The 57671-nt window shown below is 44.6% G+C and carries 35 protein-coding genes (1 of these 35 only partly in view); 23 read left to right on the plus strand and 12 right to left on the minus strand.

Translation table 11 applies throughout. The features are described from left to right. Positions 1-164 precede the first annotated feature (164 nt). The 4 genes from J7I42_RS27265 to J7I42_RS27280 all read left to right on the plus strand — a co-directional run bounded on the left by J7I42_RS27265 (position 165) and on the right by J7I42_RS27280 (position 7104). Positions 165-2054 carry a rhamnogalacturonan lyase gene (locus J7I42_RS27265; RefSeq protein ID WP_236065594.1) on the plus strand — a complete coding sequence of 630 codons (1890 nt, stop codon included), beginning with the start codon at positions 165-167 and terminating at the stop codon, positions 2052-2054. A 1-nt stretch (position 2055) separates the two neighbouring features. Then, positions 2056-2859, plus strand: a complete 804-nt coding sequence (locus J7I42_RS27270) for a rhamnogalacturonan acetylesterase (RefSeq protein WP_209142167.1) — start codon at positions 2056-2058, stop codon at positions 2857-2859. Continuing rightward, positions 2856-5768, plus strand: coding sequence for an exo-beta-1,4-galactosidase (locus J7I42_RS27275; RefSeq protein WP_209142169.1), 2913 nt, complete (start codon positions 2856-2858; stop codon positions 5766-5768). The genes J7I42_RS27270 and J7I42_RS27275 overlap by 4 nt, the downstream gene beginning before the upstream one ends. A gap of 208 nt (positions 5769-5976) precedes the next feature. Then, the gene (locus tag J7I42_RS27280) at positions 5977-7104 is read left to right on the plus strand and encodes a glycoside hydrolase family 88/105 protein (RefSeq protein ID WP_209142171.1); all 1128 of its coding nucleotides are present in this window, start codon (positions 5977-5979) and stop codon (positions 7102-7104) included. Positions 7105-7415: 311 nt separating this feature from the next. Here the strand turns inward: J7I42_RS27280 and J7I42_RS27285 are convergent, their stop codons facing one another. The 8 genes from J7I42_RS27285 to J7I42_RS27320 form a co-directional block, all read right to left on the minus strand. Continuing rightward, a complete protein-coding gene (locus J7I42_RS27285) occupies positions 7416-9167 on the minus strand; it encodes a sodium:solute symporter family transporter (RefSeq protein WP_209142173.1) in 1752 nt (583 codons plus the stop codon). Positions 9168-9397: 230 nt separating this feature from the next. Beyond that, on the minus strand, positions 9398-10897 hold the full coding sequence (araA, locus tag J7I42_RS27290) for an L-arabinose isomerase (protein ID WP_209142175.1): 1500 nt from the start codon (positions 10895-10897) through the stop codon (positions 9398-9400). A gap of 64 nt (positions 10898-10961) precedes the next feature. Then, positions 10962-11660, minus strand: a complete 699-nt coding sequence (locus J7I42_RS27295; RefSeq protein ID WP_209142177.1) for an L-ribulose-5-phosphate 4-epimerase — start codon at positions 11658-11660, stop codon at positions 10962-10964. A gap of 83 nt (positions 11661-11743) precedes the next feature. Then, positions 11744-13447: a ribulokinase gene (locus tag J7I42_RS27300; protein WP_209142179.1), complete on the minus strand. Its 1704-nt coding sequence runs from the start codon at positions 13445-13447 to the stop codon at positions 11744-11746. 574 nt (positions 13448-14021) lie between these two features. Beyond that, a complete protein-coding gene (locus J7I42_RS27305; protein ID WP_209142181.1) occupies positions 14022-15887 on the minus strand; it encodes an O-antigen ligase family protein in 1866 nt (621 codons plus the stop codon). A gap of 31 nt (positions 15888-15918) precedes the next feature. Further along, a complete protein-coding gene (locus J7I42_RS27310) occupies positions 15919-17034 on the minus strand; it encodes a TlpA family protein disulfide reductase (protein ID WP_209142183.1) in 1116 nt (371 codons plus the stop codon). Between the two features lie 62 nt (positions 17035-17096). Continuing rightward, positions 17097-17744: a hypothetical protein gene (locus J7I42_RS27315; RefSeq protein WP_209142185.1), complete on the minus strand. Its 648-nt coding sequence runs from the start codon at positions 17742-17744 to the stop codon at positions 17097-17099. A gap of 416 nt (positions 17745-18160) precedes the next feature. Continuing rightward, positions 18161-18778 carry a hypothetical protein gene (locus tag J7I42_RS27320; RefSeq protein ID WP_209142187.1) on the minus strand — a complete coding sequence of 206 codons (618 nt, stop codon included), beginning with the start codon at positions 18776-18778 and terminating at the stop codon, positions 18161-18163. A gap of 465 nt (positions 18779-19243) precedes the next feature. Between J7I42_RS27320 and J7I42_RS27325 the strand changes: the two genes are divergently transcribed. Beyond that, positions 19244-21430, plus strand: a complete 2187-nt coding sequence (locus J7I42_RS27325; protein WP_209142189.1) for a hypothetical protein — start codon at positions 19244-19246, stop codon at positions 21428-21430. 101 nt (positions 21431-21531) lie between these two features. Here the strand turns inward: J7I42_RS27325 and J7I42_RS27330 are convergent, their stop codons facing one another. Both J7I42_RS27330 and J7I42_RS27335 read right to left on the minus strand, forming a co-directional pair. Then, positions 21532-22824 carry a sugar MFS transporter gene (locus tag J7I42_RS27330; RefSeq protein ID WP_209142191.1) on the minus strand — a complete coding sequence of 431 codons (1293 nt, stop codon included), beginning with the start codon at positions 22822-22824 and terminating at the stop codon, positions 21532-21534. 2 nt (positions 22825-22826) lie between these two features. Continuing rightward, positions 22827-23885, minus strand: coding sequence for a phosphotransferase enzyme family protein (locus tag J7I42_RS27335; protein WP_209142192.1), 1059 nt, complete (start codon positions 23883-23885; stop codon positions 22827-22829). Between the two features lie 951 nt (positions 23886-24836). Between J7I42_RS27335 and J7I42_RS27340 the strand changes: the two genes are divergently transcribed. From J7I42_RS27340 to J7I42_RS27400, 13 genes are all read left to right on the plus strand, one after another. Further along, the gene (locus J7I42_RS27340; protein ID WP_209142194.1) at positions 24837-25280 is read left to right on the plus strand and encodes a MaoC family dehydratase; all 444 of its coding nucleotides are present in this window, start codon (positions 24837-24839) and stop codon (positions 25278-25280) included. Positions 25281-25286: 6 nt separating this feature from the next. After that, positions 25287-26453, plus strand: coding sequence for an ABC transporter substrate-binding protein (locus J7I42_RS27345; protein ID WP_209142196.1), 1167 nt, complete (start codon positions 25287-25289; stop codon positions 26451-26453). Beyond that, positions 26450-27595, plus strand: coding sequence for a CaiB/BaiF CoA transferase family protein (locus tag J7I42_RS27350; protein WP_209142198.1), 1146 nt, complete (start codon positions 26450-26452; stop codon positions 27593-27595). The genes J7I42_RS27345 and J7I42_RS27350 overlap by 4 nt, the downstream gene beginning before the upstream one ends. A gap of 77 nt (positions 27596-27672) precedes the next feature. Then, positions 27673-28845: a CaiB/BaiF CoA transferase family protein gene (locus tag J7I42_RS27355; protein ID WP_209142200.1), complete on the plus strand. Its 1173-nt coding sequence runs from the start codon at positions 27673-27675 to the stop codon at positions 28843-28845. A gap of 120 nt (positions 28846-28965) precedes the next feature. After that, the gene (locus J7I42_RS27360) at positions 28966-29811 is read left to right on the plus strand and encodes an amidohydrolase family protein (protein WP_209142202.1); all 846 of its coding nucleotides are present in this window, start codon (positions 28966-28968) and stop codon (positions 29809-29811) included. 124 nt (positions 29812-29935) lie between these two features. After that, positions 29936-30970 carry an L-rhamnose/proton symporter RhaT gene (locus J7I42_RS27365; RefSeq protein ID WP_209142204.1) on the plus strand — a complete coding sequence of 345 codons (1035 nt, stop codon included), beginning with the start codon at positions 29936-29938 and terminating at the stop codon, positions 30968-30970. Between the two features lie 128 nt (positions 30971-31098). Next, positions 31099-32160 (plus strand): Gfo/Idh/MocA family protein, encoded by a 1062-nt coding sequence (locus J7I42_RS27370; protein ID WP_209142206.1) that lies wholly within the window; start codon positions 31099-31101, stop codon positions 32158-32160. A 39-nt stretch (positions 32161-32199) separates the two neighbouring features. Continuing rightward, a complete protein-coding gene (locus J7I42_RS27375) occupies positions 32200-34950 on the plus strand; it encodes an alpha-d-galacturonidase (RefSeq protein ID WP_209142208.1) in 2751 nt (916 codons plus the stop codon). Between the two features lie 367 nt (positions 34951-35317). Further along, on the plus strand, positions 35318-38347 hold the full coding sequence (locus J7I42_RS27380) for a SusC/RagA family TonB-linked outer membrane protein (protein ID WP_209142210.1): 3030 nt from the start codon (positions 35318-35320) through the stop codon (positions 38345-38347). Between the two features lie 32 nt (positions 38348-38379). Continuing rightward, complete coding sequence (locus J7I42_RS27385; RefSeq protein ID WP_209142212.1) at positions 38380-40125, plus strand: RagB/SusD family nutrient uptake outer membrane protein; 1746 nt, start codon at positions 38380-38382, stop codon at positions 40123-40125. Positions 40126-40290: 165 nt separating this feature from the next. Further along, positions 40291-41445 (plus strand): RHS repeat domain-containing protein, encoded by a 1155-nt coding sequence (locus tag J7I42_RS27390; RefSeq protein WP_209142214.1) that lies wholly within the window; start codon positions 40291-40293, stop codon positions 41443-41445. A 6-nt stretch (positions 41446-41451) separates the two neighbouring features. Further along, complete coding sequence (locus J7I42_RS27395) at positions 41452-42027, plus strand: hypothetical protein (protein WP_209142216.1); 576 nt, start codon at positions 41452-41454, stop codon at positions 42025-42027. Positions 42028-42242: 215 nt separating this feature from the next. Next, on the plus strand, positions 42243-42659 hold the full coding sequence (locus J7I42_RS27400; protein ID WP_209142217.1) for a hypothetical protein: 417 nt from the start codon (positions 42243-42245) through the stop codon (positions 42657-42659). A 1214-nt stretch (positions 42660-43873) separates the two neighbouring features. Here J7I42_RS27400 and J7I42_RS27405 read toward each other — a convergent pair. Then, on the minus strand, positions 43874-44818 hold the full coding sequence (locus tag J7I42_RS27405; RefSeq protein WP_209142219.1) for a tetratricopeptide repeat protein: 945 nt from the start codon (positions 44816-44818) through the stop codon (positions 43874-43876). 49 nt (positions 44819-44867) lie between these two features. Between J7I42_RS27405 and J7I42_RS27410 the strand changes: the two genes are divergently transcribed. The 3 genes from J7I42_RS27410 (at position 44868) to J7I42_RS27420 (ending at position 52683) form a co-directional block, all read left to right on the plus strand. Next, on the plus strand, positions 44868-45014 hold the full coding sequence (locus J7I42_RS27410) for a hypothetical protein (RefSeq protein ID WP_209142221.1): 147 nt from the start codon (positions 44868-44870) through the stop codon (positions 45012-45014). A 1007-nt stretch (positions 45015-46021) separates the two neighbouring features. Next, positions 46022-48853, plus strand: coding sequence for a glycoside hydrolase family 95 protein (locus J7I42_RS27415; protein WP_209142223.1), 2832 nt, complete (start codon positions 46022-46024; stop codon positions 48851-48853). Positions 48854-49134: 281 nt separating this feature from the next. Next, positions 49135-52683, plus strand: coding sequence for a malectin domain-containing carbohydrate-binding protein (locus tag J7I42_RS27420; protein WP_209142225.1), 3549 nt, complete (start codon positions 49135-49137; stop codon positions 52681-52683). 334 nt (positions 52684-53017) lie between these two features. Here J7I42_RS27420 and J7I42_RS27425 read toward each other — a convergent pair whose 3' ends face one another. Then, complete coding sequence (locus J7I42_RS27425) at positions 53018-54439, minus strand: hypothetical protein (RefSeq protein WP_209142227.1); 1422 nt, start codon at positions 54437-54439, stop codon at positions 53018-53020. Positions 54440-54613: 174 nt separating this feature from the next. Between J7I42_RS27425 and J7I42_RS27430 the strand changes: the two genes are divergently transcribed. After that, on the plus strand, positions 54614-55714 hold the full coding sequence (locus J7I42_RS27430) for a glycoside hydrolase family protein (RefSeq protein WP_209142229.1): 1101 nt from the start codon (positions 54614-54616) through the stop codon (positions 55712-55714). A gap of 211 nt (positions 55715-55925) precedes the next feature. Beyond that, positions 55926-57671: the 5' portion of a glycoside hydrolase family 2 TIM barrel-domain containing protein gene (locus tag J7I42_RS27435; RefSeq protein WP_209142231.1), read on the plus strand. Its footprint extends 672 nt past the window's final position; the window shows 1746 of its 2418 coding nt (coding positions 1-1746); the start codon lies at positions 55926-55928; its stop codon lies off the right edge, out of view.

Below are 57671 nucleotides of genomic sequence, written 5' to 3' on the forward strand. Positions count from 1 at the left end.
AAAGTATAAGACCTGTCTTGTTTGAAAACCCGACCTGTCAGGTCTGTCCATCATGGTAGCCCGGCAAGTTCAAAAGGCAGACCTTACAGGTCTTCCCTCTTAATACATGTAAGGGTCAACAGCATTTCAATCGTATATAAACAGCAATTACCATAAACTGCCATATGAATAGGATACTTATTTACCTGGTAACCCTGTTATTGCCAGCCTCTCTTTTTTCCCAGCGCCAGATGGAATTCCTCAACAGAGGGCTGGTTGCCATGCCTGATGGGAAAGGACATGTTTTTGTGAGCTGGCGGATGCTGGCAACCGATGCAGATAATATTGCTTTTAATCTGTACCGCAAGAGTGATCCCGTCAAAGTCACCAAACTGAACACTAAACCCATAACAGCCGTCACTTCCTGGCTCGATGAAAAAGCAGATACTACCCAAAACTATACTTATCAGGTAGCAGCCATCATAAATGGTAAAGAAATAAAAGACGCCCGTACCTATACCGTAAAGGGCGGCGCGCCTGCTTATATTTCTATTCCCTTAAAAACACCGGCAGGTTATGCCCCCAACGATGCCAGCGTAGGTGATCTCGATGGGGATGGCACCTATGAGATCATTTTGCACCAGACAGGCAGGGGCCATGATAATTCACACAATGGCATCACTGATCCGCCCATTTTTCAGGCGTATACACTGGAGGGTAAATTACTGTGGGAGATCAACCTGGGCCGGAACATTCGGGAGGGCGCGCATTATACGCAGTTCATGGTATATGACCTCGATGGTGACGGCCGTGCTGAAATTGCTATGAAAACAGCCGATGGCACCATCGACGGACAGGGCAAGGTAATTGGCGATTCCACAAAGAACTATGTAAATAATAATGGCCGCATTCTCGATGGCCCTGAATTCCTCACCATTTTTGATGGCCGCACTGGTGCCGCTTTATATACCACCGATTACGTGCCCGTACGTGGCCGGATAGACGGTTGGGGCGGTACCGGTGGCAATGGACGTACAGATAGCTATGGTAACAGGGTCGATCGTTTCCTGGCTTGTGTGGCCTATCTTGATGGCGTGCATCCCAGTCTGGTGATGTGCCGCGGCTATTATGGCCGCAGTGTATTGGCCGCCTGGGATTGGAAAGATAACAAGCTTACCCAGCGCTGGGTGTTTGATACAGAAAAAGGCTATCCTGATTTTGCCGGCCAGGGTAACCATAACTTAACAGTAACTGACGTAGACGGGGATGGCAAAGATGAGATCATCTACGGACAAATGACCGTTGATGATGATGGCAAAGGGATGTATACAACCGGTATCGGTCATGCTGATGCGTTACACGTAACAGACCTTGATCCCGACCGCCCTGGTAAGGAGGTGTTTGGCACCCAGGAACGATTTGGAGATGCCGGCGCTAATTTTCGCGATGCCAAAACCGGTGAAGTGATCTGGAAGAAAGCTTCTGTAAAAGCCGGTGAAGATGGGGAAGGGCCCGGGCGGGCTTGTGCGTTGGATATTGATCCCCGTTATAAGGGGTATGAATGCTGGGTGGCAGGCGCGGGTATCACTGGGCTATTTGATTGCAAAGGAAATAAGATCGCTGAAAAAACACCCCCTTGTAATATGGGCATTTACTGGGATGGCGATGTACTGAGCGAAATTCTAAACGCTACCCTGGTAGGCAAATGGGATTATACCAACAGCTCGGTTACCAAACTGCTCGATGCAAAGGATTATGAGTGCGTACATAACAATGGCACCAAATCCAATCCCTGTTTGTCGGCCGATATCCTGGGCGACTGGCGCGAAGAAGTGATCTATCGTACCCGCGACAACCAGGAGCTGCGCATATTCGCCACTACTATTCCTACAACTTATAAGTTCTACACCCTGATGCAGGACCCGCAATACCGGCTCAGCATCGTTTGGCAGAATGTAGCCTATAACCAACCCCCGCATCCGGGATTCTATCTGGGCGAAGGCATGAGCGCACCACCTCATCCTTCGATCAGTATTATTGAGCAACATAAAAACGACAATGCAAAAAATAAATAGCATGGCAATGAATAATAACAGCCGGAAGTTAGTCCGTTCCCTCGCAGTGATCGGTTTGCTGGTCCTTGTTTCTTCTTTCGCAGTATGGCAATCGCGTAAACACACGATCTATATCATTGGCGACTCCACGGTGAAGAATGGCGATGGTACGGGCAAGTCGGAGTTGTGGGGCTGGGGCAGCTTTATGGCCGACCGGTTCGATACCACCCGGATAAGCGTGGAAAACCATGCTATAGGTGGCAGAAGCAGTCGCACGTTTATTAACGAAGGCCGTTGGGACCGCGTGCTGGAAAAATTGAAAAAAGGCGATTATGTGATCATGCAGTTTGGACATAACGATGGCGGTCCGCTCGATGATACGGCCCGCGCCCGTGGTACCATAAAAGGAATTGGGGACGATAGTGTGGCTATTTATAACCCCATTCGTAAAGTGAACGAAGTAGTACATACCTATGGCTGGTATATGCGTAAATATATCAACGATGCCAGGGCCAAAGGCGCTATTTCTATTGTATGCTCACCTGTTCCCCGGAATATTTTTAAAGATGGTAAAGTAGAACGGGCCAATACCAGCTATGGCAAATGGGCTGAGGAAGTAGCCAGCTCAAATGGCGCTTTCTTTATTCCCCTGAACGACCTTATTGCCGATGAATATGAAAAGTTGGGCGCTGATTCGGTGAAACATTTCTTTCCCGGCGATCATACCCATCCTAATAAAAATGGTTCCATGCTGAATGCGGATATGGTAGTGAAAGGGATCTGGAACCTTAGAAATAACGACCTAAAAGAATACCTGAAGAAATGAAGCTGATTTTTAAGAATATATGGTTGTCAATAGCCGTTTTTGCCTGTAGCAATTGGGCATGGGCGCAGCATGTACCGTCTACATCTGCCATCTCGTTGGCCGGTGACTGGCAGTTCCAGATCGACCGCAACGATGTGGGCGTGCAGGAGCAATGGTTCAATAAAAAACTGGAGGAGACAATCAAATTGCCTGGTTCCATGCTCACCAATGGCAAAGGCGATGCCGTAACGTTGCAAACAAAATGGACCGGCAGTATTTACGACAGCAGCTGGTTTTTCAATCCGCGGATGGAAAAATACCGGCAGCCGGGTAACCTGAAATTCCCTTTTTGGTTAACACCTTCAAAATATTATGTAGGTGCTGCCTGGTACCAAAAAGAAGTAACCATTCCTGCTGACTGGAAATGGAAAAACATCGAGCTGTTTCTGGAAAGATGCCATACTGAAACGTTGGTATGGGTAGATGGAAAAGAAGCCGGGATGCAAAACAGCCTGGTAGCGCCGCATGTGTATGACCTGTCAAAAGTATTAACGCCCGGTAAACATACTATTGCCATTCGCGTTGATAACCGTATTAAAGAAGTTAATGTAGGGCCCGATTCTCATAGTTTAACCGATCATACCCAGGGTAACTGGAACGGTATTATCGGTAAAATATCGTTGGAGGCTACACCCATAGTACATGTTAAAAACATTCAGGTATACCCTGATGTGGCCAGGAAACAGGCGATTGTGGTAGTAACGATAAAAGGCCAACAGGAAGGTAATGTAAAGGTAACGTTGGGGGCTACCTCTTTTAATACCAGATTTGTGCACCGGGTGCCGGTGATCACTGAATCAGTGACATTGAGCAAGGATACCCTGGCCACACATCAGTTTACGTTACCAATGACTGATAAGGTGCAATTGTGGGATGAGTTCAATCCTTTATTATACAAACTGCAATTGACGCTGCAAGCATCCAATGGTGAGAAGCAGACAAAAGAAGTAATCTTTGGGATGAGGTCGTTCAAGATCGTTGGTACCGGGTTTACCATCAACGATCGCCCGGTGTTTTTGCGGGGTACGGTGAACAACTGTGAGTTCCCGTTAACTGGCTACCCGCCCATGGACGAAGCCAGCTGGATCAAATTGTTCACTACTGCCAAAGCGCATGGGTTGAACCATATGCGTTTTCACAGTTGGTGCCCACCTGAGGCTGCTTTCAAAGCTGCCGATCTTACCGGATTCTATTTACAACCCGAAGGACCGGGCTGGGTGAACCATGGCACGTCCTTAGGCGATGGCAAACCCATAGACAAATACATGTACGAGGAGACCGATCGCATGGCCGATTGGTATGGCAACTATGCTTCGTTTTGTATGGAAGCGCCCGGTGGCAATGAGCCGGCTGGTAGAAACCAGGTAAAGTTCCTTACGGAGATGATCCATTACTGGCAGGCAAAGGATAAACGCCGCGTATATACAGGTGCGTCCGTTGGTAATAGCTGGCCCCTGGTGCCGGAGAATGAGTACATGGTAAAAGCAGGCGCCCGTGGGTTGAACTGGGTGAATGCAAGACCTGAAAGCGATTCTGATTATCAGGCCGCCATTCAGAAATTCAACGTGCCCTATGTGGTGCATGAGATGGGGCAGTGGTGCGTATTCCCCGACTTCAATGAAATTAACCGCTTCACTGGTGTATATAAAGAAAAGAACTTTGAACTGTTCCGCGAACAACTGGCTGAACATGGGATGGCCGATCAGGCCCATGACTTTTTGATGGCCAGTGGTAAACTACAGGCCTTGTGTTACAAGAATGAAATAGAAAAGGCTTTCCGGACAAAAGGACTGGCCGGTATTCAATTGCTGGGTTTACAGGATTTTCCTGGTCAGGGTACTGCGCTGGTAGGGATGTTGAACGCCTTGTGGCAGGATAAACCTTACATCACGCCGCAACAGGTGAAGCGTTTTTGTAATGCTGTGGTGCCGCTTACCCGCCTGCCAAAATTTGTGTATACCAATGATGAAAAATTGACTGTACCCGTTGAGCTGTTCAACTATGGAGGCAGCGAATTAAAGAATGCTGTGATCAACTGGGTGATAAAAGACAGCACCGGTAAAGTGTTAGCCAAAGGAGCCTTCGATAAAAAGGACTATGCTATCGGCAACTGTTTGCCGGTTGGTAAAATTGAATATCCGTTATCGAAGTTCAAAACACCCATGCGGTTGAACCTCGATATTTCCATAGCTGGCACTTCGTATGGCAACGACTGGAACGTATGGGTTTTTCCGGCCAGAGTGGCTTGGGGTGCTTTTAACGATCCCGTATATGAATGCGATACGCTCGATGAAAAAGCCATTGCTCTTTTGCAGGATGGTGGTACCGTGTTCTTAAAGGCGGCAGGCAAGATCGAAAAAGGAAAAGAAGTTGTAAATTACTTTACCCCTGTATTCTGGAATACCAGTTGGTTTAAAATGCGTCCGCCCCATACTTTAGGTATTGTATGTGATCCCAAACATCCGGCTTTCAAAGATTTCCCGGCAACAGCCTATAGCGATCTGCAGTGGTGGGATGTAGTGAATAAAGCGCAGGTAATGCACCTGGAAGATTTCCCGAAAGGGTTCAAACCGATCCTGCAACCAATAGATACCTGGTTCATCAACCGGAAGCTGGCGTTGTTGCTGGAAGCGAAAGTAGGGAAGGGCAAACTGTTGATGTGTAGCGTAGATCTTAAGAACCTGGACGACCGGCCGGCTGCAACACAACTGTGGTTCAGTTTGGAAGTATATATCCGCTCAGCCTCATTTAACCCGAAATCAACGGTTGAGCTGTCGGCCATACAGGCGCTGTTCACCCAGCCATCGCGGGAAACCTGGAATGGGTATACGAAGGACAGTCCGGATGAGTTGAAACCTAAAGTAAACTAAATGAAAAAGACCTGTAAGGTTCGCCATCTGAGGTTGAATATGCAGCGGGATGAAGCGATCCTGACAGGTCTGGTTCTCCTCACTAAAATGGCGCAGGCTCCCCTTATGCCGGATGTGAATCCGACCTGTCAGGTCTGCTATACATCTTGGCCCGGCGAGTTAAAAAGGCAGACCTTACAGGTCTAGTTAAATAAAAAATCAGGTAATTATGATGTATAGAATGAAATTATTAGGAGCAGCTGCGGTATTGCTGACGACCTCGCTGCAGGCACAAAAAGCGCCTGCTAAAAAAGACGTGTTAAATGCCATGCGTTTGACCAATCAGTATTTCATGAACAAATGGCCCGATGCCGGTAAAACTATTATTACCAACAAAGAACGGCCGAGTAACATCTGGACCCGCGCCGTATATTATGAGGGTTTGATGGCCCTGTACAGCATTGATAAAAAGCAGCCCTACCTGGACTATGCCATTGACTGGGGTGTAAAACACCACTGGGGTCTGAATGGTGGTATTCAAACCCGCAATGCCGACAACCATTGCTGTGGTCAAACCTATATTGACCTGTACCTGATGGATAAAAAAGAAGAACGGATCAAAGACATCAAGGCCTCTATTGACTCCATGAAAGCCACTTCCAAAATAGATGACTGGAGCTGGGTAGATGCCCTCCAAATGGGGATGCCTGTGTTTGTACGCCTGGGTAAGTTATTTAACGATACCAGCTACTACAACCGCATGTATGAGATGTATGCCTACACCAAACATAAACATGGTGATAATGGCCTGTATGACCCTGCAGGGCATTTATGGTGGCGCGATAAGGATTTTGATCCTCCTTATAAAGAACCCAATGGTGCCAGCTGCTACTGGAGCCGTGGCAATGGCTGGGTAGTGGCGGCACTGGTGCGCACCCTGCAAATGCTGCCTAAAAGCGATCCTCATTACAATGAATACATGCAGGATTATAAAGACATGCTGAAAGCGCTGGTCCCCTTACAACGTACAGACGGTTTCTGGAATGTGAGCCTGGCCGATTCTACCAATTTTGGTGGTAAGGAATTAACCGGTACAGCCCTGTTTGTGTATGGTATGGCCTGGGGTATTAACAACAACCTGATAGATAAAGCTACTTACAGACCTATTATGCTGAAGGCCTGGAATGCGCTGGTAAAAGATTGTGTTCACCCCGATGGGATGCTGGGTTACGTACAGGGAACGGGTAAGGAGCCAAAGGATGGTCAGCCGGTTAGCTATGACCATATTCCTGACTTTGAAGATTATGGCCTGGGTTGCTTTTTACTGGCCGGGAGCGAGATATATAAGTTGAAGTAGTCAGTTGTGAGTAGTGAGTTGTGAGTGGGCTCGAAATTATTTATGACTGCTGAATATTTGCGAGATAACTAATTTTTATGAATGCTGAGTAGTCGCGAGGTCACTCACAACTGACAATTGACAACTCACAATTGACTTTAAAAGCAAAAAGCCTCTTGATATTATCAAGAGGCTTTTTGCTGCTGAATATTTAAATGCTGAGTAGTCGTGAACCCACTCACCACTGACCACTGACAACTCACAATAGACTCTATAAAAGCAAAATGCCTCTCGATATTATCGAGAGGCATTTTGCTTTACCGTAGTCTCAACTACCAGAACTTCACATACAGCGCAGTCAGCAACAACAATGTAATTACGATCATTGCAATGGTGCGGTTGTCAAGTTTTAATAAGGCTTTATCGGTCATAAATGCTCTTGGATTTATTTTTGGTCCGGCCAGAGAGATACCAACCATAGTAGCTACCGTGAACACAAACGACCAACCCATGTTAATGAGGAAGGGGATTTCGGTAACCGCATGGGCCACCCCATCTTTACCGAGTGTTTCGTAAGTGTAAGCGGTATATAACAAGGTTTCTTTACCAAAGATGCCAACGGCATAGTTGTTAAAGAAGATGGCAAGTACAAAACCCAGTACCACGCCAACAATAGCAGCGGTGCCGGTGGTACGTTTCCAGAACATACCCAGCAGGAACATGGCGAATACACCCGGGCTAATAAAACCGGTGTATTTCTGAATAAAGGTAAAACCACCTTCACCACCAATACCCAGCAGGTCATTCCAGGTAAACAGGATAGCCAGGATGGCAGCTGCCAATACTGTATAGCGGCCGGTGATCACCAGCTTTTTCTCATCAGATTCTTTTCCAAAATATTTATGGTAGATATCCAGCGTAAAGATGGTGGAGATACTGTTCAGTTTTCCGGCCAGAGAAGCAACAATGGCGGCCGTTAATGCCGCAATAGACAAGCCTTTCAACCCAGAAGGCAAAAAGCTCAGGATGGCTGAATAAGCGCCGTCTTTACCACCACTAAAACCAGGCAGGGCATTGTGTTTGTACAATACAAATGCGGCAATACCAGGCAGCATTACGATCACCGGCATCATCAATTTCAGCATACCGGCGAAAATGAGACCGGTACGGGCTGTTTTCAGATCGGCGCCCAGGGCACGTTGTGTAATGTACTGGTTGCAACCCCAATAGTTCAGGTTCACGATCCACTGACCGGCAAAATACATGGCGATACCAGGTAATACCACCCATTTCTGAATGTCGAGGTTGAGCGGTGTATTGATCGTACCCGTAGTAGCGGCAGGTTTGGGTAAGATCATTTTAAAGTGTTCGGGAGAATCGTTCATCAGGGCTTTAAAACCGGCGATGGCGCTATTGCCCACACCCAGTTTATCGCCTACAATCGTTAATGCGAGGTAAGTGGTAGCCAAACCACCGATGATCAAAACGGCTACCTGTATTACGTCGGTATAACCAATTACTTTCATTCCACCCAGCGTAATGATCAGGGCAAATACCGCCAGACCGATCATGATCAGGTGCAGAATATTTTGAAATTCCGGCGTGCCTGCAGTGGCATCACCTACCAAGCCGGTGATGGCTGTGGCGCCGAGGTATAAGATAGACGTGAGGTTTACCAGAATGTACAGGAATAACCAGAAGATGGCCATAATAAGGGCCACCGTGTCGTTATACCGCGTTTTAAGGAACTGCGGCATGGTGAAAATGCGGTTCTTCAGGTACACCGGCATGAACCAAACGGCAATAATTATCAGTGCTACTGCAGCGATCCACTCATAGGCCGCTACCGCCGTACCCACAAAAAAACCTTCACCACTCATCCCAATGAACTGCTCGGCAGAGATATTGGAAGCAATAAGCGAGGCGCCAATGGCCCACCAGGTAAGGGAACCTTCGGCCAGGAAAAATGCTTTGGAGTCGTGTTCCTGGGTCTTTCTTTTTCTATATACATAATAACCATAGCTGGCTACCAGTATAAAGTAGAGTACGAAAATGATGTAATCAATTGACGAAAGCGTGTTCATAGCGGGCTGCAATAGTTTTTTTAGTGAATGATGGTTGTTATTTTAGACTGACCTGCAAGGTGCATCATTTGAGTTTGCATTAACAGAGGGTTCAGTAGCACCTGACAGGTCTAAAATATTAAAAAACTGACCTGTCAGGTTCGATCGATCTGCTTAATTGCTTAAGACCCTATGACGAACCTTACAGGTCAGTCCCATGTTAAAAGCGGCTGCAATATGTGGATTTATTTTTAAATAGAATGACGATAATACAGATCATTCCATCTTAATTGATTCTTAAGATCGTACAAATTGCTGTTTTTGCCGATCAGTAAGTACTCAACACCCGCCATTTCTGCAAAATCTTCCATGTGTTCGGTAGTCAGGTTCTGGCTGTAACCTGTGTGGTGAGCGCCACCAGCCAGGATCCAGGCTGCACAACCTGTTTTCATGTCTGGGTAGGGTTTCCACAACACACGCGCTACCGGCAGTTTGGGCAGGCTTTGGATGGGGTCAACAGCTACCACTTCATTAACGATCAACCGGAAACGATTACCCATATCAACGATAGAAGCATTTAAAGCGGGGCCTGAACCGGCGTTGAATACCAGACGTACGGGATCAGCTTTGCCACCAATACCCAAAGGATGGATCTCAACAGTTGGTTTGTCGTTGGCAATGGAAGGACAAATTTCCAGCATGTGTGAACCCAGTACCAGTTGGTTGTTGGGGTCGAAATGGTAGGTATAGTCTTCCATGAAGGAGTTACCGCCTTTTAAACCGGTGGCCATTACTTTCATGGCGCGAACCAGGGCAGATGTTTTCCAGTCGCCTTCGCCGCCAAAACCGTATCCTTCCGCCATTAAGCGTTGAGACGCGATACCAGGCAGTTGTACCATGCCGTGCAGGTCTTCGAAAGTATCGGTAAAGCCTTTAAAATTCCCGGCTTTCAGGAAATTGCGCATGCCGATCTCGATCTTGGCTGCATCTTTCAATGCGCTGTGGCGTTCGCCGCCTTTGCGCAGGGGTGCCTGTACAGTATATATTTCTTCGTATTCAGCTACTTGTTGGGCAATGGCGCTGTCGCTAACGTCGTTGATCACTTTCACCAGGTCGCCAATACCATAGCCATTTACAGAATAACCAAATTTCAGTTCAGCTTCTACTTTGTCGCCTTCAGTTACCGCTACCTGGCGCATGTTATCGCCAAAGCGGCAGAAGCGGGCATTTTGCCAATCGTTCCAACCGGCTGCAGCACGCATCCACACGGCTACACTTTTCATTACTTCACTATCCTGCCAGTGGCCAACTACCACTTTACGGTTCATTCGCATCCGGCTTACCATGAATCCGAACTCGCGGTCGCCATGGGCGCTTTGGTTCAGGTTCATGAAGTCCATATCGATGCTGCTCCAGGGAATATCGCGATTAAACTGGGTATGCAGATGTAACAACGGTTTTTGTAACACTTTTAAGCCACCGATCCACATTTTAGCGGGAGAGAAGGTATGCATCCAGGCAATGATGCCGATACAGGTAGACGTGGTGTTGGCTTCCTGACAAACCTGGTAAATTTCTTCAGGTGATTTTACCACGGGTTTGAACACTACGCGTACAGGGATTGCAGGATCTTTATCAATTGATCTGGCAATTTGGGTGGAGTGTTCGGCAACCTGTTTAAGGGTTTCTTCACCATACAGGTGTTGACTTCCTGTTACAAACCATACTTCCAGTTTTTTCAAATCTTCCATAAATGGGTTATTTAGTTGGCAATCGTCTTTTGACGGGTGCTATTTTAGTGATTGAGATTACGATTTATTGTCCATAATAAGCATCTTTCCCATGCTTCCGCTGCCAGTGTTTATCTATCAGGGCATCTTTCAGGCGCGGGGCTTTCGGGTTGATCTGCTCGGTGAGGTAGGCCATACGGGCCACTTCTTCCAGCACTGCGGCATTATATACGGCTTTGTCGCCATTTTTACCCCAGGCAAAAGGAGCGTGGTTACCTACCAGGACCATTTCCACTTCTTCGTATGATAATTTGCGCTCATTGAAACAATTGATGATCTGGTAGCCGGTCTCAAACTCATAGTTCCCTTTGATCATGTCGTCGCTCATGGGCGGTGCACAGGGGATATCTACGGTGTTGTGGTCGGCATGGGTAGTGCCAAAGATGGGAATATCGCGCTGCGCCTGTGCCCAGGCAGTAGCATAGGTGCTGTGTGTATGCACAATAGCGCCTATCTTTTCCCATTCCTTATATAATACGGCGTGTGTTTTGGTGTCGCTCGAAGGGCGCATCTTGCCGCTTACGATCTTTCCATCAAAGTCAACGATAACCATTTCATCGGGTACCAGGTCTTTGTAGGGAACGCCACTGGGCTTAATGGCAAAAACACCCTGGCTTCTGTCGGCTACACTAACATTACCAAAAGTGAAAAGGACCAGATTCAGCTCTGGTAATTGCATGTTGGCTTTGTAACAGGCCTCTTTTATATCTTGATACTTGCTCATTTTTGTTTTCAGGTTACATGTTACAGGTTACAGGGCTTGTAACCCCGCCAGGCGGGGTTAGTCCTGTAACCTGTAACGGTATCTTAGTTAGATAATACTGCTTCTTTTTCGTTATGCTTTATAGAACCCTCAATAAATCCACCCAGTTTGTGGTACTTATTATAGCGCTTTTGGTAGAGGGCTACTTTGTTCTTATCGGGATAATAGGTAGCGTCAAAACCCTGACCCATCGCATTCATGGCGTCTTCTACTTTGTTGTAGATGCCGGCTGCAGTAGCTGCAAACATGGCAGCGCCAAGGGCACAGGTTTGTTCAGATTTATGAATGCGGATAGGCATATTCATAACGTCGGCCATCATTTGCATAATGAACGGCGATTTTTTAGCCACACCACCCAGTCCGATCAGTCCTTTTACCGGAACGCCTTCCTGGTTGAACCGGTCAACAATGGCTTTGGCGCCAAAACAGGTGGCTTCCACAATAGCCCGGAAAATACGGGGGGCGTCGCTTCCGAGGTTGAGCCCGGTTATAGCACCTTTCAGTTCCTGGTTGGCATCGGGTGTACGACGGCCATTGAACCAGTCAATTGCCAGTTCGCTGTTTTCATCGATGTGCAACAAGGCCGCTTGTTTGCTTAATTCAGGGATCAGCTTATCGCTTACCTCATCGATGATGGCTTTGGCAGTTTCAGTATTGATGATGGTTGATTGTCCTAATACGTGTTGCAGTGGCCAGGCCAGCACTTTTTTGAACCAGGCGTAGGCATCGCCAAAGGCGCTTTGACCCGCTTCCAGTCCCATCATGCCAGGCAGTACGGAACCAGGGACCTGTCCGCAGATCCCTTTTACCAGCTTGCCATCCACTTCACTCAGCGGGGCTACCAGCATATCACAGGTGGAAGTACCCATTACCTTGCTCAGGTGGTAGGGTTCAATTTGTCCGCCTACTGCACCCATATGGGCGTCAAAAGCGCCAACACCGATCACTACGTCGGTAGAAAGACCCAGTTTCGCGGCCCATTCAGGGCTGAGGGTACCGGCTGCTTTATCGGAAGTATAGGTGTCGGTGAAAAGTCTTTTGGTAAAACCGGCTAACAATGGGTCAAGATCGGCAAACCACTGATCGGGTGGTAAACCGCCAAATTCTGCTGCCCACAGGGCCTTGTGGCCTGCGGCGCAAACACTGCGTTTCATGGCAGCGGCTTGTTTGCCACCGGTAAGTACGAAAGGGATCCAGTCGCAATGTTCTACCCAGGAGTGGCAGGCTTCGCGCACTGCTGCGTCCTCACGCAAAATATGTAACAGTTTTGCCCAGAACCATTCCGAGGAGTAAATACCGCCTACGTATTGCAGATAGTTGATGTCGTACTTTTCTGCGTGTGCATTGATGGCGGCTGCTTCCGGAACAGAAGTATGGTCTTTCCACAACACGAACATGGCGTTGGGATTTTTCTCGAACCGGGGTAACAGGGCGAGTGGGGTGCCGGTTTCATCTACAGCTACAGGTGTAGAACCGGTTGTATCCACTGAAATAGCCCTGATGTTAGCCGTTACTGAAGGACCAGCCTGCAGTAAGCAGCGGGTTATGGTTTGTTCCAGGCCTTCCAGGTAGTCAAGCGGGTGTTGCCTGAACTGGTTTACGCCGGGATCACAATACAAACCATCTTTCCAGCGGGGATAATAAAAAACTGCTGATGCAACTTCCTGCCCATTGGCAGCGTTGGCTATAATTGACCGCACTGAGTCAGTGCCGTAGTCAACTCCTATTACATAATTTTCTTTTTTCATATCGGCAACTAAAACAAAAGGGTGTTTTTTATTGACTGATCTAAACCAGGAACGCGATTCCTGCCCATCAAAGATACGGCCTGAATCGCCCACTATGTCTATTTTGTGTCAAAATAACACTTAAAGAATGAAATCTCAAAAATTACTTGTCGGCGGAATAGTGGTAATATTAGGGTAAACCTGTATGGGAGCGCAGGAAAAGCTAATAGTTTTAGCGGAAAAGTTTGGGGGAGGAAATGCGGGTCTGGGATGGGGATATTTGCTTTGAAAGAGGCTAATGTGTTAAAAGTAAATAAGTTATTTAGTTTGAAGTTATTGGGTTCTTGAGTTGAGGAAGGGGCACCTGCTTTTTAGCCGCCTGCGCCTTGCCGGCAGCGGCCATCGTGCCCGTAGGCAAGTAGGCCCCCCTACGCTCTTCGACCGCCATAGCCGAGGGCGACGGCGGTAAAGCTTCGCGAAGGCGCAGCGGGCGAGGCAGTAAAGAGAAAGGCAATGGGTCACCTTCGCCAAGGCTTCGGCGACCGAAGGCAGCAGGGACCTGCGACTAATGCCGAAAAAGTGTATAAGGGGAGATTTATTGTTTATAAGGCGACTGGGAAATGAGATAATAGGTTTCTTCTATCATTTGTTGCCCTTGTTCAGATAATTTTTTAAGCTGGAATGATACAACGATATCTGCCATCTTCTTAAACTCGGGCCATTTTTTATTATCAAAATACAACTTCGTTAAAAAAAAGTTAGGGCTTATCAAATTAGGGATAGCAAATCTTACGAATAAGTATTGCTGTTCGGCCTTTTGAAACTGACCGGTTCGCTTATAGGCATGACCAAGCATATAATATACTTCTTTATTGGGTGTGATCTTTTTAGCTGTAGTTAATATTTCAATTGATTTGGTAAAGTTACTGTCGCTATACAATGCTTTACCCAGGCTGATCATATAAGATGAATTATCTGCCAGGGTAGGGCATAAAGGGAGCAGCCTGTTTGCATAACTACCAGCAATCTTTTCCTGTTCCTGCGTAGTTAGTAACTGGCCCCATTTATACAGCGCCTTAGCTCTTCTGACAGCAAATAAACTGATAAATGATACGAAGCAAACTGACGACAGGGCCATGACTATTTTTTGCCATAAAGGTGGTTGTAGAAAAGTTGCATTCGATTTTATTGCAACAGAGAAACCCTGAGCAATTAAAAGCCAGAACATCAGTTTTAATGGCAATATTGAAAAAGGGTAGGAGAAAAGCCCTGCTATTAATATAACTACTACGCCAGCCAGCGATAACAAAAGTAACTTCGATTGCTTTTTATCGATAACAATATGATAAGCACGGATAGTGGTTGTGAAAAAGAACAGAAGCAGTAGTGAAAATAATCCCAGCCCCATAATTCCGGTTTCTGCAAAAATTTGTAGCAGCTCATTAAAAGCATAGCGCACATCATCCGCAAGCCAACCGTAGGTTGGTATTTTTTCAGGATGGATTTTAAAATAAAAGTGTTGATACTGGCTGTAACTGGAAGCAAAATTTCCATTTCCAACACCAAATAATAAATGATCACGGATCATAGAGCAGGTAACCTTCCAGGTAAGTAACCGGCCATTTGCAGAATTCGACTTTAATTGATACAGTTGGTAAAGACCTACAGCCAGGAGGGGCAAGCCGATAAATAAACCCGGAATTGTCTTTTTCTTTACTTTGGAATACAGGGGTGAATGGTATTTTTTAATGTAAAGAAGGGTAACAAGGCCAACTGATGTTATAATTCCCAACCAGGCTGACCTGCTTTCCAGGTAAACTAACAGCAACGCCAGGGATATTAGCAAAAGGATATAAAGGATAAATAGCCAGCGTTTATTTGTGGCGGCGGTATGAAATAATAAAAACGTATAGACCAAAACAAATAAGACAGCCAGGTATTGAGCATAGGGCGCCGGATTGAGAAAAAGACCGGTAACAATAAATTTGAAATGAAATCCTGTTAATATGCCCAAATATTGCAGGATGCCAATGGTTGCCTGACATATGGCTGTTGCTGTCACTAATAAAGGCAAAGCTGTGGGGAGATATTTTTGATGTTGAAAAAGGAACAGGGACAAAACAAAAAAGATAAGGACACACAAATTGCAAAGAATATGCGCTGGAATGGCTACTGTTGTTTGGTTGTATTTAACAGCACTCAGAAGCATATAAATGAGAAATAGAATGGCCCACGCCTGATTCCGGTTGAGGGAGGGATAGATTATATCTTTTGAGAAACACAACTGGATAAAGAAAAGGAACACTAAAGTACCAGTTCCGAATAGGAAGAATAATTCTTTTGATTGCATTACCCCATCCGGCATGTCTAACGAACAAACCAAAGAACAGGTTAGCGTAATACAATAAGGGACCAGGGCCAGAACAGCGTTCAATCCATTGTTTCCTTTATTGTCTTTCATATGTTTTTTTGTTAACCGGAATGGACGAATGTTATTGTTGCGTTTGTTTGGCTGCTTTGGATCTTTCCTTTAACCAGTTTATGATTTGAAATGCGTTGTTTTTGGAATATATAATTTTGTAGTCTTCGTTTACGATCGAATACTGGGGTACCGCACCATACCTTGAATAGTCAAAAGGAGAAGGAGATTGCGCAGGTGCCATTAACTGCATCCAGGTAACCTGGTCTTTTTGTATGGCTTTTTTCCAGGCATTGTTATCAGTGTCTATCGAAATACCTATGAATTGAACATCGTTTTCTTCGCAAAGTCTTTTTATCTCCAAATTATAGGATGTATTTGCTTTCCGGCATGGACTGCACCAGGAGGCCCAGTAATAAAGTATTTTAACGCCTTTTCCTGTTTCGTGTAAATTAACGAAAGTGCTGTCGGGTTTTAGTAATGGAAAATCAGGCAGTATTATCTCTTCAAGAGCGCTTGCTGCTTCTTTATAAAAAGCCTGGTATAATGGGTTGTTCTTGTTTTTTACTTTACTTAATAATGCGGCGTTCGCACTGTCGATACTTCCGTTGGCCAGGTATAATAAATAGGTGCCAAACAAAATGTCTTTATCATTTGTGGCATTTGAGAAAAAATGGTTGATGTTTTTTTTATACAATGCTATTTCCTGTAACAATTGGGGCATTACTTCCTGAGGCTTGTTTGGATCTGCTTTTTTAATTATTTCAAGTAATCCCATTTCATATTGCCGGGTTTGTTGAAATATGTTATTGGGAGTAGAGGAGAAGGAATAATAGAAGCTTTGAGCCTGAGAGGTGAATTGAATATTTCCTTTAGCAGAAGGAAACAAATAGACGTGGTTCTTTTCGGGACCTTCGATCCATTGATAGCCCTGAAACCCTTTTTTGTTTAGGGATAGTTGATAAAAAAAATGATCAAAAAGCGGTTTGTTGAATACATAAACAAAATGTCCGGATTTATTTAGTTGAATGCTGTCGTATAAATGTCTGTCCTGGAGACCGGTAATTTGATAGATATAGATCTTGTCGGACCATTTTTCGTTAAGAGCAACCTGCCCATCGACTTCGTATTGTGCAGATAAATGGCAGCAATTAAATAGTAAAAGCAATAGAAGAGAAGTAATTTTCATAAAGCTTTTTTGTATTTTTAAAAGGCATGGCCTGCCTTTCAAAGCAGGCCATGACCGCCTCATTATTTTATAGTTTTTTTGATTTCGGCAAAGAATTCTTCTTTTTGTTTTTCAGTTAATGAATCCAAAAATGCTTTGTACTTATCAATAAACAATTCATAGCTGGCTTCATCGGCAATGAAGTTCTCTGTATAATTAACACGGGCAGATTTACCTTTACATGCATTGTATGCAGTAAACAGACCTGCATCTACTTTATATTTACTTTTCAGTAATGCAAATAAACCTTTCACTCTTCTGTGATAAATAGTTACCCTGTGCTTATTAGGTGTAGCTTCAGTCGTGGCTTCAGTTTTAGCTTCAGCACGAGCAGCTTTAAGTTTTTGTGTTTTGCAAGACGCAAAGAGTCCAATACATCCGCAAATAGCTTCGTGTGTGTTGGGATTGTAGCAAACACAACAAGACCCAAACCAGCAGTCTGCGGCGCAACTTGCATCTTGTGGAGGACGACAATTACAGTTTGAACCACCGCCACCGGTTTCGCTACTTAAATCTACGGCAGCCAATCTGGCATTTTTTGTAGTTGAGGTAGTGTTTTCACTTGTGGTTAATGCGGCGCTTTGAACATCTGTGCTCTTTTTGGAGCAGCCTATTAATATAGCTACGCCAATAACCATGGTAGCCAATCCTGAAATGATGATTTTTTTCATGTTGATAAAGTTAATTGATGTGAATATTGATGGTAACGTGCTTGCAAAAAGGATACGCGCATGGGGGATCCTTACATTTCATTAAGAATGTATTTAGGTTAAAAAATAATATATGTGTTTACCAGGATTGTATCGCCAATATAGATACGGGAAATGTCAGGCGTATGCCTGCAAAGTAAAGCAAGGGATGTAATTTTATACGTTACCGGGAAGTGGTGGCAAATATAGGAAATTATAAATCAAATGATCATGCCAGTTATTATTTTGAAAGTGAATAAGAATGTCTTTTTAAATCAAATGTGCATTATAGTTATAATGATAAAATGAAAAAAACAGTAGAGATGCGTTTATGTTTTAATATGATCCACTTCTTAAAAGGCATGGCTCGCCTTTTAAAGTAAGCCATGCATGTTTCTTTATTTTAAACTGTTGATTTCCTTCTGGAGAGTTTCTCTTTGTGTTTCAGTTAATGAATTCACAAATGCTTTGTACTTATTAATAAATGTTTCGTAGCTAGTGTTATCTGCAATATAGCTTTCTGTATAATTAACACGGGCTGATTTGCCTTTACATGCATCGTATGCAGTATACAAGCCTTCGGCTGCTTTATATTTACTTTTCAGTAATCTAAAGAGCAGTTGCATCCTTCTGTTATAGATAGTTATCTTAGGCGAAGATGTTCCGGTTTCTGCACGAGCGGTTGCTGATCTTACCACTCTGCAGTATGCAAATCCAAAGAAACATTGGCAATCGGCATATTCTGTCGCAGGATTATAGCAAACGCAACATATCGATAATATACAATTTGCGGAACAAGATACTTTTGGAGGCGTGCAATTGCAAGATAGGCCTCCGCCACCGTTTTCACTACTTAAATCCAAAGTAGCCAATCTTGCATTTTTGGTCGCTGATGTGGTGTTTTCACTTGTGGTTAATGCAGCGCTTTGAACATCCGTGCTCTTTTTGGAGCAGCCTATTAATACTGCTACGCCAATAGCCATGGTAGCCAATCCTGAAATGATGATTTTTTTCATGTTGATAAAGTTATTTAATGTGAATATTGATGGTAACGTGCTTGTTTAAAGGATACGCATGGAGGATCCTTACATTTCATTAAGAATGTATTCAGGGTTAAAAAATAATATATGTGTTTGGCAGGATTGTATCGCCAATATAAATACGGGAAATGTCAGGCGTATGGCCTGCAAAGAAAAGTAAAGGATGTTATTTTATAAGTTACCGGGAAGTGTTGGCAAATATAGGGAATTATAAATCAGTTGTTCATGACAGTTATTGTATTCCCAGGTGAATAAAAATATTTTGATATCAGATATGCATTTTAGTTATAATGACAAAGTAATAGCAAGTGATAAGAATGCGTTTATGTTTTAATATGAGCCGCTTATTTAACATGTCAGCAATTTTGATTGCAATTAATAAGCGTTTAGCTTTGCACGATAACGATTAGCATTAAAAATAAAATGATTTTGAACTTTAAAATGAAGAGTAAAAAGAGGGCGCAAATAAGTTGTCTGTTCCTTATTGTTTGTACTGTCATGATGTTGGCCGCGGCGCCGTTAATGGCACAAAGCGGTCCTGAAAAGAATTATCCTACCGGTGTACTTAAATCACTTGCCATGGCCGGTACAAACAGGTCTGAGTTGGAGAAAGCTATTGCTTTTTATTCCACGAACCCTGACAATGCGCTAAAGCTTAAAGCTGTCTATTATCTTATCGATAATTTAAAATGGCATCCAGGCTACCATCCGGAGATCCGTCCTGATCCTAATTTTACAAACTTTTTTCGAACAACAGATTCATTGTACTACTGCATTGTAAAAGGTAAAACAGCAGGCCAAATAGCAGAGCAACCTGTGAAGAGTGAAATAAAAAAGCTAAAAAAATATATTCAGGATACGCTGCGCAAGTGCTTATTTGCCGATCCGGAAATAATAGTAACCGGTAATCAGGGTGGGGAAGAAATAAAGACCATTAAGGCTGCTTTTTTAATAAGCCACATAGAGAACGCATTTACATTGCGGGCAACATCCCGGTATGTAAAAGAATTATCATTTGAGGACTTTTGTGAGTACACAATTGCTTACCGTTTGCTTGATAACTTAAGTTTTAGATGTTCAGGTAAAGATCTAAACCAGTTCTTTACTAAATACCTGGGCGATGTGAATACAAATGATTTTACGGAAACGATCGCCCGCTACAATACCACGGTTCTTAACTTACGCGATATTTTGGGTAAATATCCGTTTGAGGCCAGGACTGGATTTGAGGAGTTGTTCTTTTTACCTAAAAATGTGGGCGGATTTGATTGTTTTAATGAAGCGCAATATTGTTATGCTACACTTAATGCCTGCGGGCTTCCTCTGGGAATACAGCACAATACAGCTTATCAAATGGTGCAGGGTAAACACGCGCTGTGCAACCTGCATCCTGATTTGGGAGCGTGGGCAAGGTTTAATCCCGCATTCACACTGCCGGTTAAAAAAAACGGACCTTTTGAAAAAATTGAAGGGGCCGGATTGATGAATTTGCTTAGAATACATTACGCACCTCAACAGGGCAATCCTGCATCCCTTAAGAACAAAGACGAATATATCCCAGATAATTTGTCGGACCCATGTATTGAAGATGTAACTGAAAGAACACTATTTACAGTAAAGCTGCCGCTTGATTTTACTAAAAAAACAACCAATAATCTTTGTTACTTAGCTACTTTTAGCAGCGCTACCGGCATTGTGCCAGTGACATGGGCAGTGATAAATAAGAAAGAGCAGCGGGCTGTATTTCAACATGTGATCCCAGACAGATTATACTTTCCTGTTTATTATGTTGGTGAAGAGATCCGGCATTTTGGAGCCCCTTTTTTGCTGCGCTACGATAGCACTAAGAATGAAAAATATTCCTTCCGTTATTTTGAAAATGCGTCTTCTGATACTAATGCTACTATTGATCTAATACTTACAAAAAAGTTTCCAGACAAACCAAGAATGGTAAAATTAGCCGAAGATTTAGTTGGCACAACAATAGTAGGATACGATGAAAACAAACATATTGATACATTGTACACGCTTGACTATGTACCTCAGCCATATCTGCAGGATATAAAGCTTAATAATAAAAAATCTTATAAGACTTATAGAGTGCAGGCGCCGGCTGCACACCCTCATTTAAATATTTCAAAAATTGAGTTTCTTACTGAGAGTACTTTTTTTTATAAAAACATAAATCCGCCATCCCCGCTGCCCGTTTTAGCACCGGGTGTAACGGATAGTATTAAAAGCCTTGTGCGGGTTATGGAGGATCCTGATCAAAAAAAACGTGGAGGGACAGCGTATGATGGAAATACGGATACAGCGCCCCACGATTATTCTTCTATTACAATAACACTGAATGAACCTCAGGTTATCACAACCATTCGGTTTGAGCCCCGCAATGCGAATAATGGTATAGTTCCCCCAAATGAATACTTGCTTCTCTATTGGGATAATGATAAATGGAATTTTTTTGAGGAAGATCCGCAAATAGCCGAGTATAACTATGTCTTATTTAAGAATGCACCCAAAAACAAACTGTACTGGCTTAAAAATATTACAGCCGGAATAGAAGAGTTGCCATTTATTGTGGATGAAAAAGGACGGCAACAGTTTATTTATTTTGATATCAAATGATATAATTTGCGAGCAAAGCCGCTTAGGGCGGCTTAAAAAACAGAAGCCCTGACGGTATCGTCAGGGCTTTCTGTTTTTTATACTTCGGTACTCAATATTTTTTATTTTCTTCCCACTTTATAGCCATTGATCGAATAGTACAGGATGTACAAATAACAGGGTAGCATACAAATAAAGAAAGCCAGGTGGTTGGGGATGCTGTCTTTCAGATTTCCATAAATTAACGGAATGATGGCGCCACCGGCTATACCCATGATCAGCAGGGCCGAACCGGTTTTAGTGAATTTGCCCAGCTTGTCAATAGCCAATGGAAAAATGGCAGGCCACATCAATGCATTGGCTAAACCCAACAAGGCTATAAAGGTAATAGCGGTATATCCTTCTGTGAAAAATGCACCAATAGAAAAAAGAATACCAAGGATGGCAGATGCTTTTAGTGCCACCTGTTGTGAAATGAGTTTGGGAATGGTGAAAATGCCGGTCACATAACCCACCAACATGGAAATAAGCGTAAATGTTGTAAAATATTTGGTCTTATCGAGCGGCATGCCCATGGCTTTGCCGTAAACGCCAATAGCATCGCCAGCCATAACTTCTACACCCACATATACAAAGATGCACACGGCGCCCAATAACAGGTGCGGAAATTGCCAGATACTGGTTTTGTTGCCTGCAGCAGTTGGTTCAGCAGCTGTTTTATCTTCCTCAAGCTGAGGTTCAGGCAGCGGTGATTTCAGTAAGGCAAATGCCAGTATGACCAAAGACACAGCCAGCACTATATAAGGCATGATCACTTTGCCTGATAATTCGTTCAGCAATTGCTCTTTTTCTACGAGATTGATAGCGGCATCGATCTTTTTTTCCAGCTCGGTTGCATTGCTTAATAAAATAGCGCTTAAGATCAGCGGACTGATGATCCCGGCTATTTTATTGCAAATACCCATGATGCTGATGCGTTTGGCTGCGCTTTCAATAGGACCAAGGATACTGATAAAAGGATTGACGGCAGTTTGTAAAAGGGCCAATCCCATACCCTGAACAAACAAACCAGTTAAGAACAACCCAAAGCTTCTTTCCCTGGCAGCAGGGATGAAAATAACAGAGCCAATGGCCATTACCAGTAAACTTAAAGCCATTCCATTTTTAAAACCTGTTCGTTTAATAATAACTGACGAGGGGAGGGCCAGAAAAAAATAGGCCATATAAAATGCCGTTGTTACCAGAAATGCCTGACTGCTTTTTAACTGGCATACAAGTGTTAAAAATTGAATGAGGCTGCCATTGAGCCAGGTAATAAACCCAAGAATAAAGTACAAAAAGCCAATGATAAAAATGGCCGTTATGTTCGTTCGTTGTGTCGGCATAGGGATCTCAAGCGGTTTTGCAGTAGTCATGATTAAATTGTTGAAATGATTTCGTTGAACAAGTTGGATTTTGAATTATACTGTTGTAACAGCACGGCCTGGTTTTGGGCTCTCATAAAATTATGGCCTTCGTACCGGGCGCCATAATATACGTCATTATTTAAATGATCGGTTAAAAATCGCAGGGCTTGCATATAGATCATGAACTGTCCGGCGTATACAAAGTGCTCTTTTTCCGTAGGGGTCAGTTCGAAACGCAATTCTTCCAAATAGCCATGCGCAATAGCGGTAAAAAAGCTATCGCGAATAGTAATAAGGGCGAAATTCTTTTCTTCCTCACTGACCGGCGACAAATAAGTACGCATCATATCACCCACGTCGCTGATGAAATAACCCGGCATTACGGTATCGAGATCGATCACGCACAGTCCCTGGTAGCGACTGTCGAAAAGCACATTGCTGATCTTGGTATCATGGTGTATCACCCGCAGCCGGAAGCTGGGGTTGTTTTTTATTTGCTCGTAGGTATGTACCAGGGATTGCTGTTGTTCCAAATAGCGGATGAGGTCTGCCGATTCCCTGATACGCTCGGGATTGCCATTGATAAGGGCTGTGGTAAACTGGTTATATCGTAAAGACAGATCGTGAAACTGCGGAATGGTGATCTTTAAGACCCCGGTATCAAAACCACTCAACAGGTGGGTGAACCGGGCAAACTGGCGGGCTGCTTCAAAGGCCTGTTCAGGGGTATTTACCCTGTCAAGGGAATGGGAATTGGGCACAAAGGGAAGAAGCCGGAAGTGTTGTTGCTGCTCATCCACATATAAGTAATCACCGGTGGTGGTGGGCAGGGCGCCTGCAAACAGGTAGGTAGGGTAGTGCTGTCGCAAATGATTGCCCAGACTGGTCATGTTTGCGGCTATGTCGAAAGGGTGTTTAAAAACGGCGGAATTGATCTTTTGTAAAATAAAACAATCCTGGCCATTGACCGGGCTCACTTTCCAGGTGTGGTTAATGAGGCCACTGCCAAAGGGTTCAACGGAATATTGGTCGGGGGTTAGTCCAAAATGGAAGAGTATTTTATTGAACATACGATCAAACTTACAGCCTTAAGATTAAAAAGCAATACGCAAACGGTTGTGCCATTTTTAGGCAATAGGCAATGGGCGAAAGGCGGACGGCAGATGGCAAATGGCAGACGGCAGACAGCAGAAGGCAGAAGGGAAGGGATTCTCCGTAGCTAAAGCTTCGCGGGGGAGGCAATAGGTAATGTGGTAAATAAACAGTTATGGCATCTTGCAAGGTGCAGGTAATTTGGTTATTAGGTTCTTAAGTTGGTAAGTTCTTTGTTGTCGGTCGCCGGTTGAACTTATTTGCGATTCGCAACTAAATTCATTACACCCTTTCCGCAAATCCCCACAACTTAATAACCCATTAACTTCAAACTTAAGAACCCAGAACTCTGAACGCAATAACTAAATAACCTCTTGAATTGTCAACCCAGTATTTAGTAATATATGAAGGGCTTTTTCCCTGTAAGCCCTTATGGTATTACATACATCAGGGAAATATTTAGTAAAATATTCCATCATTTCAGTTAAACCTGACATTGACGTCCCTGGCTAAAATGTGTAGCTTTCCACTTTAAAGCGTTCAGTGTTGGTTATTTAGCAAAAGCAGCAAGGACTAGGCGTGCCACGTTGGCCAGCATTGTTTTTGTATCTACAAACGACAATAATGGCAACAGTTAACAATTACCTGAAGCTCTCAAAAGCGACTGTCTCATAGACGTGGCACGTCTTTCCATCAACTCCGAATGTGATAAAGTCCAGTAGTTCTTAACAGGCATCCGATGGTAACTGGTTGTAAAACGCCTGGTTTCTATTAACGATTGAAATGTTGCTTATGAAAAAAATGGTGTCATTTTCTTCATCTGTCCCGCGCAAATGCGGAGCCATTCCGGCCGTTTCATTATGCCGTTCAACATCCCTGGAGTAATTTAAACTGTTAAATACATAACAAGATAATTTCTAACATCCTATATGGGTATTACTAAATATTTTGAAGAATTTGAACTGAACGAAAAACGATCAACCGGCGGTCGTACGGTCACTGAGACCGATATTGTTATTCATGCCGGCCAGTCGGGCGATTTCTTTCCTCACCATATGGATGAGGAATGGTGCAAGACCCAACCCTTTAAAAAGCGTATTGCGCACGGTACCCTCATTTTTACCATTGCTGTTGGACAGACCGCAGCAGTGATCAATGAAGTGGCTATGACCTATGGGTACGACCGGCTCCGCTTTGTAAAGCCTGTTTTTATTGGCGATACCATAAAAGCCACTGTTACTATTTCCGATAAAAAAGATCATAAAAAACCAGGCTTTGGTCTGGTTACCGAATTAGTGGAAGTGTTTAATCAACACGGAGAAACGGTGATGGTTTGTGAACACATATTGTTGGTGCATAAAAAAGTAAGTTAGGAAGATATGGCTGAAATTGTTTTGAATGGAATTACCTGGGGCCACAGCAGAGGCATTACACCCTTATTGGCTGCTGCGCAGCGCTTTTCTGAGCTGAACCCCCACGTGACCATCAACTGGAAGAAAAGAACATTACAGGAGTTTGCCGATTTCCCGCTTGAAAAGCTGGTAAACGATTACGACCTGTTGATCATCGACCACCCCTGGGTGGGTTGTGCCGCTGCCACAAACAGCGTATTACCTTTAGATGAATACCTGCCTGCCTCGTATTTGCAAAATCAATGCGCCAATACGGTAGGCGAGTCGCATATAAGCTACTATTACGATAACCACCAATGGGCCCTGGCCATCGATGCCGCTACGCCGGCCGCCAGCTATCGCGCCGATCTGTTACAACAAAACAGTGTGGCCGTGCCCGATACCTGGGAGGAATTAATTGCCCTGGCAAAAGCCGGTAAAGTGGCTATTCCGGCAATCCCCATAGATATACTCATGAACTTCTACATGTTCTGTATAGCGTTGGGCGAAACCCCATTCCAGCATAAAAGTCATGTAGTAAGTACGGAAATTGGCGTGCAGGCATTGCAAACCATGCGTGAGCTGTATTCGCTGATCGATAAAAAACTGTTTTCCTGTAATCCTATTGGGGTGGCGGAGTTAATGTCAACCACCAATGATTACTGGTATTGTCCGTTTGCTTACTGTTATACCAACTATTCCAGGTTGGGGTATGCGAAATACCCGCTTACGTATGCCAATCTGGTGCATTTTGGCAACAAGCGGTTACGCAGTACTGTTGGCGGTACCGGATTAGCGGTATCATCCTATACCAAACATAAAAAGGAAGCGGTAGATTTTGCAGCCTGGGTGTGTAGTGAAGAGTGCCAGAGCACCTTTTATGTACAACATGGCGGGCAGCCGGGGCACCTGGCGGCCTGGACGAACAACATGGCCAACCTGCTTACCAATAGTTTTTTCCATACCGTATTACCGGTAATGAAAAATGGGTACATGCGTCCGCGTTATAATGGGTACCTTCATTTTCAGGACCAGGCCGGCGATCCTGTTCAACAATATTTGTTAAACGGCGGCAACCCCGAAACCGTACTGAAAGAAATTGACCGTATTTATCAACATAGCCTTCAAGGCGAAAAAATGAGCTTGTCTATATGAGTCGACTGCCCTTGCAGGGATTATTGGTATTGGAATTCAGCCAGTATTTATCTGGACCGTCTGCTGGTTTGCGTTTGGCCGACCTGGGTGCGCGGGTCATAAAAGTGGAACGCCCCCAAAGTGGTGATGCCGGTCGCCGGTTATCTATCAAAAACCTTTGGGCAGACGATAGCTCTTTGTTGTTTCATACCATCAACCGCAACAAAGAAAGTTATACGGCCGATCTCAAGAACCCCGAAGACCTGGTACTGGTAAAGAAACTGATTGAAAAAGCAGATGTCCTTACCCATAATTTCAGACCCGGTATCATGGAAAAAATAGGACTGGGATATCCTGAAGTAAAGAAACTCAATCCTCGCATTATATATGGCGCCATCAGTGGCTATGGAAAAGAAGGCCCCTGGAAAAACCGGCCCGGTCAGGACCTGCTGTTGCAGTCAATGAGCGGACTGGCCTATACAACCGGGAATGCCAAAGACAATCCCATGCCTTTTGGATTGGCCATTGCCGATAATTTATGCGGTTCCCAACTGGTACAGGGCGTCCTGAGCGCGTTGATCAGAAGACATAAGACCGGCACGGGTGCGCTGGTTGAAGTGAGCCTGCTGGAATCATTACTCGATTTTCAATTTGAACTGTTAACTACTTATCATAGCAGTAAAAAATTGCCTACACGCAGCAAAGTAAATAATGGGCATCCATTATTGAATGCACCGTATGGCATTTATGCAACTACCGATGGTTACATTGCCATTGCAATGGTTGATCTGAAGCAACTGGCAAAAGCTATTGGTTGTAATGAACTGTTGACTTACGATCAGAATGTTGCCTTTAGTTTGCGCGATGAGATCAAGTCGGTACTGGCCAAACACCTGGCAACACAGACATCAGCTTACTGGCTCGAAAGACTGCATGCGGTAGACCTGTGGGCCATGGAAGTGCTCGATTGGGAACGGCTTACCAAACACGAGGCTTATACTACATTGCAAATGGAACAAACGATCACCACCTCAAAAGGTGCGCAGATCACCACTACCCGTTGCCCTATACGCATCAATGGCGAAAGGCTGTATGCATCAAAGCCTGCGCCACAACTGGGAGAACATACGGAAAAGATCAATAAAGAGATGATTGGACAATAGGGAATGTAGATTGGAAATTAATAGCTGTTTATCAATAACGCAATGCCCTTACCAAAACGAAATTTTTAAATTAAGGAATGAAACCCCTACAAGATATAATAGTTGTTGATTTTAGCCAGTTTTTATCTGGTCCTTCGGCTGGGTTACGCCTTGCCGATATGGGCGCACAGGTAATAAAAATAGAACGTACAGGCGTAGGTGATATCTGCCGGCAATTATATGTATCGAATGTAATGATAGAAGGGGAGTCTACCATCTTTCATGCCATCAACCGCAATAAGCAAAGCTATGCGGCTGACCTGAAAAATGAAGATGACCTTGAAAAAGTAAAAATGCTTATTGCCAAGGCCGATGTACTGATGCATAACTTCCGCCCTGGTGTTATGGAGCGGCTGGGGCTGGATTATGAGACCGTAAAAGCCATCAACCCCCAGATCGTGTATGCTGAAGTGAGCGGGTATGGCAATGAAGGTCCGTGGAAAGACCTGCCCGGTCAGGACCTGTTATTACAGGCCGTATCGGGATTGACCTGGTTAAGCAGCAACCGCAGCGACAACCCTACTCCAATGGGAGTAGCCGTGGTTGATATTCTGGCTGGTACCCATATTGCGCAGGGTATTCTGGCAGCGTTATTACAACGCACTATTACCAATGAAGGAAGCCTGGTACAGGTAAGCATGCTGGAGTCGATCCTCGATTTTCAGTTTGAAGTACTGACCTGTTTTTATAACGATGGGCGCGAGCTGCCGGTGCGGAGTGAAATAAACAATGGGCATGCCTATCTCTCGGCGCCCTATGGGATTTATAAAACGGCCGACGGCTACCTGGCTTTGGCCATGGGGAACATTACCCAGCTGGCTACATTGCTGGAGTGCGAGCCGCTGCAACAATTCACCAATACAGCAGAATGGTTTATAAAACGCGATGAAATAAAGACCATCCTGGCCGACCATTTAACCGCCCGTAATACGGACACCTGGCTGGCCGTGCTGGAACCCGCGGATATCTGGTGCGCAAAAGTGTATGACTACGACATGCTGGTGGAAGATGACGGCTACCTGGCGCTGAATATGGAAATAAAAGTGAAGACCAGCAATGGATTGTCTATAACCACCACGCGTTGCCCTATCAGAATAGACGGAGAAATTTATACTTCCGACATTGGTGCGCCTTTGTTGGGTGAACATAATGGACAAATAGAAGAACAGTTTGGACTAAAAAAACAGCCTATATCGAACTATGAAATGTAATAGTGTGGCTTTTTGATTAATGCTGACAGGCAAAATTTCGATATTTTATAATTTTTTGCCATGTAACTTGCGGCTTTTCCCAACATTAATCAATCATTAATCGATATTAAACCGATTGCTATGGAGATCATCGATACCCATGTTCACATATGGAATTTCGCAAAAGCTGAGTACGACTGGTTAAAGAATGATACTTCGATACTGAACCGTAATTATGATATAGAAGAATTGGAGGCCGAGGTGAAAAAGACCGCCATTACAGGCGGAGTGCTGGTGCAGGCAGCCAATAATTTTGAAGATACCAACTGGATGTTACAGGTTGCCAATGCATCCGGTTGGATAAAAGGGGTGATAGGCTGGATGCCGTTGGAAGACCCATCGTTCACCGCCACCGCCCTGAAACAATACCTGGGCAATCCTTATTTCAAGGGCGTGCGCCATTTGATCCATGATGAACCTGATCCGCAATGGTTGTTACAACCGGCGGTGCTCCAGAGTTTATCGCTTCTGGCAGCGTATGATGTGCCGTATGATATAGTGGGCGTTACGCCTCAACACCTGATAACCACGCTGGAAGTGGCGCAAAAGGTACCTGAATTACGCCTGATGCTGGACCATATGAACCAGCCGCCCATTGCCAGTGGCGAGCAATTTGGGGAGTGGGGGGAGTTGATGAAAGCAGCCGCAGCGCATAAAAATATTTATGTAAAAATATCCGGGTTGGGTACCTGCTCCAAAAAAGGCGCAAACTGGTCGGCCAGGGACATTCAACCCTATATTGAATTTGTGTTGGAGCATTTTGGGGCGAACCGCTGTGTTTGCGGCGGCGATTGGCCGGTTTCTTTGCTGGCAGGCAATTATAACAATACCTGGCAGCACTATATAAAAGTTTTATCAGACGCATTGAGTGATGCCGATTTGCGAAAAGTGGTGAATACCAATGCAATAGCCTTTTATAACTTATAATAACAACAGATTAAAGACACATTAAGATATGATTATACCACCCGCAAACAAGATAAAATTGCCTTTTTTGCGTTGTTGGTGCAGTAAAAATGTCACAAATACAAATAACGCATTGCTTTAACCAATGGAAGTAATAACCGGTGTCATATATCATTCAGTAGGAGCGTCTTGTGCGGCCATGTGTTATACGCCACAGAAAAAGGTGGCCAAATGGTCGTGGCAATCGTATTGGCTGGTACAGGCAGCTGTATGTTGGTTATTATTGCCGCTGGTTATTGCCTGGCTAACAATTCCCCAGCTAAGTACCGTTTTACGCGAGGCGCCTGCCGATGCTATGGTAAAGACCTTTGTTTTAGGCGTGGCATATGGTATTGGCGGTACTGCGTTCGGAATGGCTATAAGATATGTAGGTTTCTCATTGACCTATGCCATTGCCGTAGGTATTTCCTGTGTATTGGGTACTTTGTTACCCCCGCTCGTACACGGACAATTAACCGCCTTATTTTCCCAGAATGGAGCCAGTTGGATCATGGCAGGTATTATTATCGGCGCATTAGGTATTGCCTGTTGCGGCGTTGCCGGCCGGTTTAAAGAAAATGACCTGAAATCAGATGCAGGTACCGGTACGTTTTCCCTGGCCAAAGGATTGCCGCTTTGTTTTTTAGCAGGTGTACTTTCGGCCGTATATGGGTTTTCGATCGACCAGGGCGAACCCATTGCAGCCATTGCAGAAAAATATGGCAGTGGCAATTTCAGGATCAATGTGGTTTATATTTTTTCAAATACCGGAGCTTTTTTATCTACCCTTATATATTGCATATACCTGCACCGTAAAGAAAATACATTTGGCGAGTACCGGCAAATTGGACCAAAGAACCGTTTAACGGTCAATTTTATAATGGCCATCCTGACCGGTTGTTTGTGGTACTCTCAATTCTTCTTTTATGGTTTAGGGCATGTGCGCATGGGAAAATACCAATATAGCAGTTGGGCCATTCACATGATCATGTTGGTGTTATTCAGCTCAATTGCCGGTTTGTTGATGAAGGAATGGGTGAGATGTCGCCGGAAAACGATTGTCACGCTTGTTTTGGCCCTGTTTATTTTGGTAACAGCGGTGCTTGCCTTAACATATGGAAACTATCTTGGCAGTTTATAGTTTAAAGTTTAAAGTTGCCTCGAAATTCAGGGGGCCTGACTTTTATTTTCAGGTTGAGCATAAAGAACTTTAAACCTGAAACCTCGAACTTGAAACTGCTACTTTTGTAACTCTATGTATATTATGAAGTGAAGGACCCATTATCATATAAGGCCCCTATAGTAATAATTGGTGCAGGTGGTATTGTAAATGATGCCCATTTGCCGGCTTATCAATTGGCTGGCTTTGATGTGGCGGGCATTTATGATGTTGATAAAGAAAAAGCCCATGCCACCGCGCTGAAGTTCAAGATACCGCTCGTGTTCGACAGTATGGAGGACATTGTGCGGTTAAACCTGTCGCCCGTAGTGTACGACGTAGCCGTGCCTGGGTCCGCCATTATAAAAGTGCTGGAGCATCTACCAGCCGGTTCGCCTGTGCTGATACAAAAGCCAATGGGCGACGATTTTCAGCAGGCAAAAGCCATTCTGCAATATGCACGCGATAAACACCTGGTAGCAGCCATCAACTTTCAATTACGTTATGCCCCTTTTATAAAAGCCGCGCGGGAATTAATACAACAGGGCGCGTTAGGACAATTGTGCGATATAGAGATCAATGTAAACGTATATACCCCCTGGCATTTATGGAACTTCCTGTTTCAATCGCCCCGCGTTGAGATCTTATACCATAGCATTCATTATATCGATCTGATACGCTCGTTCCTGGGTAACCCTAACAGCGTATATGCTAAAACGGTGAAACACCCCGATATGAGCCAGCTGGCTTCTGTTCGTAGTAATATCATTATGGATTATGGCGATACCGTACGGGCGAATATCATCACCAATCACTGTCACAAGTTTGGTTTGCAACAACAACATTCCTATATAAAGTTTGAAGGAACGCAAGGCGCAGTCAAAATAGATCTGGGGCTGTTGATGAATTACCCGCATGGGGTTGCAGATAAGTTTCAATATATAACGCTGACCGGCAATGAGCCAGCATGGGAAACGCTGGAAATAGAAGGGAGCTGGTTCCCGCATGCCTTTATTGGCAGCATGGAACAGGTGATGCAGGCAGCTGCCGGTCAAATACCCAAACCCGATAATTCAGTGGAAGATTGCATTTATACGATGGCTTGTGTAGAAGCCGCGTATTTATCGAGCGAGCGGGGTGGGGTCCAATTAAATAAGATACGCACTAATTGAAATACTAAACCGTAAAATTTCTTAAATCACAATATTCTGATGAAAGGTTTTCTTGTATTGGTTGTAAGTCTGGTAACACTGAATATAACAACCTGGGCATCCGGTAAACCCGCGGATAAGAATGTTACTGTTGTCGCTGCAAATAAATCCCCCCGCTTAAAATACGGAACAGAAAAGCTGACCGCTGCCTTACAAAAGGCAGGGTATAAAGTGGTCCTTTCGGCTGATGGTAAATTACCAGCTGCCGGAGCGATCATTGTTGCCGGAAATTATACCGATGCTATCGTTAAAAAAGCAGCAGTTACCCTGAAGCTGAACCCCGATACAACCGGTAAGGAAGGATTCTCCATAAAAGGAAATGCCAATGCTATCCTTATAGCGGGTACAGATGCTTCCGGTGCTTTATATGGTTGTATGGAACTGGCCGAACAGGTAGCCAATCAAAAAGTGCTCCCTGAAAACCTTTCCCTCACCGATAAACCTGAAATGGTTTTACGTGGCGCCTGTATAGGTGTGCAAAAACCTTATTATTTACCAGGAAGAACTGTATACGAATATCCTTATACACCCGAAACCTTTCCCTGGTTATACGATAAAGCCCTCTGGGTACAATACCTCGATTCTTTAGTGGCCAACCGGTTGAACTCCCTGTATTTGTGGAACGGTCACCCGTTTGCCTCATTGGTACGCACAAAGGAGTATCCATATGCGGTAGAAGTAGACGACGCAACATTTAAAAAGAATGAAGAGCTGTTTGCGTTCCTTACCTCAGAAGCTGACAAGCGTGGTATTTGGGTGATACAAATGTTTTATAACATTATTGTATCAAAACCCTTTGCGGAGAAGAATAACATGAAAACGCAGGACCGTAACCGGCCTATTGTACCATTGATTGCCGATTACACACGTAAATCAATCGCCGCATTTGTGGCCAAATATCCAAACGTAGGATTGATGGTGGCGCTCGGTGAAGCGATGGAAGGAGTGGGGCAGGATGATGTGGACTGGTTCTGCAAAACCATTATCCCGGGCGTACAGGATGGATTGAAAATGCTGGGCAGAAAAGATGAACCGCCGATCGTATTACGCGCACACGACACCGATGCACCGCGGGTAATGAAAGATGCCTTACTCATTTACAAAAACCTGTACACCGAAGCGAAGTTCAACGGAGAAGCCTTAACCACCTATGAACCCCGTGGACCCTGGGCCGACCTGCACCGCACACTTAGCCGTATTGGAACGGTTCAAATAGAAAATGTGCACATCCTGGCCAACCTGGAACCATTCCGGTATGGCTCACCCGATTTTATACAAAAATGTGTGCAGTCAATGCACTCCATCTATGAAGCCAATGGTTTACACCTGTACCCCCAGGCTTCTTACTGGGATTGGCCATATACTGCCGATAAAGCGCAACCCCGCCAGCTGGAGATTGAGCGTGACTGGATCTGGTACCGTACCTGGGCCCGTTATGCCTGGAATTGTACCCGCGACCGTCACGAAGAAGAAGCATACTGGGCAGGCAGCCTCGCCAACAAATTTGGTTGCTCGCCTGAACAGGGAAAAAATATTGTAGAAGCGTATGAACAAAGCGGCGAGATCTCCCCTAAAATATTAAGACGTTACGGTATTACCGATGGTAACCGCCAAACCATGACACTGGGCATGTTAATGACACAATTAATAGACCCCAAGCGTTTTGGTTTGTTCCCCTTATTGTATAATAGCGAAAGCCCATTCGGGGAAATGATCATCGAGTATGCTGATAAAGAAGCCAATGAGATACCGCATGTAGGAGAAACGCCTATGGCAGTAGCCGATGAAATTATTGCGCATGGTGATAAATCGGTAGCAGCCATTGAAAAGGCCGCGCCCTATATTACTACCAATCGCGAAGAGTTCAACCGGCTGAAGAATGATATGTATTGTTACCAGTCTATGGCAAAATTCTATGCCTGGAAGGCAAGAGCGGCCATACAGGTATTAAAGTTCAAATACACCAATAAAGTAGCCGATCTGGAAAAAGCGGTGCCATTGCTGGAGAAAAGCGTGGCGTATTTTGCAGACCTGGCTGGCCGTACCGATACTACTTATCTGTATGCCAACAGTATGCAAACGCAACAGCGCAAAATACCGGTAAATGGAAAGAACGCTACCATGAAAACCTGGGTAGAACTGCTCCCTATCTATAAGCGCGAGTTGGAAAACTTCAAAAAACACATTGAAGCATTGAAAAAACAGGGTGGGGGAAGTGGTATCGCCAATATAAAACCCCTTACCAATGCAGTTGTAGAAATACTCACCCCAAATATTACAAGATATACCTTCCAAAAAAATGCCCAGGTATTTCCGGACCTGAGCGTGGTAGTGAATGACCTGCCGGCTTTCCTAAAGGGATTACAGGGGATTTACTACAGCCAGGGACGGCAAATTGTCGAAGGCACCAGCCTGAATTTTAAGACTGCTAAACCAGTAAAATTACTTGTAGCATATTTTGCTGAAAAAAATGGTGCATATTTGCCGGAGCCAACATTGGAAATTGATGCAAGCGCCGACGATTATGGTCAGGCGCAGGTAAAAGTGGCAAATGCCATGGCAATAGAAGGTTTCCCTGCAATAAACATACATAGTTTTTCGTTTCAAGCGGGCACACACACACTTACTTTAGGAAAAGGATCGTGCCTGTTACTGGGCTTTATCAATGATAACGATCCATTACCGGTTGTAGATGCAGGATTAGGCGTTTCCGAAAACGCCGGAGCGTTGGATTGGTTGTTCGAAAAGTAAACGACAACGATTGCTGCCAGCGCGAAGAGAGATGGATTATTGTATTAAATAATCGTAAACACATCTGACATTATTGAAGTGGCCACTGCCATTATGCTATTGTTATGTATATAACTATAGTAGATGACAGTGGTTTGCTCTTGGTTATGTGCGATTATTGGAAATCCTGGATGGAACAATAATATGTTCCATCATTTTGGCTGGAAGTTGCATTGTTTAGCTTCATGGGTAGCCGTTTCTTGTGGCCGATTGCCCCCCATCTCGATACGCGTAGCCATATGCGAAGGTTCTTGGTTAAGTTTTGCTCCTCTCAATTGTTAAAACATAAATCTTAAACAACTGTTGTATGATTGGAAAACCGTTGTCCATGAAATGCCTGATCATGGCGTTTTTTATGCTACTAAATGGAACGTTCCTTTTCGCGCAGGAAAGGGTTGTTACAGGTAAGATCAAAGATCCCTCAGGGAATCCGCTTCCCGGGGTGAACGTAAATGTATCTGGCACTCGTATTAGTGTCACTGCCGATGTAACAGGTACTTTCCGCATTCCGGTTTCCTCTGAAAATTCCGTTCTTGTATTCACCTTTGTAGGGTTTTTACAGAAGGAACAAAAAGTAGGAAGCGATAATGAAATTACCGTTAGTATGACCTACGACAATGCCGACCTTGACCAGGTGGTGGTAGTAGGTTATGGTACTTCTAAAAGAAGAGACCTTACCGGTGCGGTGTATACGATCAAACCAAACCAGGTGACCGCAGTACCTGCAGCTAACCCAATGGAATCCTTACAGGGTAAAATCCCCGGTTTGGATATCAGCCGTTCAGGTGGCCAGGCCGGAGCTGGCATGAACATTCAGCTCCGTGGTAACAGAACCTTAGCCGGTAACGATAAAGGACTTACTGGTAGCCAAACCAGTCCATTGTTCATTATCGATGGATTCCAAACCGGCAACATCGCTGACATTAACCCGAACGATATCGAGTCAGTGGAAGTGTTGAAAGATGCCTCGGCTACTGCCATTTACGGATGGATGGGCGCCAATGGTGTTATCATCGTTACCACTAAAAAAGGTAAAGACCGTCCAAAAGTGTCTTATAACGGATACTATGGTGTAAACGGTTATGCAGATTACCCTAAAAGCAGAATTGGTGATGATTATATAAAGCTGAGACGAGAAGCCTGGAGAACCACTGGCGATTGGAACTCTGAAGCTGATGATGCAAAGATTTTTACGGCTTCGGAATTGGATGCTATTAAAAATAACCAATGGGTTGACTGGCAGGATCTGCTGGTGCGTAATGGCCATGAGCAAAGCCACTCTGCTTCTATTCAGTCCGGTGGCGATAAAACAAAAGTATTCTTCTCAACTGGTTATTATAAAGAGGAAGGTATGTTACGGGGTAATGATTATACCCGTTTCAATACCCGTTTGAACTTTGATCAAAAGATCAGCAATATCTTTAAAGCAGGTTTCTTGACCCAGTTTACCTGGAGCAAACAAAATTCACGCCCCGATCCGTTGAACTATGCAACCACAAACATCGATCCTTTGGGTAAACCTTATAACGACGATGGCAGCATAAACTGGGTGCCTTTAGCTGGTTTCCCTAACGTAAAGAACCCGTTAGGCGATGAAGCTCCCGGAGCATATGTAAATAGTACGATCAAAGGCGCTTTGACAGTAAATGGCTATTTGGAAGTAACACCAATGACCGGGTTGACATTCCGCTCTAATCTGGGTACCAACCTGGTGTTCGACCGTGCCGGGTTGTATTGGGATTCTCTGTCTTATACTAACTATGCAAAGGGGAATAAGGCGCAACAAACTACTGATTTCAACCGCTTTTATAACTGGGATAATATCCTGACCTATAATAAAAAGATAGGTGAACATAACGTAACCCTTACAGCGCTTACCAGCTTTACCCGTACTGATAATGAACAGATGAGAGCTGGTGGTTTCAGACAGGCGCTTTCTTCTTTCCAGTTTTATAATCTGGGAGCCTTAGAAGCGGCTAATCGTGATCTTTATTCAAGTTACACAAAGGGCACCACCATGTCATATGCAGGCCGTTTGAACTATACATTAATGGGTAAATACCTGTTAACGGCTTCAATTCGTGCGGATGGTGTTTCCCGCCTTTCTCCCGGTAATAAATGGGATTACTTCCCTTCTGCCGGTATTGGTTGGAATATTCACCAGGAAGATTTCATGAAAGATTTTTATTTCGTGAACAACCTGAAACTTCGTGCAACGTATGGGGTTGCTGGTAATGCCGGCGGTTCTGCATATTATACACAGGCTCTTGTAAATACAAATGCACAGGGTGCTTATGGTCAGAACTTTGGTGACATCCCCGCTTATGGTTTCTATTTTAGTGGTACGGCAGGTAACCCTAATCTTGCCTGGGAAAAAACATCTACTGGTAACATCGGTTTGGATTTTGCCTTCTTAAAAAGCAGACTGTATGGTTCTATCGATGCCTATAAGGCCAGAACAACAGATGTGATCATGAGAAGAGGTCTTCCTACTTCAACTGGTTTGACAGATATCTTCCAGAACGTTGGTGAAACTGAAAACAAAGGTATTGAAGTTGTATTGTCGAGCCTGAATACCAAAAGTGGTGATTTCAAATGGACAACAACCGCAACCTTTACTGCAGCTTCTGAAAAGATTGTTGATCTGGTAGATGGCAAGGACATTGTTGGTAGTGAAACTTCTACCTTGATGATTGGTCATCCGGTTAAATCTTTCTACAGCTATAAAAAACTAGGTATCTGGCAAACAGACGAGAAAGATGCAGCTGCTGTAGTTAAATGGCAGGGAGCTACTCCTTTCGCTCCTGGTGATATTAAAGTGGAAGACATCGATCATAATGACTCTATTACAACCAAAGACCAGCATTTTGTAGGAACTGAAATTCCAAAATGGTATGCCGGTTTACAAAATACCTTTAGCTATAAAGGTCTTGAGTTGAGTGTTTATGTGTATGCCCGTTGGGGTCAAACCATCAATGCCACTTACATGGCCAAATATAACCCTCAGGGTACTGCTAATGGCCCTGCAAGTTATAGCTACTGGACGCCTGAAAATCCAACCAACGATTTCCCACGTCCAAACCGTAATAAGAACATATCTGGTTACAATGGTTACCAGTCGTTGAATTTTATAGATGGTTCATTTGTTAAATTAAAAACAGTTACGCTGGCGTATACGCTTCCTTCCATGATGAGTAAAAGATTCTTTATGGATAGATTCCGCATATATGCAACCGGTAACAACCTGTTGACCAAATCAAAAAGTCACCTGTTGAAAGGCTACGATCCGGAAAGAAATGGTCAGGAAGACAACCCATTGACCCGTCAGTTCGTAATTGGTGTCAATGCTGATTTTTAATTTGATTCTTTATCCATTTAAACGATTAAATAATGAAAAGACTTCGCAATATATCATGGGGCACTGCAGCATTGGTTGCAGTTTCTCTGACCTCTTGTAATAAACAGCTGGAAGAATATAATCCAGGGGGGGCCACTGCCGATGCGGTTTGGGGTACACCTCAGGGCTTTGTAACTGCTGTAAATGCAGCTTATCAGTCACAACGGTATTGGTATGGAAAGGAAGATGGCGTATTTATGTCAGAAACCGGAACCGATATCTGGATAAACCAGTCACAAAAAACATATGCTAACCAGGTAAGCCAGTATAACGGTCTTACAGGTTCGTATGGATATATTAACAATACCTGGAAGAATTGGTGGATCGGTGTAAACCAGGCTAATGCTGGTATCGGTCGTATCGATGATGCCGGATTTACAGATGTAAAAGAAAAGAACAAACGCCTGGCTGAATTGCGCTTCATACGGGCGTTTTACTACTGGCATATCGTAGAGACCTGGGGGAACGTAATGCTGAGAACGAAAGAAATAACAGAATACGAGAACACTGCAGAAAGAAGTACTTTCAAAGATATTTACGATCTTATTTTCAGTGACCTGGAATTCGCGAAAGACAACCTGCCAAACGACTGGGGTGCTGAATACAGCCGTGCTACTAAAAAGTCTGCTTTAGGTATGTTGGCTAGAGCTTATTTAAGCCGTGGTTATTATCCGGACGCAAATGCTACCGAGTGTTTTACCAAAGCAAGGGATTATGCAAAAGATGTAATTGACAATAAAGGCACTTATGGCGTTGATCTGTATCTTACTCCTGCTGATCTTTGGAAACCGGAGAATAACAAAAAGAATAAGGAAGCTTTATACATCATCAGTAACAGTGCAGCCTCTACCGCTTATAACTATGATAAAGACGGTAACAAGGAACATCAGTATTTCCTGGCTAACTACAGTACCAGCCGTCCGGGTTTGAAAGCCACTAAGGAATATGGAAGAGATGGTGGCCGTCTGTTGATGCCAACCAAATACCTGCTGAAATTGTTTGAACCAGGTGATTTAAGGTATGATGCTACTTTCCAGGAAAAATGGTATAACAACGTAGATACAGCTTTCCAGTGGTGGGACCCTGCTAATAAGAATTATCAGTCATTGTATAAACTGAATAACAATAAAGATATCTCAGTTTATAATAATCACCTCACCATTGAACCTAAAGCATTGGCGTTGTGGATCTCAAGAGATCCAATTCCTAATAAGGCAACAGTAAATTATGTTGCTTATGATATCGATGATATTTATAATGCTACTACTGGCAAGAGCAAGGACCCTAACGGAAGCTATCCTGCTTTGAAAAAGTTAATGGATCCCCTGCGTTCAACTGATGTAACTTCTCAGTATGGTACTAATGATATTCTTGTAATTCGACTGGCTGAAATGTACATGGTTGCCGGTGAAGCAGAATACAAGTTAAATAATGCTGCTACTGCTGCTGATCTGTTTAATAAGGTCAGACAAAGAGCTGGAGCAACAGATATCACTGGCGCTCAAATTACCCCAGGCTGGATATTGGATGAAAGAGCACGTGAATTCTGCGGCGAGCACATGCGCTGGTTCGATCTGAAACGTATTCTGAGAGGTGATGAGTGGGCTCAATATATCATAAATAGAAACCCGGATATTACGCTGATTAAAGCTAACCATTGGCTGCGTCCTATTTCACAAACCGAATTGAATGGTTTGGTCAATGCTATTGACTTTGGTCAGAACCAGGGTTACAACTAATAAAAAATGGTTTAAAGTAGTTATGATCTGGTAACCTTTAAGTCATGTAAGAAGAAAGTCCCCCGAGATGTCGGGGGACTTTCTTGTTTTAGGGAGGGGTGTGGTGCGCAGTTAACGGGGAATTTTGACCGGGTAGGAGCTGCTGATAGTATCAAAGACCATCATTTGTCAGTAATTGACATTGCCAGGAATGGTTATCTTTATGTGTACGTAAGCAATGAAAGTTCGGTTAGAGTGTTCTTTGATAACCTGCAAGTTATTCATACAAGGGGGCCCTTGCTGGAAGAAACACATTATTATCCTTTTGGGTTAACGATGGCGGGGATAAGTTCGAAGGCGTTAGGTGGCCCGGAAAATAAATATAAATACAATGGTAAGGAGAAGCAGGAGAAAGAATTTAGCGATGGTAGTGGATTGGAATGGTATGATTATGGAGCGAGGATGTATGATGCCCAGATAGGAAGATGGAATAAAACAGATAATAAAGCAGAATTATATTTTGCAACTTCTCCATACGTCTATGCACTTAATCAACCTACTAATGCTTTAGATCCAGATGGAAACCTTGTGATTTTTGTAAATGGTAACCATTTTGGTTTCGGCTCTCCCGGGGCGTCTTATTGGAGAACTACAGAGAAAACTGTAATTGGATATGAACCTAATAGAGGTAGTTTTGGTACCTGGTATAAACCAATTTACAATAAAGTGGTAAACAATTTTGATGAAAAAGTTATGGACCAGCTACAAGATCATCATGCAAGATATTATGATGGAGCTCTTGGTGGTTGGCAACCTCTTGGTATAGCGGGTTATGGCCTAGTGGCATCTTCGGCAAAAGGTAGAAGCTATATGGGTTATTTAAAGGGGCAAAAAGATGCAGCTGAAATTATTGCCAGTTTAGCACGTGATAAAAATGGTAATATAATTGAAACTATAAAAATTATTACCCATAGTATGGGTGGAGCATATGGAAGTGGATTTGTTCGTGCTCTAAAAGAATATATAAAAACGTTACCGATTGAACAGCAAAAACAAATAAAAATAACACTAATTGCGGATTTTGATCCTTATGAAGGTGCGAGTATTAACGCTGACCCAGATATAAAAACCGAACAATTTAAACATGCAGGCAAGCATAATGCTTTAGGGATGGGTTGGTTGGCAAACGAAGATGAAAAAGGTTTGCCTGAGGAAAACATCCATACAAATACAGGAACCAGTACAGATCATTCCATATTTACCTTTTTTAATGATATTAGTACTTTATCTGAAGGGAAGTATAAGTGGGACGAGTATAATCAAACTTGGATTAAACAATAAGTTATTATGAAACATGAGTCTGTGTTAAGCTTATTTTTATTTATTTATTTATTGTTGTTTTGCATGTGCTCTGGGAAAGATAGTAAAATAATAACACCCGATAAATTCATCAATAATGTGGTTGTTAATAAAGATGATTATTTAAAAGACAGTTTATTGATTTGTGAGCGGCTTAAAATTGATTTGTTAAATCATGAACGTTTTTTTAATAATACTGCTTATTTTGAGATGACAGAAATTATCATTGATACCATTATTTATTACGGCGATTTAAAAAAAATGGCAGCCTTTATAATTGTTAAAAATCCAAGTTACAGGCAATTGTATCCAGATAAAACGCATAGATGGTATTATGAAGGTACCAGTTACTTAGGTAAAAAAATGGGAGACTCGTTATCCTTGAGTTGGATTGGTCCGAGTTTTTCAAACTCGATTAATAAAGCTGAATTGTCAAAGATTCTTAGAGATTATTATTTTATGGAGTATGCAACAATGGATGCCTCTGAGCCAACGGGATGTAAGTATAATCTAAATGATATGCGCTTTGGAGATTGCGTTGTTAATTCATTCAAAAATAAATAGTAAAATATAATTGCTGGACTGAGATAAAAAGCAGTCTTTATAGATGTCCTATGGGGTATGTAACAAAAAGAGGTTTTTTATTTCCAGGTTGTAAAGGATATGGATTATCATGAAATTTATTGATGTATTTTGTTTATACTGAAATCAAGGCCCTCAATTAATCGAGGGCCTTGGTATTTTTATATATTAGTAGACAATTACAACATCTACCCCCAATGCGAAAAAAGGTCTGGTTATTTATAGCGGCGTTATTCCTGGGCTTAACTGCCTATGTGATCTATCTTGAATGGGTAGGGCCATTTAAAAGAAAGCAAAACTTTGCGGTCACAAAAGGAAATATAGTGGGCGTAAGTCCGGATATAATGAATGGCAGTTATTCAGCCGATATTAACTACAAAATACTGGTTAATGGTAAAGAGATTACCCGCCTCACACGGATCACTTATGAAAAGTCCAATGTATTATTTATGTTATTCAATAAAAATATGGACGTGGTATATGAAAAGGACGATCCCGGGAATTGTGAATTATTACTAACCAGAAATAGTTACCGGGAATACAACTTGCTTCCAGCTAAAGATGTTTTACGGGTGTTAGAGGAACTGGAAGCAGCCTGTGGTGCTATTCATTAAAGTTGGATGTAGAATAAAAAAAAAGCCTCCCCGTCGGGAGGCTGCACTAATCAAATACCATTAACCATTAAACCTTATCCTATGCATGCAAGGTAATAAAAAGTATAAATAAGTTTATTTTTTTTGACCACAATCTATTATAGATTAGTGGTTTGTTGATTCGGATCATCTATTGCACAAAAAAAAATGTTGGCGCTTGCAATCTTCAAAACGGCTTATTAATTTTAAACATAGAAGGCTTTCCCATATCCTTTCTGCCATTAACATAGCCTCCCCTGGTAATCACCTCCAATATCTTTATTAACTAAGATTTATCCCAATAATCCCTGGAAGACCATTCGTATTTTCTATTTCGTCACCCTTGAATTAAACTGTATGAAAACGAATGGTACCCTAGTTAATGAGCTTAATAATGTTACAGCCGGAAACTATATAATACTGTTATGCATGGATAACATGCAGCTCAATCAAAAAGTAATAAAACTGTAAGCGGGGCTGATTTGCTGTAATAACCAACCCTGGGTTTAAAATTGAGCCTGGGGAATTGGTTATGGTAGTGAAACAGAGACGGATCTGAAAAGAATGGCCTGTAACGTCGCAGGAGGCGATTCTGGCCCTTGTTTTGGTTTTTTGATGTTCTGGGTTCTTTGATGAGGCCGAAGTCGTTTTAAGGCAAATTACGGCGCCGATGCTACCAGGGTCGGTGTTATTCTACACTTGAGTGGTTGAGGAGTCCTGTCAGTGCGATAGAAAGAGCTAGTGACATCCCTGTCAGATTCTCTCCAGATATACTAAAACAGGCCATTTCCCCGGCCATAATCCCATCGGAATCCCATCCGAATGCCATAGGCTATGGGATTCGGATGGCATATGTATGGCATCCCAAAGGCATTTTCTTCGGGTCTGCACCGTATCTGCCCTATATATTGCTTGGGTCACGTTCGGCTTTTCCCAAAGAAAACACGCTGTTTCCCTTAGAGAGACCCGAACAAATCCCGAACAAAAATGAGTGAGCATGCTATTAAAAAGTTGTATTTCAGCTATGTATAACCTTTAGGCAGGAACGTGTGAATCGTATGTTGCTGATAGTCAATTATTACTGTGCTCTTCTCACTCACGTTACAGGTACAAGCGAACGGATGAGCCATTTTAGGAAAGCCCCTGGTCTTTACAGATCTTTTTCCCAATCATCCCTTAATCCCAGCAATCCCAGTTCAGACCTCTATCCGTTGCAATCCCGGGTCATGAGGGTCCCACTGATTGGCTTTCATCGTTTCTTCGAGCCAGCGGTTGTCGTTAGGCATATTGCCTGCCATGCCCAGCTGATTGATCAAATGCCAGCTGTTGATCACGGCTTCCTTAAACCAGGGCATTTCTTTGGCGAGTGTAAACAACTTTACCAATCCCTTTACGGTTTCTTGCTGCTTTATCAAATAATACGCGAATTGCGCCCTGAAGTGCGGACTGTAATAAAATTCATCATTGGCCCAGTTCCAGGTGTCGATGGTAGTATCGGGATGGCTTTGTAACCAGTCGAGCGCATAGAAGGGCGAGGGCAGGATGTTCCCTTCAAACCCTACCAGTTGGGCAAATGAAAGAGAGGTAGCGTTTGTTTTGGGCAGGCGGTCCTGTAAGATCTCATTGTATAAAGCATGGGCGTCTTCAAATTTACCCAGCGCATGATAAACATCTGCCAGTACCATTTTTGCCCTGTCGTTCGTCATTTCGAGTGATAATGCTTTAAGGGCATTGGCCTCCGCATCTGGATAGCTGGTTAAAACAAGGTTCGCTTTTGCCACCGCTGCCCAATAATTTGAATTGCCTTTGTCGGTTGCATCGGCATGGGTAGTGGCCGCTTCCAAAGCCCGCTGCGGGTAACGGTCATCGGTAAACCGTTCAATGATTTGCCATAATTGCAGGTCATTCCCCATAAAACCATCCAGCACGGAATAAATGATGCCGCGTCTGTCTGGTAACGACTGCACCGTTTGCCAGTTGGCAAAGGCCTCGGGAAATGCTTCTGCAAACAGCATCACTTCGTTTGTTTCCTTGTTCCGCATTTTCAGGCCCACATCAACGCCGGGTTTGGAAAGATACCGGGAAATGGCTGCCTGAAATTCCTTTTCAAAAATAGCTTCGGGGGCTTGCTCCATGCTCATAGCTTATCTGGTTTGTATATCTGCGCCAAAGTAAGGGAAATTACCTGATATGGGGAGAAGGGCAAACGGCAGACGGCAGACGGCAGACGGCAAACGGCAGACGGCAGAAGGCAAACGGCAGACGGCAGAAGGCAAACGGCAGACGGCAAACGGCAGACGAGGCAATGGGGAATGGGCAATAGGCAATGGGCAATAGGCAGTAGGGATGGGCAGTGGGTTATCGTGAAACGGCAAACGGCAGACGGCAGACGAGGCAATGGTGAATGGGCAATAGGCAGTAGGGATGGGCAGTGGGTTATCGTGAAACGGCAGACGGCAAACGGCAAACGGCAGACGGCAGACGAGGCAATGGGGAATGGGCAATAGGCAATGGGCAATAGGCAAACTATTAGGCGGGCTTGGTACTACTATCAGCTTCGTTGTGTCACTCACTTGTACGTCTGGTTCACTATTCAGCATGTCAGTTGTGAGTTGTGAGTGCCCGCCCGACTGAACGTCGTTCGGGCGGGGGCTCGCGAACCGGCCAACTAGTCAACTGTATCAACCAGCCACTTTTATCCAGGATCTACCTGCCTTAAACCTGTTAACTGGTCAACTTGTAAACTAAATCCCTATGTCAAAGAGCTGTAAACGCGAATACTATACAAAGGTAAACGCATTTATTGGTATATACATAACAGGGATGTCTAGGTGCGTCTACAATGGCCTGTGTTTCCGATTTATGTCTACAATGGTCTATAAGTGTCTTGCCTGGTTATAGGGAAAGCAGGCCATTGACTGGTATGGCGCCGGTATTGTGCCGGTAATGCTGTGGACAATGTTCGGAAGTTGTTCGGACTCTCCCTGGGAAGGTTCGGATGTCCCCGAGGGAAATCCGAACAAAGTCCGAACAAAGTTGCCGTCAAACCCAGTTCTGTACCGGAGCGATACCATACATCGGATAAACAAAGCAATCAATACCGGCACCATCCCCATTTCCCTGCCAACAATAGAAACCTACGAACTTTAGAAATAACGAATTAAAAAACTGTATTCCTGGTTAACTGGTCAACCGGTCAACTTGTTAACTCAACCTGTATTTGTCTTTTTGACATTTTAACTAAAACATTGAACTTTAAACCTTCAACTTTCAACTACTAAAAGTGCAAAACTTGCAACTTGATCGTATCTTGTTCCGTCTTTATACTTATATACCAGTTATCTATGTACCTGAAATCATTGCTTCGATGTTCTCTGTTGTTAACGGTTGTTAGTCCCTTTTCGGGGGCCTATGCGCAAAAACAGCCGCTCCGCTTATGGTATCAGCAACCCGCTGCTGCCTGGACGGATGCCCTGCCGCTTGGCAATGGCCGCCTCGGTGCTATGGTGTTTGGGGGAGTAGGGGTAGACCATTTACAACTGAATGAGGAAACCCTGTGGAGCGGACGTCCGCGTGCTTATTCCCATCCTGGCGCGGCGCAATACCTGCAACCCATTCGCCAGTTACTGGCCGAGGGTAAACAGGCGGAAGCAGAAGCAATGGGCGAGAAATATTTTATGGGCCTGAAAGACCCAGATGACAGCGCTTATCAATTACAGAAAGCCGACTGGTTTAAATCGGTGATCTCGCAAACAGCGCCGGCCGCCGTTGATTATAACGACAATAACTGGCCAACCATGCAACTGCCAACACCCGAAGGGTGGGAGCGGGTTGGATTGGAAGGCACTGATGGTTCCCTTTGGTTCCGTACCACGTTCAATGTTCCGGCAAAATGGCTGGGTAAGGACCTGGTGCTCGATCTGGGCCGTATCCGCGATCTGGATCTCACCTATGTAAACGGACAATTAGTGGGTCACGATGAAGGCATCAGTAAAAAAAGAAAATATACCATTCCGGCTTCGGCATTAAAGGAAGGAAAAAATACCCTCGCTGTTCAGGTGATCAATTTCTTTGATAAAGGTGGTTTTATCGGGGTAAAGAGTACTGCCAGGACCCTGGTAGTATATCCTGAAGGTGGTGATGCAGACACCGTTTCATTGGGTAATACCTGGAAATATTTTATTCAGAACGATACCCCACCGGCACTGCCGCGTTATGAGGCCGACTACCTGCCATTTGGGGACCTGTATTTCCGTTTTGCCCATGGGAACAACAGCAGGGATTATAAACGTTCCCTCGATCTGGACAGTGCCCTCGCCAAAATTTCCTATTCCGTAAATGGCGTTTCCTATAACCGCGAATATTTTATCAGCGCTCCGCATCAATGTGTGGTGATGCATCTGACTGCCAGCAAACCCGGCGCGTTGTCGTTACAGGCGGTGCTGAATACGCCTCATAAAAAATACATTGTACAAAAAATTGATGATCATACGCTCTCATTGTCGCTGGAGGTAAGCAATGGTGTGTTAAAAGCTGCTGGCTATTTGTATGCTACGGCTACCGGTGGCAAGTTAACGGTGAGTGATACCGCCATCAATCTGCAACAGGCTACCGAAGCCAGCTTTTACCTGGTAGCCGCTACCAGTTTCAAAAATTATAAAGAGGTGTCGGGCGATCCGGTGGCTGTCTGTAAAGCGGCCCTGTCGCGTGTTAAAGGCGTTCCTTACAATGCCATCAGGGCGGCACATGTAAGTGAATACCGCAAATTGTTTTCAACTTTTAGTTTTACGGTTCCGGCTGGAAAAAATAGTGACCTGCCTACTAATGAACGCATCCGGCAATTCAATATGAAGGACGATGCTTCGCTGGTGCCCACTTTTTTAATGTACAGTCGTTACCTGTTGATTGCTTCTTCCCGCCCGGGAACACAACCTGCCAATTTGCAGGGGATCTGGAACGATCTGTTAACTCCCCCCTGGGGCAGTAAGTATACGACCAACATCAACCTGCAAATGAATTACTGGACTGCCGAAGTGTTGAACCTTTCTTCCTGTACGCAGCCTTTATTTAAAATGATAAACGAACTGGCCGTGGCCGGTCATCAAACAGCAAAAGATCACTATGATGCGCCGGGTTGGGTACTCCATCACAATACCGATCTGTGGCGGGGCACCGCGCCTATCAATGCGAGTAACCACGGTATTTGGGTTACCGGCGCAGCCTGGTTGTGTTTACATATTTGGGAACATTTCTTATATACCCAGGATACCGCTTTTCTGCGGGTGCAATATCCTAACCTGCAGGGTGCCGCGCAGTTCTTCGAAAAGTTCCTGGTAAAAGACCCTAAAAGCGGTTATCTCATCAGCACGCCTTCCAATTCACCGGAGCATGGTGGATTGGTGGCTGGTCCAACCATGGATCACCAAATTATCAGAGAGTTGTTCCGGAATTGCAGTGCCGCCGCCGCTGTGCTGAAAACAGATGCTGCTTTTGCTGAAAGGCTGAATACGCTGATCCCGCAAATTGCCCCTAACAAAATTGGTAAACACAATCAATTACAGGAGTGGATGGAAGATGTTGATGATGTAAATGATCAACACCGCCATATTTCTCATTTATGGGGCGTGTTCCCCGGTTCTGATATAACCTGGAAAGATTCTGCCATGATGAAAGCGGCCCGCCAGTCGTTGATCTATCGGGGCGATGGGGGCACCGGCTGGAGTCTTGCCTGGAAAGTGAACGTATGGGCCCGGTTTAAAGAGGGGGATCATGCCTTGTTGATGATCAAGAACCTGTTCACTCCGGCCATCGATGATAATGGCCGCGAAAGAGGTGGCGTATATAATAACCTGTTCGATGCGCATCCGCCCTTCCAGATAGATGGTAATTTTGGCGGCTCTTCGGGTATTGCTGAAATGATCATTCAAAGCCATACCGGTGTTATTGAGCTGTTGCCTGCCTTGCCATCCGAATTGCCCGACGGCGAAGTAAAAGGCATTTGCGCCCGTGGTGGTTTTGTGCTGGATATAACCTGGAAACAGGGGAAATTACATCAGGTAAAACTGGTTTCTAAGAATGGAAATACGTGTCGACTGAAATATGGCGCTCAGGAAATAGAAGTGGTTACTAAGAAAAATGGTACTTATGTGTTTGATAGTGGCCTGAATAGGCAATAGGCAATCGTGAAACGGCAGACGGCAGACGGCAGAAGGCAGAAGGCAGAGGGCAGAGGGCAGAAAGCCTCTGCGCGGCAACGGATTGTTCTTCGCTGCGCTCAGGCCCGTTAATCGGCAGGTATTGTCGTTTAGTTAATGCTTGTTTTAATGGATCCCCTCCTGGGATGGGTAGGGGTGGGTCTGCACGTTGCGGCCTCACGATGCATCGGGAGGATTTAGCTATGCCTAATGGCTGCCTGGCGCAAGCGCTTAACAAACGCGAAACAGCAAAAATGAATATGATGGTTCGAAACATAATAAAAGATCTTCTTGTTCTCTTTTCGGTATTGTGCGTATTGCAGGCCTCGGGCCAACGCAGGGATGTTTTGTTGAATAGTAACTGGCTATCCATTGCGAATGATACCAATCAGCATGCGTTTGATGGGTTTGAGAATCCGGCGTACAAAACAACAGGCTGGCAGCCGGTCAATGTGCCGCACAACTGGGATGCGTACGAAGGCTATCGCCGTTTATTACATGGCAACCGCCATGGGTATGCCTGGTATAGCAGAACATTTACAGTAGCCCAAAAAGAAAAAGGCAAACGTTATTTTTTATGGTTTGAAGGAGTGGGCTCGTTTGCAACTGTATGGGTGAATGGTAAAAAAGCAGGTGAACATGCCGGTGGCAGAACTACTTTTACGCTTGATATTACTGACCTGCTCATTGATAATAACAAACCGAATCTGTTAGCAGTCCGGGCAGATCATCCGGCCAATATTCAAACCCTGCCCTGGGTTTGTGGCGGCTGTTCCGATGAACGCGGATTTAGTGAAGGGTCCCAACCCATGGGAATTTTTCGTCCGGTCCATTTGATAACCACCAATGCTATTCGGGTAGAACCGTTTGGGGTGCACATCTGGAACGATACAGCGGTGTCGGAAAAGTCGGCCCTGTTGCGCCTGGCTACAACGGTTAAGAATTACAGCGATAAACCGGTTGCTTTTACTATCCGTCAACGCCTGATGAACAAGGCGAAACAGCCGGTGGTTTCAATAGCCACTAACAGTACGCTGCAACCGGGCGCTGTGGTAGAAATACCGCAGCAATTGCCTGTGATAAAGGCACCGCGTCTGTGGTCATTGAGCGATCCCTATTGTTACACGCTGGTAACGGAGGTATTGCAAAATGGAAAAGTAATTGATGCCACAGAAACGGCCTATGGCATCCGGTGGATCAGCTGGCCGGTGGGCAGTAGCGGTACTTCCAAACAATTCTTCCTGAATGGAAAACCGGTCTTCATCAATGGTATTGCCGAATACGAGCACCTGATGGGCGGCGGTCATGCTTTTAGCGATGCCGAAGTAAGCGCCCGCGTGCAGCAAATAAAAGCAGTTGGCTTCAATGCCTTCCGCGATGCGCACCAGCCGCATAACCTGCGCTATCAACACCTGCTCGATAGTATGGGGCTGCTTTGGTGGACGCAACTCTCCGCCCACGTATGGTACAACACGCCCGAGTTTAAAAATAACTTTAAAGCATTGTTGAAAGAATGGGTGATAGAACGGCGCAACAGTCCTTCCCTGGTTTTGTGGGGTTTGCAAAATGAAAGCAAGATCCCTGAAGATTTTGCGCGCGAGTGCACGGAGTTGATCCGGGAACTGGACCCCACTGCTTCTGCACAACGGAAAGTTACCACCTGCAATGGCGGTGAAGGGACTGACTGGGATGTGCCCCAGAACTGGACAGGTACCTATGGCGGTAATCCCGCTGCTTATGGCAGTGATGTGGTCCGGCAGCAATTGATAGGGGAGTATGGCGCCTGGCGCACGCTCGATCTGCATACCGAAGGCGGTTTTGTGCAGAACGGGACCCTGAGTGAAGACCGCATGACCCAGCTGATGGAAACAAAAGTTCGGTTGGCCGAGTCGGTGAAAGACAGCACCTGCGGTCAATTCTTCTGGATCTATACTTCGCACGACAACCCCGGCCGCGTGCAGAGTGGGGAAGGGTTACGTGAACTCGATCGCATTGGCCCCGTGAATTACAAAGGATTGTTAACGCCCTGGGAAGAACCCCTGGATGTGTTCTATATGTACCGCGCCAACTATGCACCCAGGGAAACCTCCCCTATGGTGTATATCGTTTCGCATACCTGGCCCGGTCGCTGGATAAGCCCCGGGAAGAAGGATGGGATAGTAGTATATTCCAATTGTGATGAAGTGGAATTGTTCAATGATGTAAATAATGAATCCTTAGGCAAACGCAAAAGAAATGGCATCGGCACCCATTTTCAATGGGATGAGGTGGATATAAAATACAATGTATTGTATGCAGTAGGTTATGTGAATGGAAAGCAAGTGACACGCGATGTTATTGTGTTACAGCACCTGCCCATGTCGCCTCATTTCTCCTCGTTGTATGAAGAGACTTCTTCTCCATACAATGGGAAATTAGGGTTGCTGATATCGCCTGCATTGGGGCAGAACTATTTATACCGGGTGAATTGCGGTGGTCCCGATTACAAAGATAGTCAGGGTAATACCTGGCTGGCTGATCGCGAGAAAAAATCAGCCAATACCTGGGGCTCTGTTAGCTGGACAAAACAATTCCCCGGCATGCCTGCCTTTTATGCCAGTCAGCGCCAGAGTAACGATCCCATTCCATACACAAAAGATGAGCCGTTGTTGCAAACATTCCGCTATGGTTTGCAACAGTTGCGATATGAGTTTCCGGTACCTGATGGAGATTACCTCGTTGAATTGTATTTTATAGAACCCTGGTGGTGCCGCGGCAATATGAATGCTAAAGGCTGGCGCATGTTTGATGTAGCCATCAATAATAAAACGGTGATCAAAAACCTGGATATCTGGTCAAGGGTAGGTAACCGTGCCCTGAAGGAGGTTGTACCTGTACATGTTACAGGCGGGCAATTAACGATCTCATTTCCGAACGTAGCAGTTGGACAGGCAGTTATTTCAGCCATTGCCATTTCTACAAAAGATCAACAGGTGAAAGCAGCAGCGCCTTCACCGTTATTGATCAGGGACCTGAATGTGGAGGACAAAAATTTAGCTAAAAAAATAAAGGTACAAACCTGGTTGAATACCGGCGATACACAATATTGCGATAGCAATGTAGCTGTTACGGCATTGCCACCAACGTTATACGGTGCAGAATTGATACAGATGCCTGTTAAGCAATCGTCAGATAAGGAGGAGGATTGGGCGTCATTTACCGTTACAGCTGATGCCGACGTATTCGTAGCCATGGATAGCAGTCTGCAACGGCCGTTTTGGTTGAAGACATATGAGGATACAAAAATGGTATTGCAGACTACGAAAGGTACCTATAAGCTGTTGCGCAAACGGTTTACTGCAAATGCTACCGTGACTATAAATGACCTGTATTCTGTGATCGTAACCCCCGTAACCACCCTGCAACCGCCCTTCGACCAAAAAGCAACCACCAGCTATAAAATGGACCAGGCGGTAACAAGCGGAGATGGAACTACCCGTCAAACCATCAATAAAAGAGAATCGGTTGTATTTACAAAACCAGCTGGTGGACAGGCTGATGTTACTATTAATACTGGAGTGGGAGATGTATATTCCATTACCTTCCGGTATTACAACCCTTCAACCGCAATACGCAAAGCAACCTGGCAGCTGATCCAGGCCGATGGCACTGTTTTGAAAACAGAAGCCATGGAATTTACCAATGCCCGCGAAGGGAAATGGAATTATTTTACCACTACCAGCGGCTCCATGATCAATGCCGGTAAATATACCGTACGCATAACCGCTACTGATGCGGAGGGTGTGGCTATTGGTGGTGTGGATGTGCAGTAGGGGAATACAAGTTTATGAGTTATTATGTTATTGAGTTATTAAGTTATTAAGTTGGACTGAAGGCGAGTTGATAGGGTTGATTGGAAGTTGACCAATTAACCAGTTGATCAGTTGACCAGGCAGAAGGCAGGGCCAAGACCTGTAAGGTTCGCCATCTGAGTCTGAACGTTCAGTGGGTTTAAGCGATCCTGACAGGTCTGGTTCGGCCAAAGGCGGACAAGCTCTTACAGGTCTTAATACATCGGAAAAAGATATAACGCAAAACGCTGAACTTATAATAAACGTTCAGCGTTTTGTATTAGTAACCCTAACTTACGAACCTAATAACTGCTACTTAAGAACGCGGTGTAACCAGGCTGTTCAAATACACCTCTAAATTCGTATATCCCTCACTATTAACCGCATTCCCGTCTTTTGGATCTTTGGGGTTCAGGTTATTCTCCTTCTCCCAGCTATCAGGTATGCCATCGCCATCGGAGTCTTTTAAAGGTTTGCCTTGTTTGTAAGTGGCCCAACCGCCAACAGCCATGGGGCTATCGATTATACCGGCCTTGCCAAATACCCCTTTGCCAGAAGCGATCTTATGTTGCACTTCATAAATAATGCGGATATCGGTTGAGTCACGTTGGGGCAGGGTAGCGCCGGCGCCCTCCAGTACAGCTTTAAAGGCTTCCTTAGCCACCTGGTTATTGGAGATGCGCATTACCGGAAAAACAGAATCAGATTTTGCCATGGCACGGCTGGCTTCAGGCAGCTCTGACAGATCAACCCCTTTCCAGTTATTTTGGGTGAGTTCTTTGTTGCCCGCCATATAATTGCCGGCGATAAACCATTCGCCTACCCGGTTATCAGGATTTTTAGCGTATAACGCATGCAGGAATTGCAGGGTGTCGGCTGTTGCTGGCCCGGGTTGATAATAGTTGTTTACGATATTCACCCGCGAAACACCACCGGGTATTTTTACATCACCGCCATAGCAGGCATTTTTGCTGCCCCAGTTATAATTAACATTGTCGCGGTAATCAACCAGCGCCATAGTATCATGTGCGCGGGCGCCATTAAAACGAACTGTGCGGTTGTTTAAATGCGCATACAGGTTATGGTGGAAAGATGCGTTTTGTCCGCCCCATACACCACCGTATGACCTGTGCCCTTTATGATGCCCTGCTTCATATAAACCTTCGCTTACAATACACCATTGAATGGTAATGTTTTTGGTGTCATAGGCCGCTACCACTTCTTCATTGGCCCAGCTGAATGAGCAATGGTCAACTATAATATCGTGACAGTTCTCTATATCCAGTCCATAAACGCCCAGCGAGTAAGTGCTTCCGGGTCTTGACCGGATATACCGGATAATGATGTTGCCGCGGTTGCCGCCTTTACCCGCCCCGTTGATTATAAAAGAATGTCCTTTCAAACAAATGCCATCACCCGGCGCTGTTTGTCCGGCAATGGTTATATTCGATCTTTTCAATACCAAAGGAGTTTCCAGATCAATGATGCCCGAAACCTGGAAAACAACAGTAAGGGGCTCTTCGGGAAATTCCGCCAGGGCCTGACGGAAACTGCCGGGGCCATCGTCGTGCAAATTGGTAACAACGGCCACTTTACCACCGCGGCCGCCGGTTGCATATTTGCCATAACCTTCGGCGCCGGGAAACGCAATTGTCTGGGCTTTTGTATTTTTAAATGCTGAAACAGCGAATAGTGCAATAAGGGTGATTTTTTTAGGGGTCTGGAAGAGATTTTTCATGACGGCTTATTTTGAGCGGAATTATATTGGGGTTAAAAGTAGTAAATAAGTCTTAGACGTCACGGAAAACAGTCTTCTTGCGATAAATGTATTCTCAACGCTTATATCTTTGCAAAAATTGATGTTGGTGCCAACTATTTTACGCCGGTACCCATCTACATTAAAACAACGTCAGTGAAAAAAAGCATCGGAGTTATTTTACTGCAGGTATGTATGCTGGCTGCCTGGGCGCAAACAAATACAACCGTGCCCGATAAGGTAATGCAGCGTATTTATGAACAGGTGAAAACACCTTATAAATACGGGCTGGTGGTAGTGCCGGCAGACAATGGTAAAAAACTCGACTGTCCTACCGTTTTTCGCAAAGGAAAAAACTGGTACATGACCTATGTGATCTTTGATGGCCGTGGTTATGAGACCTGGTTATCGGAAAGTAAAGACCTGCTTCACTGGACCACCAAAGGCAGACTACTGTCTTTCTCAAGTGATACCACTTTGTGGGATGCCAGTCAAAAAGCGGGTTATGTAGCGTTGGAAGATATAAAGTTTAATGGCAGCTACAAGTGGCAGCCCTACGCTGGAAAATACTGGATGAGTTACTTTGGTGGCCGGGAAACCGGTTACGAGGCCGGGCTGTTATCACTCGGTATGGCCTATAGTGAAAAGGACCCCTCGGTTCCCCATGAGTTTCAACGGCAGCCGCAACCCATCTTAACCTCCAAAGACAGCGATGTGCGGTGGTGGGAAAATAAAAAACAATTCAAGAGTTCGGTGATCTGGGATAAAGAAAGAGTTACCGGCTATCCTTTTGTAATGTATTATAATGCCAATGGCGATTCTGCCATTGATAACAAGAAAACCCGTTGGTTTGAACGTATTGGAATGGCAGTGTCGGATGATATGGTGCATTGGGTACGCTTCCAGGCAAAGCCAGTCATGCACCACCCGGTGGGTATTACCGGCGATGCAGTCATTCAACAGATCGGCAAGGTGTATGTGATGTTTTACTTTGGTGCGTTCTGGCAGGACCGCAAAGGGGCGTTTAACCGTTTTGCCTGCTCCTACGACCTCGTTCACTGGACCGACTGGCAGGGTGCCAATCTCATAGAATCTTCAACGCCCTATGATGAGCGTTATGCCCATAAATCGTTCGTAGTAAAATATAACGGTGTTGTATATCATTTTTACTGCGGCGTTAATAACAAAGAGCAGCGGGGGATAGCGGTGGCTACGTCGAAGGATTTAGGAAGTAGTATTGTGGAATTTGTGAAGTGATAAGTAAGACCTGTAAGGTGCATCATTTGAGCTTGCCTTAGCAGTGGGGTGATTTGCACCTGACAGGTCTTAATCGGCACCCCGCTGAGGCGGGGCGCCATTTCAGGGGACAGGTTTTGGAGCAAGACCTGTCAGGTCCAATTCAACCTAATAATTGTTTAAGCTCAAATGATGGACCTTACAGGTCATGCACCATGTTAAAAGCATTTAAATGAACAAACATTTCTATATTATAGTAGTAGCCCTGTTAAGTAGCTACATCGCCTCTGCCCAACGCACCATCATAGATTTCAACAACAACTGGAAATTCTGGTTAGGCGATACGGCTGTTGCCAAAGAACCTGGTTATAGCGACAATGACTGGCGGGCGCTCAACCTGCCGCACGACTGGAGTATAGAAGGGGAGTTCAGTGAAAAAAATCCGGGTACGCCCAACCAGGCCGCCCTGCCAACCGGCATTGGCTGGTACCGAAAAACATTTACGCTGCCGGCAACTGCTGCCAATCAAAATATAGCTATAGAATTTGATGGCGTATACCGCAACAGTGAGGTATGGATAAACGGGCATTACCTGGGTAAACGGCCCAATGGCTATATCTCATTCGGCTATGATATTACCCAATATTGTAATCCCGGTTCAGCCGAACAGGTGATTGCTGTTAGGGTAGACAATTCCCTTCAACCCAATTCGCGTTGGTATACCGGCTCGGGAATTTATCGCAATGTACGGTTGGTACTTACCAATAAAATAGCCCTTGATCAGTGGGGTACTTTTATTACAGCGGCTACCATAAGTTCCAGTGTAGCGGTCATTAAAATTCAATCAACAATAAATAACAGCACCGGGCAATTAGGACATGGCAGCATGTATACAGATATCTATGATGCAGCTGGCAAACTGGTAAGTAAAGGCAATGCCTGGCTGCATGGCGCACCCGGCTGGCCAACAGGTAAAGCAACCTATACTTATTCTGCTGCTATAAACAAACCCGTATTGTGGTCGGTTGAAAACCCTTATTTATATAAAGCGGTAACAAAGGTATTAGTGAATGGCAAAGTCGTAGATGAATATGTAACTCCGTTTGGTATTCGCTATTTTAATTTTGATGTACAAAAAGGCTTTTCGCTGAATGGTAAGCCCATGAAGCTACTGGGTGTATGTATGCACCACGACCTGGGCGCTTTAGGCGCCGCCATCAATGTGCGGGCCATGGAGCGGCAGTTACAGATCCTGAAAGATATGGGTTGCAATGCCATTCGTACTTCCCACAATCCACCGGCACCGGAGTGGTTAGCCCTGTGCGATAAAATGGGTTTTCTGGTGATGGATGAAGCCTTTGATATGTGGCATAAGAAAAAGAACAAGTTCGACTACAACATTGATTTTGACCAATGGCATAAACAAGACCTGGAAGACCAGGTAAAAAGAGATCGCAACCATCCTTCTGTGATCATCTGGAGCATAGGCAATGAAATTCGCGAACAGTTCGATAGTACAGGTATTACTTATACCAGAGAATTAGTAGATATTGTAAAACAACTCGATACTACAAGACCGGTAACATCGGCCCTGACAGAAACTGATACCACCAAAAACTTTATTTATCAGGCCAATGCACTGGACCTGATGGGAATGAATTATAATCAGCAATTATATCCTGATTTTCTGCAGAAATACCCGGGTAAAAAATTTCTGGCTACTGAGACCATGTCGGCGCTGGCCAGTCGCGGGCATTATGATCTGCCTGCAGACAGTATGCGGTTCTGGCCTTTAAAAGGACAAAAATTTGTGGAGAATGGCAACCCGGATTATACGGTTTCCGCTTATGATAATGTAGCTGCTTATTGGGGTTCAACCCATGAACAAACCTGGCGAATTATAAAACAATATGAATTTTTATCAGGGTTGTTTGTGTGGTCGGGTTTCGATTTCCTGGGAGAGCCAGTACCATACCCA

This window comes from Niastella soli, from assembly GCF_017742245.1.
GTDB lineage: Bacteria > Bacteroidota > Bacteroidia > Chitinophagales > Chitinophagaceae > Niastella > Niastella soli.

Bases quoted from the DNA above. Each gene is read 5' to 3' on its own strand.
- J7I42_RS27265 (WP_236065594.1), top strand. From the start codon at position 165: ATGAATAGGATACTTATTTACCTGGTAACCCTGTTATTGCCAGCCTCT.
- J7I42_RS27270 (WP_209142167.1), top strand. From the start codon at position 2,056: ATGGCAATGAATAATAACAGCCGGAAGTTAGTCCGTTCCCTCGCAGTG.
- J7I42_RS27275 (WP_209142169.1), top strand. From the start codon at position 2,856: ATGAAGCTGATTTTTAAGAATATATGGTTGTCAATAGCCGTTTTTGCC.
- J7I42_RS27280 (WP_209142171.1), top strand. From the start codon at position 5,977: ATGATGTATAGAATGAAATTATTAGGAGCAGCTGCGGTATTGCTGACG.
- J7I42_RS27285 (WP_209142173.1), bottom strand. From the start codon at position 9,167: ATGAACACGCTTTCGTCAATTGATTACATCATTTTCGTACTCTACTTT.
- araA (WP_209142175.1), bottom strand. From the start codon at position 10,897: ATGGAAGATTTGAAAAAACTGGAAGTATGGTTTGTAACAGGAAGTCAA.
- J7I42_RS27295 (WP_209142177.1), bottom strand. From the start codon at position 11,660: ATGAGCAAGTATCAAGATATAAAAGAGGCCTGTTACAAAGCCAACATG.
- J7I42_RS27300 (WP_209142179.1), bottom strand. From the start codon at position 13,447: ATGAAAAAAGAAAATTATGTAATAGGAGTTGACTACGGCACTGACTCA.
- J7I42_RS27305 (WP_209142181.1), bottom strand. From the start codon at position 15,887: ATGAAAGACAATAAAGGAAACAATGGATTGAACGCTGTTCTGGCCCTG.
- J7I42_RS27310 (WP_209142183.1), bottom strand. From the start codon at position 17,034: ATGAAAATTACTTCTCTTCTATTGCTTTTACTATTTAATTGCTGCCAT.
- J7I42_RS27315 (WP_209142185.1), bottom strand. From the start codon at position 17,744: ATGAAAAAAATCATCATTTCAGGATTGGCTACCATGGTTATTGGCGTA.
- J7I42_RS27320 (WP_209142187.1), bottom strand. From the start codon at position 18,778: ATGAAAAAAATCATCATTTCAGGATTGGCTACCATGGCTATTGGCGTA.
- J7I42_RS27325 (WP_209142189.1), top strand. From the start codon at position 19,244: ATGAAGAGTAAAAAGAGGGCGCAAATAAGTTGTCTGTTCCTTATTGTT.
- J7I42_RS27330 (WP_209142191.1), bottom strand. From the start codon at position 22,824: ATGACTACTGCAAAACCGCTTGAGATCCCTATGCCGACACAACGAACG.
- J7I42_RS27335 (WP_209142192.1), bottom strand. From the start codon at position 23,885: ATGTTCAATAAAATACTCTTCCATTTTGGACTAACCCCCGACCAATAT.
- J7I42_RS27340 (WP_209142194.1), top strand. From the start codon at position 24,837: ATGGGTATTACTAAATATTTTGAAGAATTTGAACTGAACGAAAAACGA.
- J7I42_RS27345 (WP_209142196.1), top strand. From the start codon at position 25,287: ATGGCTGAAATTGTTTTGAATGGAATTACCTGGGGCCACAGCAGAGGC.
- J7I42_RS27350 (WP_209142198.1), top strand. From the start codon at position 26,450: ATGAGTCGACTGCCCTTGCAGGGATTATTGGTATTGGAATTCAGCCAG.
- J7I42_RS27355 (WP_209142200.1), top strand. From the start codon at position 27,673: ATGAAACCCCTACAAGATATAATAGTTGTTGATTTTAGCCAGTTTTTA.
- J7I42_RS27360 (WP_209142202.1), top strand. From the start codon at position 28,966: ATGGAGATCATCGATACCCATGTTCACATATGGAATTTCGCAAAAGCT.
- J7I42_RS27365 (WP_209142204.1), top strand. From the start codon at position 29,936: ATGGAAGTAATAACCGGTGTCATATATCATTCAGTAGGAGCGTCTTGT.
- J7I42_RS27375 (WP_209142208.1), top strand. From the start codon at position 32,200: ATGAAAGGTTTTCTTGTATTGGTTGTAAGTCTGGTAACACTGAATATA.
- J7I42_RS27380 (WP_209142210.1), top strand. From the start codon at position 35,318: ATGAAATGCCTGATCATGGCGTTTTTTATGCTACTAAATGGAACGTTC.
- J7I42_RS27385 (WP_209142212.1), top strand. From the start codon at position 38,380: ATGAAAAGACTTCGCAATATATCATGGGGCACTGCAGCATTGGTTGCA.
- J7I42_RS27395 (WP_209142216.1), top strand. From the start codon at position 41,452: ATGAAACATGAGTCTGTGTTAAGCTTATTTTTATTTATTTATTTATTG.
- J7I42_RS27400 (WP_209142217.1), top strand. From the start codon at position 42,243: ATGCGAAAAAAGGTCTGGTTATTTATAGCGGCGTTATTCCTGGGCTTA.
- J7I42_RS27405 (WP_209142219.1), bottom strand. From the start codon at position 44,818: ATGAGCATGGAGCAAGCCCCCGAAGCTATTTTTGAAAAGGAATTTCAG.
- J7I42_RS27410 (WP_209142221.1), top strand. From the start codon at position 44,868: ATGGGGAGAAGGGCAAACGGCAGACGGCAGACGGCAGACGGCAAACGG.
- J7I42_RS27415 (WP_209142223.1), top strand. From the start codon at position 46,022: ATGTACCTGAAATCATTGCTTCGATGTTCTCTGTTGTTAACGGTTGTT.
- J7I42_RS27420 (WP_209142225.1), top strand. From the start codon at position 49,135: ATGGTTCGAAACATAATAAAAGATCTTCTTGTTCTCTTTTCGGTATTG.
- J7I42_RS27425 (WP_209142227.1), bottom strand. From the start codon at position 54,439: ATGAAAAATCTCTTCCAGACCCCTAAAAAAATCACCCTTATTGCACTA.